58 protein-coding genes, 1 tRNA gene and 1 other RNA gene (2 of these 60 only partly in view) are annotated in these 55,938 nt (G+C 57.7%); 26 read left to right on the top strand and 34 right to left on the bottom strand.

Annotation, left to right across the window (positions count from 1 at the left end; all coding sequences use genetic code 11):
- The 4 genes in view from ACR0DS_RS02515 to ACR0DS_RS02500 are tightly spaced (at most 57 nt apart) and all read right to left on the bottom strand, a layout consistent with a single transcriptional unit that may run on beyond the window.
- A protein-coding gene (locus ACR0DS_RS02515; protein WP_209504652.1) for a TRAP transporter substrate-binding protein crosses the window boundary here: on the bottom strand, positions 1–500 show its beginning. The gene continues 538 nt to the left of window position 1, outside the view; 500 of the gene's 1,038 nt are visible here — the first part of the coding sequence; it begins with the start codon at positions 498–500; the stop codon falls past the left edge of the window.
- A gap of 57 nt (positions 501–557) precedes the next feature.
- Positions 558–1,883, bottom strand: a complete 1,326-nt coding sequence (locus tag ACR0DS_RS02510; RefSeq protein WP_267367377.1) for a TRAP transporter large permease — start codon at positions 1,881–1,883, stop codon at positions 558–560.
- The gene (locus ACR0DS_RS02505; protein WP_480482052.1) at positions 1,883–2,404 is read right to left on the bottom strand and encodes a TRAP transporter small permease subunit; all 522 of its coding nucleotides are present in this window, start codon (positions 2,402–2,404) and stop codon (positions 1,883–1,885) included. The genes ACR0DS_RS02510 and ACR0DS_RS02505 overlap by 1 nt, the downstream gene beginning before the upstream one ends.
- 16 nt (positions 2,405–2,420) lie before the next feature.
- On the bottom strand, positions 2,421–3,182 hold the full coding sequence (locus ACR0DS_RS02500; protein ID WP_480482050.1) for an N-formylglutamate amidohydrolase: 762 nt from the start codon (positions 3,180–3,182) through the stop codon (positions 2,421–2,423).
- A gap of 115 nt (positions 3,183–3,297) precedes the next feature.
- On the opposite strand from ACR0DS_RS02500, the gene ACR0DS_RS02495 reads away from it, so the two are divergent.
- From ACR0DS_RS02495 to ACR0DS_RS02475, 5 genes are all read left to right on the top strand, one after another.
- Positions 3,298–4,182 carry a MurR/RpiR family transcriptional regulator gene (locus tag ACR0DS_RS02495; protein WP_480514517.1) on the top strand — a complete coding sequence of 295 codons (885 nt, stop codon included), beginning with the start codon at positions 3,298–3,300 and terminating at the stop codon, positions 4,180–4,182.
- 103 nt (positions 4,183–4,285) lie between these two features.
- Positions 4,286–4,359 (top strand) — tRNA-Gly (locus tag ACR0DS_RS02490).
- 127 nt (positions 4,360–4,486) lie between these two features.
- Entirely contained in the window at positions 4,487–6,307 is a 1,821-nt protein-coding gene (locus tag ACR0DS_RS02485; RefSeq protein WP_480486422.1) for an ABC transporter transmembrane domain-containing protein, read from the top strand.
- 159 nt (positions 6,308–6,466) lie between these two features.
- Positions 6,467–8,356 (top strand): acyl-CoA synthetase, encoded by a 1,890-nt coding sequence (locus tag ACR0DS_RS02480; protein ID WP_480557677.1) that lies wholly within the window; start codon positions 6,467–6,469, stop codon positions 8,354–8,356.
- A 12-nt stretch (positions 8,357–8,368) separates the two neighbouring features.
- Positions 8,369–9,292, top strand: a complete 924-nt coding sequence (locus ACR0DS_RS02475) for an alpha/beta hydrolase (RefSeq protein ID WP_480545785.1) — start codon at positions 8,369–8,371, stop codon at positions 9,290–9,292.
- Between the two features lie 10 nt (positions 9,293–9,302).
- Here ACR0DS_RS02475 and ACR0DS_RS02470 read toward each other — a convergent pair whose 3' ends face one another.
- The 14 genes from ACR0DS_RS02470 to ACR0DS_RS02405 all read right to left on the bottom strand — a co-directional run bounded on the left by ACR0DS_RS02470 (position 9,303) and on the right by ACR0DS_RS02405 (position 24,267).
- Positions 9,303–10,139 (bottom strand): alkaline phosphatase family protein, encoded by an 837-nt coding sequence (locus ACR0DS_RS02470; protein ID WP_480545784.1) that lies wholly within the window; start codon positions 10,137–10,139, stop codon positions 9,303–9,305.
- 156 nt (positions 10,140–10,295) lie between these two features.
- Entirely contained in the window at positions 10,296–11,933 is a 1,638-nt protein-coding gene (locus tag ACR0DS_RS02465; protein ID WP_480486416.1) for an ABC transporter ATP-binding protein, read from the bottom strand.
- Positions 11,930–12,745: an ABC transporter permease gene (locus ACR0DS_RS02460; protein ID WP_209504928.1), complete on the bottom strand. Its 816-nt coding sequence runs from the start codon at positions 12,743–12,745 to the stop codon at positions 11,930–11,932. The genes ACR0DS_RS02465 and ACR0DS_RS02460 overlap by 4 nt, the downstream gene beginning before the upstream one ends.
- Complete coding sequence (locus ACR0DS_RS02455; protein ID WP_209504642.1) at positions 12,745–13,701, bottom strand: ABC transporter permease; 957 nt, start codon at positions 13,699–13,701, stop codon at positions 12,745–12,747. Before ACR0DS_RS02455 ends, ACR0DS_RS02460 begins: the two co-directional genes overlap by 1 nt.
- A 15-nt stretch (positions 13,702–13,716) precedes the next feature.
- Entirely contained in the window at positions 13,717–15,303 is a 1,587-nt protein-coding gene (locus ACR0DS_RS02450; RefSeq protein WP_480482037.1) for an ABC transporter substrate-binding protein, read from the bottom strand.
- 234 nt (positions 15,304–15,537) lie between these two features.
- Positions 15,538–16,641, bottom strand: coding sequence for a glycerate kinase type-2 family protein (locus ACR0DS_RS02445; RefSeq protein ID WP_480557675.1), 1,104 nt, complete (start codon positions 16,639–16,641; stop codon positions 15,538–15,540).
- Positions 16,641–17,078, bottom strand: a complete 438-nt coding sequence (dtd, locus tag ACR0DS_RS02440; RefSeq protein WP_480475727.1) for a D-aminoacyl-tRNA deacylase — start codon at positions 17,076–17,078, stop codon at positions 16,641–16,643. The genes ACR0DS_RS02445 and dtd overlap by 1 nt, the downstream gene beginning before the upstream one ends.
- A gap of 42 nt (positions 17,079–17,120) precedes the next feature.
- Positions 17,121–17,789: a nitroreductase gene (locus ACR0DS_RS02435; protein ID WP_480557673.1), complete on the bottom strand. Its 669-nt coding sequence runs from the start codon at positions 17,787–17,789 to the stop codon at positions 17,121–17,123.
- Between the two features lie 65 nt (positions 17,790–17,854).
- Complete coding sequence (locus ACR0DS_RS02430; RefSeq protein WP_480545782.1) at positions 17,855–18,958, bottom strand: TFIIB-type zinc finger domain-containing protein; 1,104 nt, start codon at positions 18,956–18,958, stop codon at positions 17,855–17,857.
- A gap of 47 nt (positions 18,959–19,005) precedes the next feature.
- Positions 19,006–20,148: an SPFH domain-containing protein gene (locus ACR0DS_RS02425; protein WP_480557671.1), complete on the bottom strand. Its 1,143-nt coding sequence runs from the start codon at positions 20,146–20,148 to the stop codon at positions 19,006–19,008.
- A gap of 22 nt (positions 20,149–20,170) precedes the next feature.
- Positions 20,171–21,091: a DUF2927 domain-containing protein gene (locus ACR0DS_RS02420; RefSeq protein ID WP_480482348.1), complete on the bottom strand. Its 921-nt coding sequence runs from the start codon at positions 21,089–21,091 to the stop codon at positions 20,171–20,173.
- 49 nt (positions 21,092–21,140) lie between these two features.
- The gene (locus ACR0DS_RS02415) at positions 21,141–22,331 is read right to left on the bottom strand and encodes a toxic anion resistance protein (protein ID WP_267365964.1); all 1,191 of its coding nucleotides are present in this window, start codon (positions 22,329–22,331) and stop codon (positions 21,141–21,143) included.
- 30 nt (positions 22,332–22,361) lie between these two features.
- On the bottom strand, positions 22,362–23,276 hold the full coding sequence (locus ACR0DS_RS02410; protein ID WP_267365963.1) for a 5-bromo-4-chloroindolyl phosphate hydrolysis family protein: 915 nt from the start codon (positions 23,274–23,276) through the stop codon (positions 22,362–22,364).
- 175 nt (positions 23,277–23,451) lie between these two features.
- A complete protein-coding gene (locus ACR0DS_RS02405; protein WP_267365962.1) occupies positions 23,452–24,267 on the bottom strand; it encodes a pseudouridine synthase in 816 nt (271 codons plus the stop codon).
- A 61-nt stretch (positions 24,268–24,328) separates the two neighbouring features.
- On the opposite strand from ACR0DS_RS02405, the gene ACR0DS_RS02400 reads away from it, so the two are divergent.
- Positions 24,329–24,787 carry a nucleoside deaminase gene (locus ACR0DS_RS02400; RefSeq protein ID WP_480482026.1) on the top strand — a complete coding sequence of 153 codons (459 nt, stop codon included), beginning with the start codon at positions 24,329–24,331 and terminating at the stop codon, positions 24,785–24,787.
- A 25-nt stretch (positions 24,788–24,812) separates the two neighbouring features.
- Here ACR0DS_RS02400 and ACR0DS_RS02395 read toward each other — a convergent pair whose 3' ends face one another.
- On the bottom strand, positions 24,813–25,784 hold the full coding sequence (locus tag ACR0DS_RS02395; RefSeq protein WP_480557669.1) for an adenylate/guanylate cyclase domain-containing protein: 972 nt from the start codon (positions 25,782–25,784) through the stop codon (positions 24,813–24,815).
- 7 nt (positions 25,785–25,791) lie between these two features.
- Positions 25,792–26,484, bottom strand: coding sequence for a metal-dependent hydrolase (locus tag ACR0DS_RS02390; RefSeq protein WP_480557667.1), 693 nt, complete (start codon positions 26,482–26,484; stop codon positions 25,792–25,794).
- A gap of 59 nt (positions 26,485–26,543) precedes the next feature.
- Here ACR0DS_RS02390 and ACR0DS_RS02385 point away from each other — a divergent pair, with 59 nt between their 5' ends.
- Positions 26,544–27,215: a ceramidase domain-containing protein gene (locus ACR0DS_RS02385; RefSeq protein WP_480557665.1), complete on the top strand. Its 672-nt coding sequence runs from the start codon at positions 26,544–26,546 to the stop codon at positions 27,213–27,215.
- 75 nt (positions 27,216–27,290) lie between these two features.
- Here the strand turns inward: ACR0DS_RS02385 and ACR0DS_RS02380 are convergent, their stop codons facing one another.
- Both ACR0DS_RS02380 and ACR0DS_RS02375 read right to left on the bottom strand, forming a co-directional pair.
- A complete protein-coding gene (locus ACR0DS_RS02380; RefSeq protein WP_480557663.1) occupies positions 27,291–27,854 on the bottom strand; it encodes a DUF4202 domain-containing protein in 564 nt (187 codons plus the stop codon).
- A 157-nt stretch (positions 27,855–28,011) separates the two neighbouring features.
- Complete coding sequence (locus ACR0DS_RS02375; protein WP_209504628.1) at positions 28,012–28,170, bottom strand: hypothetical protein; 159 nt, start codon at positions 28,168–28,170, stop codon at positions 28,012–28,014.
- Positions 28,171–28,398: 228 nt separating this feature from the next.
- On the opposite strand from ACR0DS_RS02375, the gene gatC reads away from it, so the two are divergent.
- The 5 genes from gatC (at position 28,399) to rnpB (ending at position 32,113) form a co-directional block, all read left to right on the top strand.
- Positions 28,399–28,686 (top strand): Asp-tRNA(Asn)/Glu-tRNA(Gln) amidotransferase subunit GatC, encoded by a 288-nt coding sequence (gatC, locus tag ACR0DS_RS02370; RefSeq protein WP_267365979.1) that lies wholly within the window; start codon positions 28,399–28,401, stop codon positions 28,684–28,686.
- Between the two features lie 3 nt (positions 28,687–28,689).
- On the top strand, positions 28,690–30,177 hold the full coding sequence (gene gatA, locus ACR0DS_RS02365; RefSeq protein WP_480486398.1) for an Asp-tRNA(Asn)/Glu-tRNA(Gln) amidotransferase subunit GatA: 1,488 nt from the start codon (positions 28,690–28,692) through the stop codon (positions 30,175–30,177).
- Positions 30,178–30,216: 39 nt separating this feature from the next.
- The gene (locus tag ACR0DS_RS02360) at positions 30,217–30,921 is read left to right on the top strand and encodes a hypothetical protein (protein ID WP_480486396.1); all 705 of its coding nucleotides are present in this window, start codon (positions 30,217–30,219) and stop codon (positions 30,919–30,921) included.
- On the top strand, positions 30,872–31,591 hold the full coding sequence (locus tag ACR0DS_RS02355; protein WP_480492639.1) for an N-acetylmuramoyl-L-alanine amidase: 720 nt from the start codon (positions 30,872–30,874) through the stop codon (positions 31,589–31,591). Before ACR0DS_RS02360 ends, ACR0DS_RS02355 begins: the two co-directional genes overlap by 50 nt.
- A gap of 124 nt (positions 31,592–31,715) precedes the next feature.
- An RNA gene (gene rnpB / locus ACR0DS_RS02350) (RNase P RNA component class A) lies at positions 31,716–32,113 on the top strand.
- A gap of 6 nt (positions 32,114–32,119) precedes the next feature.
- Here rnpB and ACR0DS_RS02345 read toward each other — a convergent pair.
- The 3 genes from ACR0DS_RS02345 to ACR0DS_RS02335 all read right to left on the bottom strand — a co-directional run bounded on the left by ACR0DS_RS02345 (position 32,120) and on the right by ACR0DS_RS02335 (position 34,011).
- The gene (locus ACR0DS_RS02345) at positions 32,120–32,452 is read right to left on the bottom strand and encodes a GYD domain-containing protein (RefSeq protein WP_209504623.1); all 333 of its coding nucleotides are present in this window, start codon (positions 32,450–32,452) and stop codon (positions 32,120–32,122) included.
- 66 nt (positions 32,453–32,518) lie between these two features.
- A complete protein-coding gene (locus ACR0DS_RS02340; protein WP_480557661.1) occupies positions 32,519–33,361 on the bottom strand; it encodes a DUF2182 domain-containing protein in 843 nt (280 codons plus the stop codon).
- A 14-nt stretch (positions 33,362–33,375) separates the two neighbouring features.
- Positions 33,376–34,011, bottom strand: a complete 636-nt coding sequence (locus ACR0DS_RS02335; RefSeq protein WP_480482006.1) for a DUF1326 domain-containing protein — start codon at positions 34,009–34,011, stop codon at positions 33,376–33,378.
- Between the two features lie 278 nt (positions 34,012–34,289).
- On the opposite strand from ACR0DS_RS02335, the gene ACR0DS_RS02330 reads away from it, so the two are divergent.
- From ACR0DS_RS02330 to ACR0DS_RS02320, 3 genes are all read left to right on the top strand, one after another.
- A complete protein-coding gene (locus ACR0DS_RS02330; protein WP_209504620.1) occupies positions 34,290–34,997 on the top strand; it encodes a DUF533 domain-containing protein in 708 nt (235 codons plus the stop codon).
- 127 nt (positions 34,998–35,124) lie between these two features.
- Entirely contained in the window at positions 35,125–35,292 is a 168-nt protein-coding gene (gene rpmG / locus ACR0DS_RS02325; RefSeq protein WP_037309480.1) for a 50S ribosomal protein L33, read from the top strand.
- 216 nt (positions 35,293–35,508) lie between these two features.
- Positions 35,509–36,015 (top strand): hypothetical protein, encoded by a 507-nt coding sequence (locus ACR0DS_RS02320; RefSeq protein ID WP_209504619.1) that lies wholly within the window; start codon positions 35,509–35,511, stop codon positions 36,013–36,015.
- Positions 36,016–36,199: 184 nt separating this feature from the next.
- On the opposite strand, the gene ACR0DS_RS02315 is transcribed toward ACR0DS_RS02320, so the two are convergent.
- The gene (locus ACR0DS_RS02315; protein WP_209504618.1) at positions 36,200–36,976 is read right to left on the bottom strand and encodes a Bax inhibitor-1/YccA family protein; all 777 of its coding nucleotides are present in this window, start codon (positions 36,974–36,976) and stop codon (positions 36,200–36,202) included.
- A gap of 183 nt (positions 36,977–37,159) precedes the next feature.
- Positions 37,160–37,369 carry a DUF1127 domain-containing protein gene (locus tag ACR0DS_RS02310; RefSeq protein ID WP_267367668.1) on the bottom strand — a complete coding sequence of 70 codons (210 nt, stop codon included), beginning with the start codon at positions 37,367–37,369 and terminating at the stop codon, positions 37,160–37,162.
- 127 nt (positions 37,370–37,496) lie between these two features.
- On the opposite strand from ACR0DS_RS02310, the gene ACR0DS_RS02305 reads away from it, so the two are divergent.
- Positions 37,497–38,378: a LysR family transcriptional regulator gene (locus ACR0DS_RS02305; protein WP_480516174.1), complete on the top strand. Its 882-nt coding sequence runs from the start codon at positions 37,497–37,499 to the stop codon at positions 38,376–38,378.
- A gap of 6 nt (positions 38,379–38,384) precedes the next feature.
- Here the strand turns inward: ACR0DS_RS02305 and ACR0DS_RS02300 are convergent, their stop codons facing one another.
- Complete coding sequence (locus tag ACR0DS_RS02300) at positions 38,385–39,341, bottom strand: NADPH:quinone oxidoreductase family protein (protein WP_480557659.1); 957 nt, start codon at positions 39,339–39,341, stop codon at positions 38,385–38,387.
- Between the two features lie 340 nt (positions 39,342–39,681).
- Here ACR0DS_RS02300 and ACR0DS_RS02295 point away from each other — a divergent pair, with 340 nt between their 5' ends.
- The 3 genes from ACR0DS_RS02295 (at position 39,682) to ACR0DS_RS02285 (ending at position 42,339) form a co-directional block, all read left to right on the top strand.
- Positions 39,682–40,053, top strand: a complete 372-nt coding sequence (locus ACR0DS_RS02295; protein WP_267365354.1) for a helix-turn-helix domain-containing protein — start codon at positions 39,682–39,684, stop codon at positions 40,051–40,053.
- 45 nt (positions 40,054–40,098) lie between these two features.
- Positions 40,099–40,890 carry a histidinol-phosphatase gene (hisN, locus tag ACR0DS_RS02290; RefSeq protein ID WP_480545776.1) on the top strand — a complete coding sequence of 264 codons (792 nt, stop codon included), beginning with the start codon at positions 40,099–40,101 and terminating at the stop codon, positions 40,888–40,890.
- 114 nt (positions 40,891–41,004) lie between these two features.
- The gene (locus ACR0DS_RS02285) at positions 41,005–42,339 is read left to right on the top strand and encodes an 8-oxoguanine deaminase (RefSeq protein WP_480557657.1); all 1,335 of its coding nucleotides are present in this window, start codon (positions 41,005–41,007) and stop codon (positions 42,337–42,339) included.
- On the opposite strand, the gene guaD is transcribed toward ACR0DS_RS02285, so the two are convergent.
- A complete protein-coding gene (gene guaD, locus ACR0DS_RS02280) occupies positions 42,336–43,622 on the bottom strand; it encodes a guanine deaminase (RefSeq protein WP_480557655.1) in 1,287 nt (428 codons plus the stop codon). The genes ACR0DS_RS02285 and guaD overlap by 4 nt on opposite strands.
- A 139-nt stretch (positions 43,623–43,761) precedes the next feature.
- Here guaD and mgtE point away from each other — a divergent pair, with 139 nt between their 5' ends.
- On the top strand, positions 43,762–45,156 hold the full coding sequence (gene mgtE, locus ACR0DS_RS02275; RefSeq protein ID WP_480557653.1) for a magnesium transporter: 1,395 nt from the start codon (positions 43,762–43,764) through the stop codon (positions 45,154–45,156).
- Entirely contained in the window at positions 45,153–45,710 is a 558-nt protein-coding gene (locus tag ACR0DS_RS02270; RefSeq protein ID WP_480557651.1) for a 5-formyltetrahydrofolate cyclo-ligase, read from the top strand. The genes mgtE and ACR0DS_RS02270 overlap by 4 nt, the downstream gene beginning before the upstream one ends.
- Positions 45,711–45,713: 3 nt before the next feature.
- Here ACR0DS_RS02270 and ACR0DS_RS02265 read toward each other — a convergent pair whose 3' ends face one another.
- Positions 45,714–45,923, bottom strand: coding sequence for a putative hemolysin (locus ACR0DS_RS02265; protein WP_480557649.1), 210 nt, complete (start codon positions 45,921–45,923; stop codon positions 45,714–45,716).
- 148 nt (positions 45,924–46,071) lie between these two features.
- On the opposite strand from ACR0DS_RS02265, the gene ACR0DS_RS02260 reads away from it, so the two are divergent.
- From ACR0DS_RS02260 to ACR0DS_RS02250, 3 genes are all read left to right on the top strand, one after another.
- Entirely contained in the window at positions 46,072–46,887 is an 816-nt protein-coding gene (locus tag ACR0DS_RS02260; RefSeq protein WP_209504607.1) for a TIGR00282 family metallophosphoesterase, read from the top strand.
- 87 nt (positions 46,888–46,974) lie between these two features.
- The gene (locus ACR0DS_RS02255; RefSeq protein ID WP_480557648.1) at positions 46,975–48,753 is read left to right on the top strand and encodes an SLC13 family permease; all 1,779 of its coding nucleotides are present in this window, start codon (positions 46,975–46,977) and stop codon (positions 48,751–48,753) included.
- Positions 48,754–48,849: 96 nt separating this feature from the next.
- Complete coding sequence (locus tag ACR0DS_RS02250; protein ID WP_480557646.1) at positions 48,850–49,587, top strand: YbaY family lipoprotein; 738 nt, start codon at positions 48,850–48,852, stop codon at positions 49,585–49,587.
- A 13-nt stretch (positions 49,588–49,600) separates the two neighbouring features.
- On the opposite strand, the gene ACR0DS_RS02245 is transcribed toward ACR0DS_RS02250, so the two are convergent.
- From ACR0DS_RS02245 to ACR0DS_RS02230, 4 genes are all read right to left on the bottom strand, one after another.
- Positions 49,601–51,262: an FAD-binding dehydrogenase gene (locus tag ACR0DS_RS02245; RefSeq protein WP_480557644.1), complete on the bottom strand. Its 1,662-nt coding sequence runs from the start codon at positions 51,260–51,262 to the stop codon at positions 49,601–49,603.
- Positions 51,263–51,273: 11 nt separating this feature from the next.
- Positions 51,274–51,399, bottom strand: coding sequence for a hypothetical protein (locus ACR0DS_RS02240; RefSeq protein WP_480557642.1), 126 nt, complete (start codon positions 51,397–51,399; stop codon positions 51,274–51,276).
- 67 nt (positions 51,400–51,466) lie between these two features.
- Positions 51,467–52,201, bottom strand: a complete 735-nt coding sequence (locus tag ACR0DS_RS02235) for a glutamine amidotransferase (RefSeq protein WP_480557641.1) — start codon at positions 52,199–52,201, stop codon at positions 51,467–51,469.
- A gap of 16 nt (positions 52,202–52,217) precedes the next feature.
- Positions 52,218–53,990, bottom strand: a complete 1,773-nt coding sequence (locus tag ACR0DS_RS02230) for an SLC13 family permease (RefSeq protein ID WP_480557639.1) — start codon at positions 53,988–53,990, stop codon at positions 52,218–52,220.
- Between the two features lie 110 nt (positions 53,991–54,100).
- Between ACR0DS_RS02230 and ACR0DS_RS02225 the strand changes: the two genes are divergently transcribed.
- A complete protein-coding gene (locus ACR0DS_RS02225; RefSeq protein ID WP_480481976.1) occupies positions 54,101–54,841 on the top strand; it encodes a YebC/PmpR family DNA-binding transcriptional regulator in 741 nt (246 codons plus the stop codon).
- Positions 54,842–54,986: 145 nt separating this feature from the next.
- Positions 54,987–55,938, top strand: partial view of an MFS transporter gene (locus ACR0DS_RS02220; RefSeq protein ID WP_480537391.1) — the 5' portion only. The gene runs 329 nt beyond the window's last position; only the first 952 of its 1,281 coding nucleotides appear in the window; the start codon lies at positions 54,987–54,989; the stop codon falls past the right edge of the window.

The raw sequence follows: 55,938 nt of genomic DNA, 5'->3' as shown, positions 1-55,938 counted from the left end.
TCGCCAAGGCTCTTGATTTCCTTTTTGGTGTTGAAGTTGCAGGGGTCCTGACCCGCTGCCGACAGCCACGTCACGCCAACCTTCTCATATTCCGAGCGCCAGATATCAGCCAGACCGTACTGGTTGAACAGCACCGGAACGTCCAGAATATGCTTGGTGGCGAAGGGGAAATAACCACCGAACTGACGCAGCGGAGTAGGCGAAGCCATGGAATCGTCGTCTGAATGCACACCGTCAATCGTGCCGCGTTGCAGGGCCTGGAACAGTTCACCTGTCGGAACGATCTGGTCCGCATAGAACAGTTCGATCTCAAGTTCGCCATTGGCATTGGCGTTGATGTAATCGATGGCTGGCTTGGTCACATGTTCGCCCAATGCGCCACCGGCATAGGTCTGGAACCGCCACTTGATGGCGGATTGCGCTTTGACGATCGCAGGAGAGGCCAATGTGGCGGCCCCCGCCAGACCGGCGGAACTTAGAAATCTGCGTCTTGTAGTCATTGTCTTTCTCCTCTGTTTAGTCTTGCTGAACTTCGCCCCTTGCCGGGGTCTTGTGACTTAATTTCCATAGACATAATTCGGCAGCCAAAGCGCGATTTCAGGAAAGATGATGATTATGGCCAAGGCGCAGACCATCACCAGAACAAAAGGAACGATCGAACTGTAGATATCGCGCAGCGATATTTCCGGCGGGGCCATCGCGCGCATCAGGAACAGATTATAGCCGAATGGCGGCGTCATATAAGCGATCTGCGTGGTGATCGTATAAAGCACGCCGTACCAGATAAGATCAAAGCCAAGCGCACCCACCAGCGGAACGTAAAGCGGCGCGACGATAACCAGCATGGCAGTATCGTCCAGAAACGTGCCCATCAGGATAAAGCTGAGCTGCATGAGAACCAGGATCATCCAAGGGGAAAGACCCAGTTTTTCGGTGAACAGGCTTTCGATTGCCTTGACCGCACCCAACCCGTCGAAGACAGCGCCAAAAGCCAGAGCCGCCAGAATGATCCACATGAACATACACGAGATGCCCAGGGTGTGCCGAATTGAATTCTCGAAAACCGTGCGTGTCAGCCGCCCTTTCAGAAAGGCAGCCAGCATGGCCGTAGTGGCGCCGATGGCGGAGGATTCCACCAACGAAGTCCAGCCGTTAACAAAAGGGACCATCATCACCATGAAAATGCCCAAGGGTAACAATCCGGCTTGCAACAGCAGCAGCTTTTCTCGCAACGGAATGTCGCGGTCTTCCGCGGGCAGGACCGGGCCGAGCGACGGGTTGATGCGGCAGCGGATGACAATGTAGATGATGAACATGGCCGCCATCATCAGCCCGGGTATCACTCCGGCAAGCCATAGCTGGCCAACGGGTTGCCGCGCGATCATGGCATAAAGAACCAGAACAACGGATGGTGGCACCAGAATCCCAAGGGATGATCCGGCCTGAATGACGCCGGTCACCATGCGCTTGTCATAGTTCCGGCGCAGCAGTTCCGGCAAGGCGATCGTAGCGCCGATTGCCATTCCTGCAACGGACAGCCCGTTCATTGCCGAGATCAGAACCATCAGCCCGATGGTTCCGACAGCCAGACCACCGGACAAGCCGCCCATCCAGACATGGAACATCTTGTAAAGGTCATCTGCGATCCGACTTTCGGAAAGGATGTATCCCATGAAGATGAACATGGGCAGTGTCAGCAGCGGGTACCACTTCATGACCTTGATCGCAGCGGCAAAACCCAGATCGTAGCCGCCCCGATCCCCCCATAGGAACAAGGCCGAAACCACAGCGACACAGCCGATTGCACCAAAGACGCGCTGGCCGGTCAGCATCATAAGCATCATTGATGCGAACATCAGCAAGGCAATCATCTCGTATGACATCAGATTACCTCACGCGGGATATCGTCGCCGCACAGGCGCAGAATATCTTTGAACAATTCTGATATGGCTTGCAGCAGCATCAGGAAGATACCGATAACCATGATCAGCTTGACCGGCCAAAGGTAGGGTCGCCAGATGGTCGCGCTGCGCTCACCACCATATTGGAAGGAATACATCAGGCTGTCCCACCCGCCCCACAGCAAGATGACCAGATAAACGATCAGGAATACGACTGTGAAGGCATCCGTCCAGGCCTTGCGGCGATGAGACCATTCGCCATAAAGCAGGTCCATTCGCACGTTTGACCCCATCTGGATCGAATAAGGGCCACCAAGCATGTAGTAGGCCACCATGGCGAACTGAGCCATCTCGAGCGTCCAGAGCGACGGCACGAAAAAGGTTTTCGAGACCGAAGACCAGAACAGAATACCCATCATGACGAATATGCCGTACATGACGACGCGCCCGATCCAGCGGTTCGTTCGATCAATGACCGCCACGTAGCCCCGCAAGAACTTCATCTCGATACCCCAGCTCTCATTGTTTCGCCTCTGTGTGCGAATACGCATCAATTACCGTTTGCAGGATCGGCGTCAGGATCCCGGCAATGCGGTCGACTCCCGTTGGAGTGTCGATGAGATCGTTTCGAACCTCGACCATGACATTCGGAAGCCCCCGACTGATCGCATGTTCCTGCAATGTATGCGTGACGCCATCCGTGGCAGAGTAAGGTTCGTTCAACGCGGCTTTCAGACCCGAGCCCTTGGCACAGCGCAGCATAAGTTGGGCCGCCCTGTCGTCTTCGTCATGAAGAATGCCCAGTTCGACTGATCGGGTCTTTCCATTGTAGACGGGCGTGAAGCTGTGCATCGTGACTACGACAGGCGGCCGCTCCCGTGCGTCCAGAGTAGACGACAACAGTTGTTTGAACGGCTCATAAACCTCGCGGATCCTTTGGGCACGTTGAGCGTCCGTCAGGCTTTCGTTGCCGGGGATGGAAAACACTTCGCTTACCTGCGGCATTGCATCTGCACGTTCAGGTGAGCGGTTGCAGTCGTAAACAAGTCGGCTGATGCAGGAATGAACCAGCGGCGCGTCCAAGGCCTTCGTCAGTTCGACCGAAAGCGCCAATGCGCCAATATCCCATGCTGCATGAGACAATGCTGCGTCCTCAGTCAGGCCCAATCCGTTCAATGACGCTGGGATGAATCGGCTAGCATGTTCGCATACCAAAACGCACTGCGCCCGGCCGTTGGCATTCTGCGCGCGGGCTGCTGGAGCTTCGGTTGGTAGTAGCATTGGTGTCTCGGAATCGTGGTGCATAAGAAGCATTTGTTACAGCAACCTCAGACCTGTCAAGAAAATTACTGTAGACAAAATTACAAACAATCATATCCTGTAAAAAATTTGAGAAATGAAGGTGCCGATGGCCACCGTTGCGAAACTTGTCAAACAGCGGATACAGGAAGAGCTTGACGATCTGACACGGTCAGAACGGCAGCTGGCCTCGGTACTTTTGCAGGATTATCCAATGACCGGCTTGCAATCGATCACCAAGCTGGCCGCTGCCGCGCAGGTCTCGACCCCGACGGTCATACGTATGGCACGCAAGCTGGGTTTCGACGGTTTTCCCGCCCTGCAGGACGCCCTGCGAGAAGAGGTGGCGGCACAGATCAAAAAGCCGATCTCGAAACGGGATGCCTGGGTTGTGGATGACGCGGCGGAGCATCCCACAACGCGGTTTGCGCAGGCTGTTTGGACAAATATGCGCCACACGCTGGAACGTCTGGACAAAGAGATGTTCGACACCGTTGCCCAGCTTCTGGCAAATACGGATCGCCATCTTTACGTCGTGGGCGGGCGTATCACGCGTTCAAATGCGGACTATCTGTTCAATCACATGCAGATTATTCGACCCAATGTGACGATGCTGGGCAATTCGGCAAACGTTTGGCCGCAGTACCTGCTTGATATGGATGAAACCTCGGTTCTGGTGATTTTTGATATCCGCCGATACGAGGCCTATCTCGAGAAATTGGCGCAGGTCGCATCAAGCCGCGGTGTGACGGTTATCCTGTTCACCGACCAATGGGGATCACCGATAGGCAAGACCGCCAACTACACCTTTCACGCACTGGTCGAGGCGCCATCCAGCTGGGATTCAACAATAGCGCTACAGCTGATATCGGAGACCCTGATCGCTGAAGTGCAAGAGGCACGGTGGGAAGAAAGCAAGGAACGCATCGAGGAACTTGAGCGGTTTTTCTCCTCGACGCGGATATTCCGCAGTCACGATTGAAGGCCGTACATCCACCGGGAAATATCACGGTTTTGGTCGCGCGAATTTTCACACTTCCCGCTTGACGCGCCCCGGCGCATGACTTAACCAGCGCAAACCATTTGCGGGTATAGCTTAATGGTAAAGCCCCTGCCTTCCAAGCAGGCTATGTCGGTTCGATTCCGTCTACCCGCTCCAATCCCCACTGATTTCTGCGTCAAATGGCCCTTATGGTTGGCTGTTTCTGGCAGGAATGCTTGACCGGAACGGCGGCTGGGGCCAAGAAAGCGTTCACTTTGTAGCGTTCAATACACAAGGGCCGGACATGGCAAGACAGACCGCCAATAAACCAGCACAATCAGCGGCTCCTGGCGCTAGCGAAGAGCGGGCCCGCTCAAGGAAGATCGGGGTGCTGCGGTCGCTCTGGCCTTTCATGAAACCCTACAGGCTATTGATGATCGGGGCGACACTGGCGCTGATCCTGACAGCCAGCATGACGCTGACCCTGCCATTGGCCGTGCGACGCGTTGTCGACAATTTCCGCATTCAGGACGGTGAATTGCTGGACTGGTACTTTTTGGCAGCGTTGGGCATTGCCGCTGTTCTGGCTGCGGGAACCGGTATCAGATATGCGTTGGTCACACGGTTGGGGGAACGTGTGGTTGCTGACATCCGCAAGGCTGTATTTGATCGTGTGATCGGCATGAGCCCCGAATTCTACGAACGCATCATGACCGGTGAAGTGTTGAGCAGGATCACCACCGACACGACACTCATCCAATCGGTTCTTGGCTCATCCGTTTCCATCGCGCTGCGCAATATGCTGATGTTTATCGGCGGGCTGGTTCTGATGCTGTTGACCTCGGCCAAGCTGACCGGGCTTGTCTTGCTGCTTATCCCCGTGGTGGTGGTGCCGATATTGATTCTGGGTCGGCGTTTGCGCGTTATCAGCCGTGAAAACCAGGATTGGATCGCTGCGTCATCCGGAAACGCGGGCGAGGCATTGGGGGCGGTGCAGACCGTGCAGGCCTTTACCCACGAACAGGCCAGCCGCCAGCAATTCGATGAGATGACCGAGATGTCCTACACCGTTTCGCTGCGTCGGATTCAGACGCGTGCGGTGCTGACGGTGATTGTGATATTTCTGGTATTTTCAGGCATCGTTGGCGTTCTGTGGATGGGTGCAAATGACGTACGCAACGGTGTGATGACCGAGGGCGTTCTGATTCAATTCGTGATCTACTCGATTATAATGGCGGGTTCAGTCGCGGCCTTGTCCGAGATTTGGAGCGAGCTTCAGCGCGCCGCCGGAGCCACCGAGCGACTTGTTGAGTTGCTGAATGCCGAAGATACGGTATCGGACCCGGCCAAACCCGCTCCTTTGCCAAAGGACGTCCGGGGCGAAATCCGGTTCGAAGATGTCAGTTTTCGCTATCCAGCGCGCCCCGATACAATCGCGCTGGATCACTTGTCGCTTCAGGTAAACCCGGGCGAGACCGTTGCCTTTGTCGGACCGTCAGGGGCGGGCAAGACGACGATCATTCAATTGATTCAACGGTTCTATGACCCAAATTCGGGCCGGGTGATGTTGGATGGCCATGATCTGCGGGAACTGGATCGCACAGATTTCCGAAAGTACATGTCATTGGTGCCGCAGGATCCAGTGATCTTTGCCGCCTCAGCCCGCGAAAACATTCGTTTCGGTCGTCTGGACGCAACGGATGCCGAAGTAGAAGCCGCAGCCCGTGCCGCCATCGCACATGATTTCATTGCCGTATTGCCCGATGGGTATGACAGTTTTGTCGGCGAACGCGGTGTCATGCTGTCGGGTGGGCAAAAACAGCGTATCGCAATCGCCCGCGCCATTTTACGCGACGCACCCGTGCTGCTGCTGGACGAGGCGACCTCGGCTCTTGATGCGGAGAGTGAACGTGCGGTGCAGGGCGCCGTGGATCAGATGCGTGCCGGCCGCACGACCCTGATTGTTGCGCACAGATTGGCGACCGTAAAGAAAGCCGACCGTATTGTCGTGCTAGAAGAAGGCCGTATCGTGGCGCAGGGCAGCCATGATGATCTGGTGTCCCAAGATGGGCTATATGCGCGCCTTGCACGACTGCAGTTCACAGATGGCGTTGCGGCAGAATAGGAGTGACGCGCGGGCATTTGTCAATTCGCCGTAGCGTCATTCTACATTTTACCCCCTTTGAAGGCTAAGGCCTCGCTTGCGCGAGGGTTGTTTTGCTTCCATCTTGGTTGCGAACAACAAGCTCGTGCAAAAACACGGGAGAAAAACGGGAGGAACCACATGGCCTTTGTGGGATTGGAAGACAAGACGCGCATGGAACAGGAAATGTCGTGGGAGGATCGGGATCTGCCTGTCACCTTCCATCAGCTCCTGTCGCGCACGGCGGGGAAGTTCCCAAACCACAATGCCATCAGTTTTCAGCTTTTTTCTGGCCCCAATGACAAAGCCGAAACCCTGACCTGGTCTGAACTTCTGGGCAAGGTCAATCAGGCAGCAAACCTGTTCCGCTCGCTGGGTGTCGGTGAAAAAGACGTGGTGGCCTATGTGCTGCCAAACTGTAACGAAACACTGATTACCATGATGGGCGGTGCAGTTGCGGGGATTGTGAACCCGATCAATCCGCTGCTGGAGCCCGAGCAGATTGCGGCGATCCTGCGTGAGACAGGCGCCAAAGTGGTTGTTACATTGAAGTCTTTCCCGAAAACGGATGTTGCCCAGAAGGTGGAAGAGGCGGTGCGCCACGCGCCCAAGGTCAACACAATTCTGGAAATTGACCTGAACCGGTACCTGACACCTCCCAAATCGTGGCTGGTTCCCTTCCTGCGCCCCAAGATGGGCGAAAAGGAAAAGCTGGCGCATGCGGATTACAAAAACTTCAACAAGGAACTTGCCAAGCAACCGACGACGCTGACATTCGAGGACAGCAAGGACGATCGCGTTGCTTGTTTCTTCCACACTGGTGGGACCACCGGGATGCCCAAGGTGGCGCAGCATAAATACTCGGGTCTGATCTACAACGGCTGGCTGGGCAACACGCTGTTGTTTGACGAGAATGACGTCATCATGTGCCCGCTGCCGATGTTCCACGTCTTTGCTGTGCATGTGATCGTGATGGCCGCCGTTTCGTCAGGTGCGCATGTAATTTTCCCGACACCCGCGGGTTATCGCGGTGACGGTGTGTTCGACAATTTCTGGAAGCTGATCGAGCGCTGGAAAGTGAGCTTTATCATCACTGTTCCAACCGCGATATCAGCCAAGATGCAACGCCCGGTGGACGCAGATATCTCAAGTGTGAAAACCGCCTTTTCGGGTTCAGCGCCGCTGCCGGTGGAGTTGTTCCGCCGCTTCGAAGAGGCGACGGGCGTCACCATCGTCGAAGGCTACGGCCTGACCGAGGCCACCTGTCTGGTCTCATGCAACCCCGTGGATGGCGAGAAAAAGATCGGTTCGATCGGTATTCCGTTCCCCTATACGGATGTCAAAATCCTGCTGGATGGACCGGATGGGCCGACAGAGTGCGGTACTGATCAGATTGGTGAGATCTGCATCTCGAACCCCGGTGTGTACGCAGGCAACACGTATACTGAGGCCGACAAGAACATTGGTCTTTATCACTTTGACAAATACCTGCGTACGGGCGATCTGGGGCGGTTTGACGAAGACGGCTACCTTTGGATCACCGGTCGCGCCAAGGACCTGATCATTCGCGGTGGTCACAATATCGATCCTGCTGAAATCGAAGAGGCGCTGCTGGGTCACAATGCAGTTGCCTTCGCGGGGGCGATCGGTCAGCCGGACGTGCATTCGGGCGAAGTGCCCTGTGCCTTTGTTGAATTGGTTGATGGGGCGTCGGTCACTGAAAATGAGCTGCTGGAATATTGCAAAGTTCACGTGCATGAGCGAGCCGCACAACCCAAGCATATAACCATTCTTGACGAGTTGCCGAAAACTGCGGTCGGCAAGGTGTTCAAGCCGGACCTGCGCAAACACGCCATCACCCGCATCTACAATGGTGCTCTTGACGCTGCGGGTCTTGCTGCGCGGGTTGTTCTGGTGATCGACGATAAAAAGCGTGGCCTTGTCGCGCAGCTTGACGCGAACGGATCTTCGGAAGACGATGTCGCGAAAGTCCTGGGCGCATTTACCCGGCCCTGGGAGTGGTCCAAATAAGCCGGAGGAACAATGGACTATGAACGCCTGATCGACGAAGAAACCTGGGCGTTCATACGCCGCACGGCCGAAAGCTATCCGGATGATGCGGTCGATTTGTCCATCGAGGACCAGCGTCGCGTCTATGACACGATGTGCGAGCAGTTTCGCCAACCGCGCCCTGCCGGTGTCGAAACCCAGGACCTGTACGCCGATGGCGTGCCGGTCCGCCATTATACCGCCGGACATCCGACCAGAACGGTCGTCTATTTTCATGGTGGTGGCTTTGTTGTTGGCGGGCTGGACAGCCATGATGATGTCTGTGCCGAGTTCTGTGCCCAAACGGGATACCGCGTCGTTTCAGTTGACTACAGGCTGTGCCCTGAACATGTGCATCCGGCGCAGTTCCAGGATTGCTGGACGGCTGTGAAATGGGCGGCGGCTGAGTATGGCGACCCGCTTGTTCTGGCCGGGGATAGTGCGGGAGGAAATCTGGCAGCAGCTATCGCCCACCATGCGCGCGGGCGGCTGGACAATATACTGGGGCAGGTGCTGATCTACCCCGGTTTTGGCGGAGACCAATCGCGCGGCTCATATCTTGAGCACGCCCATGCTCCTTTACTGACACTGGACGATATTAAATTCTACGAAACCGTCCGATACGCAGGTACCCCGCCTCAGGGCGATCCGACTTACGCGCCCTTACAGGACAATGATTTCTCGAAACTGCCGCCTACTGTTGTGATTACTGCTGATTGTGATCCGCTCCGTGATGACGGGAAGGACTATTGCGAGCGGATCAGCGCAGCTGGTGGTCTGGCCCATTGGATCAACGAACCTGGCCTTGTCCATGGGTACCTGCGCGCGCGAACCTCGGTAAAGCGCGCAGCAGACAGTTTCGAACGGATCTCGATCGCAATCGAAGCACTTGGGCAAGAAATCTGGCCCTACGACTGACGCCAGCCAGCTACTTCAGGAAAGGCTTAGCCTTCATCGTCTCTGCGAGGGGTGCACCCAAACGGTTCAGAATGGTCGGGGCCAATTGGATCTGGTCGATTACGGTTTCCGTGTCAGGCCCGTCGGCATCACCGAAGTAATACAGCGCGGTTTCCTGTTGCAGTGGGCTGCGCCCACCGTGGTGTCCGCGCTCGTCCTGACCGTGATCGGCGGTGACGATCACCTCATACCCTAGTTGGCGCCAGCGTGGGATGAACGGGGCCAGCATCTCGTCTGCAACAAAACAGGCATGATCCATTTCCTCGCAGTCGTGATAGAAACGGTGACCCATGCTGTCCAGTGTGCAGGTGTGCAGGATTCCATAGTCCAACCCAAAGCGCAGACACAGATTGGTCAGGGTCGCAAATAGATCGACGTCGGACGGGGTCATCTGATTGTCTTTGCCGTAACCGGTCATGCTGTGAAAGCGACCGTGATTGATGGTCTGGCTCTCTGGCTCGTCATATTCGACGTCCCGCACATAGTCGAACGGGTGACGGTTGAAGAACTGCGACCAAAAACTGTGCGTTACTGCCCCAGTCACGCCGCCGGCCTCACGTACCTGGCTAAAGATATCCTTGTGGCTCAGGCGAAAAACGTTGCCGTTTCCGGTGCAGCCGTGTTCTTGCGGGGTTACGCCCGTATGGATCGATGCATAGCAACTGGCCGAAGTTGAAGGCAGCACCGCGCGGTGCTTCCACACCCGAGCTTCGCCGCTGTCGACCCAGCCTTCGAGGTTGCCGAACAGGCGGCGGAAATTCCGGTATGGTACTCCGTCAAGGATGATCAATAGTAGTTTACGGTCCATGGTTCGGCCTTTTGATCTGAGTATTTCATGGGGACGATACGCGAGTTGAAACCACGCGCCTGTCAAATCGCGTCCCAAATAATAAATTCCCGACGTCAGCCAAGATGCAAAACGCCGGGAATCCATTTCTTCAAAGTGATGTTACAGGCGCAGAGATCAGTTCCCCGCGCTTTCCATTTTGCGATGGGCAACGACCTCTTCCAGCCAACCCAGATGCATCTCGGGCACCGAGCTCAGCAGCAGGTCTGTATAGTCGTCGAATGGCGGGCTGAGCACCTGGCTCTTTGGGCCATAGCGCGCCACGCGTCCCTGATACATCACCGCAATGCTGTCGCTGATCGCCCGAACCGTCGCCAGATCGTGGGTGATAAACAGGTAGGCCACATCCTCGATCTTCTGCAAATCCAGCAGCAGCTTGAGGATACCGTCCGCCACAAGCGGGTCGAGTGCCGATGTCACCTCGTCGCAGATGATCATCTTGGGCTTGGCCGCCAAAGACCGCGCGATACACACGCGTTGCTTCTGGCCACCGGACAACTCGGCTGGGTAACGGTCGATGAACTTCTCGCCCAACTCGATCTCGTCCAGCAACTCGACAACCCGTTTGCGTTTTTCGGCACCGCGCATGTTGAAGTAGAACTCCAGCGGGCGCCCGATGATCGTGCCGACGGTCTGGCGCGGGTTCATTGCCACGTCAGCCATCTGATAGATCATCTGCAACTCGCGCAGGTCCTCGCGGGATCGTCCGGCAAGATCAGGCGAAAGTTTGCGTCCGGCAAACGTAATCTCGCCATCGCGCGGCGGCAACAGGCCGGTGATCACCCGGGCGAGTGTCGACTTACCAGAACCGGATTCGCCCACAACTGCCAGCGTCTGCCCCGGATGAAGCTCGACATTGACGTTGTGCAGCACGTCGAAATTCAACCCCTTGTAACGTGCGGTGATACCGTCAACGCTCAACAGTGGTTCCGCTGTGGGCTGTTTTTCTTCGTGCTCGATCGAACGGACCGAGACCAGAGCTTGCGTGTACTCTTCCTGCGGGTTGTTGATGATCTGATCGGTTGACCCGTATTCAACCGTATTTCCCATCCGCAGAACCATGATTTCGTCGCTGACCTGCGCCACGACCGCAAGGTCGTGCGTGATGTAAAGAGCAGCAACACCGGTATCGCGAATGGCTTCTTTGATCGCCATCAGCACGTCGATCTGCGTGGTCACATCCAGCGCCGTGGTGGGTTCATCGAACACCACCAGATCGGGTTCAGGGCACAGCGCCAGCGCCGTCATGCATCGCTGCAACTGTCCGCCTGAAACCTGGTGCGGGTAGCGGTCACCGATATTATCCGGGTCGGGTAGACCTAGTTTGGCGAACAGTTCCCGCGCGCGGCCTTCGGCCTCTTTTCGCGAAAACTTCTTGTGCTCGACCGCAGCTTCTACAACCTGATCCATGATCTTCTTGGCCGGATTGAACGACGCGGCAGCGGATTGCGACACATACGCAACCTCACCCCCGCGCAGATTGCGGATATCGCCATGGGATGATTTCAGGATATCGCGCCCATTTACCCAAACCTCGCCGCCGGTGATTTCAACACCACCCCGGCCATAGGCCATGGAAGCGAGGCCGATGGTGGATTTCCCGGCACCGGATTCTCCGATCAGCCCCAGCACCTTGCCGCGTTCGAGGTCAAAACTGACCCCGTGCACGATTTCGATGTCATGGGGTTTCTCACCCGGTGGGTAAACGGTCGCACCGATCTTGAGGTCACGGACCTTGAGAAGGGTATCACTCATCCCCGACCTCCTTTCAGCGATGTGGTTCGGTTCAAGATCCAGTCAGCCACAAGGTTGACCGAAATCGCGAGCGTCGCGATGGCCACGGCGGGGTAGAGCGCTGCGCCAATGCCATACACGATGCCGTCCTTGTTTTCCTTCACGATGCCGCCCCAGTCGGCCAGCGGTGGCTGAACGCCCAGCCCCAGAAACGAAAGGGTCGAGATGAAGAGAACCATAAAGATGAACCGCAGCCCAAACTCGGCCACTAGCGGTGACAGGGCGTTTGGCAGGATTTCGCGGAAGATGATCCAGGCACGGCCCTCGCCGCGCAATTTGGCCGCCTCGACATAATCCATCACGTTGATGTCGACAGCAACCGACCGCGACAGGCGATACGGGCGGGTCGCGTCCAGAAGCCCCATCACCAGGATCAGGATCGGAACCGTCACCGGGACGATGGCCAGAATGACCAGCGCCAGGATCAGCGTCGGGATCGACATGACCAGATCAACTGCCCGGCTGAGCACCTGATCGGCCCAACCGCCCAGAACCGCAGCCAGCAAACCCAGCGACGTGCCGGTTACAAAGCTGAGGATCGTAGCCGCAGCAGCAATGAAGATGGTGGTGCGCCCGCCATAGATCATGCGTGTCAGTAGATCCCGACCGATATTGTCGGTGCCCAACAGGTGTTCGGCGCTTGATGGCTCCCACACATCGCCAACCACTTCGGCCATACCGTATGGTGCAATCAAAGGTGCGGCCAAGGCGACAAAGAAATAGAGACCTGTGAAAAACAGACCGATCATCGCCGAAATTGGAATATTCTTCATCATTTCGGATGCCTCAGTCTTGGGTTGGCCAGGATCGATACGATATCGGCCACCATGTTCAGCCCGATATAGACGGCGGCAAAGACCACACCACACGCCAGCACGACCGGCACGTCACGCTTGGTCACCGAGTCCACCAGGTATTGTCCCATGCCGGGATAAACGAACACCACTTCGACTACGACAACACCCACAACCAGATAGGCCAGGTTTAGCATCACCACGTTTACAATGGGTGAGATCGCGTTCGGAAAGGCATGTCGCGCAATGACCTGAAAGTTCGACAACCCCTTTAGTTCCGCCGTTTCGATATAGGCCGACTGCATCAGGTTGAGGATCGCTGCGCGGGTCATGCGCATCATCTGCGCCAGAACCACCAGTGTTAGCACGAATGCGGGCAACGCGATCGCATTGAGTTTTTGCCCAAATGACATCGAGTCATTGATCATCGCAAGCGAGGAAAACCAGCCCAGCTTTACCGAGACATAGTAGATCACCACATAACCGATCAGAAATTCGGGGATCGAAACCGTTGTCAATGTGATGGCAGAGATCAGCTTGTCTGGCCAGCGGTTGCGGTAGCGGACTGCCAGCAGGCCCAGAAAGATGGCAAGGGGAACCGAAACCACGGCCGCGGCGCATGCCAGAAACAATGTGTTGCCCAACCGTTTGCCAATGCTTTCAGCAATGTCGAGCTTGTTGGTCAGGGACTGACCCAGATCACCCTGAACGATACCGCCCAGCCATTCGAAATAGCGGGTCAGGGCAGGCCGGTTCAGGCCCATTTCTTCGCGAAGGTTTGCAAGGGCCTCTGGGGTTGCGGACTGCCCCAGGACGGCTTGCGCTGCGTCTCCGGGAAGGGCTTCGGTCAGGCCAAAAATCAGAGCCGAAGCGCCAAACAGCAATAGGAGTCCCAGCGCAAGGCGCTGGGAAACCAGTTTGATGATAGGATGCATGATCCGTGGCCCGTTTTAGACGAACCACATTTTGCGGGACATGTTGCCGTTCATCATCTCTTGGTTCGGGTCTGATTCCCAACCATCCAGCTGATTACTGACGCCTTCAACAAAGTTGTTGAACATCGGGCAAATCAAGCCGCCTTCGTCGCGGACCATACGGCCCATCTGGCTATAGATGCCTTTGCGCTTTTCTGCATCCAGTTCTGCACGCGCCGAAAACAACAGATCGTCAAAGGCCTGAACTTTGAAACGAGTGTCGTTCCAATCCGCAGTTGACAGGTAAGCGGTAGTATACATCTGGTCTTGTACAGGGCGACCACCCCAGTACGACGCACAGAAGGGCTGGACGTTCCAGACTTCGGACCAGTAGCCATCGTTGGGCTCACGTTTGATTTCCAGCGGGATACCAGCCTGAGCGGCCGTCTGCTGGAACAGAGCTGCGGCGTCGACAGCACCTGGGAAGGCACCATCTGCAACACGCAGGATAATCGGCGAGCCATCATGGCCAGACTTTTTGTAGTGCTCGGCCGCCTTTTCGACACTGAACTCGCGCTGCTCGATTGTTTCGTCAAACAGTGGGTAGGCCGCGTTGATCGGCATATCATTACCGATCGAACCGTAGCCTCGCAGAACCTTGTCTACCAGGTCAGCCCGATTGATGGCGTATTTCAGCGCGGTGCGCAGTTCATTGTTATCAAACGGTGCCGTGTCGCAATGCATGATGAAGACATAGTGACCGCGACCAGCGGTAGAATGTACGGTCAGGTTGGGTGCGCGGCCCAACAGGTCGGCAACTTTGGGTTCCACGCGGTTGACCGCGTGGACCTGTCCGGATTGCAGGGCAGCGGTACGCGCAGTTGCGTCGTTGATGACGATGACTTCGACACTGTCGAAATTGCCGTAATCGCTGTTCCAGTGGTTTTCGTTCTTTGTAAACAAGTGACGCACACCGGGTTCGTCAACTTCCAATTTGTACGGTCCAGTCCCGATACCTGCCCCCGGATTATCCATACCGCCATCAGGCTGAATGATCAGGTGGTAATCGGCCATCAGATAGGGCAGGTCGGCGTTTGGCTCGGTCAGGGTGACCTGGAAGTTGTCGCCGTCAGCTTTCATTGACTCAATGCCCTTCATGATGCCCAGGGCACCGGACTTGGAGTCTTCGTTCGAGTGGCGCTGCATGGTTTTCAGCACGTCTTCGCTGGTCATAGTCTTGCCGTTGTGGAATTCGACACCCTGACGCAGCTTGAAAGTCCAAACCTTAGCGTCGGCGCTGCCTTCAACGCTTTCCGCCAGACGCGGCTCGATCGAGCCGTCTGGTGCAACTTCAACAAGCTGGTCACCAAACTGTTTGCCGTTCTGGAAGGGAACCGAGCTTGCGTAGGTCGCTGGGTCCAGAGAGTTAGTCGATTCACCACCCTGAAGACCAAATTTCAAATCACCGCCCTTTTTCGGCCCAGCAGCCCGAGCGGCGTCCGCGAACATTGTGCTGGCCATCGCAGCCGAAACACCCAGAGCCGCGGCTTTCCCCATGAATTCGCGGCGGGTCATTTTTCCGGCTGTGACCTGACCGGCCATATGCGTGATTTGTTCGTTCATCGATTATTCTCCCTATCGAGTGGTTTTAACCCTTTTCGGGTTTTTGTTGACGCATGAGTCAACGTTGGCTTATTTCGGCGGACCGGGCAAGGGTATTTCTCCTAGATGCCGAAGGCCGAAGCGCAAGTAACCTTGTTTGGCGCGATGCCCTTTCCACAAGAATACTATGATACAATTCTGTTTCAGGCCAGTTTCCGAGCCTTTGCGGTACGGCGCGGTGCGATATGCGTCAATTCATCCACGTATTGCGACAACCAGGTCCATGACATTGGTGCCGGTTGGCCCGGTTGTCAGCAAGGCTTGGGCTTTTTCCAGAAACGATCCGCTGTCAGCATTTCGAAGGGCGGTTATCCCGCTTTCGCTCCATGTTGCGCCGGTAATGATTCCCCCTGCCGCATTGGTCGGCCCGTCTGTGCCGTCCGTTCCGCCGACAACAACTGTCAGGTTTGACTGCCCGGCAATCTCCTGCGCCAGCGCAAGTGCCAGTGCCTGGTTTCGTCCACCGCGCCCTGGGTGATCCGGCAAGACCACAGTCGGTTCCCCACCGAAGACCATCACGCCTTTTTCCATTCCGCGCAGCAGTTGGCCAAGATGTGCGGCGACCTTCAGATAGTCATCATGCAGCGCCTCTTCATTGGCCCAAACCTTTAGCCCAGCTGCTTCGGCGGCTTGCACAACCGCATTGCGGGCATGGGCGTTTGAGGCCACGATCCGAGTGGTGGCCCCAAATGTGTGGCTGGAAGGCAAAGCGCCGATACCCGATCCAATGACATTGAGGTCGTCGCCCGGTACATCCGAGATGGCCAGAACGGTCGCGCGCGCGCCCGCAAAGTGCGACAGTAACCCCCCGCCTTTGATGCGGGACAGTTTGCGCCGCTCAGCGTTCATCGCACCGATATCCATCCCCTCTGAAAGCAACTTGCGGTTCAATGCTTCGAGATCGCTCAGTGATTTTCCGGGCAAAAGGTCCTCGGCCAACGAAGACGCGCCACCCGACACCAGAAGCAGCACATGTGATCCGGGTTCCATCTGCTCCAGCGCAGCACGCAGAGCGCGCCCGCCTGCAAGGCTGCGGTTGTCCGGAACCGGGTGCGAGGCTTCGATCACCTCGACAGTGTCCGGCAAGTCACGGCCGTGATCGTCCTTGGTCACAACAAGCGTGGGAATCGTGCCGAACCGCGCCAACGCCGCCCGTGCCATGGCGGCGGCGGGCTTGCCTACGGCCAGAATACGGTCCGGTTTCGGGATGTCGTGCAGGGCGGCCTCGGTGGCGGTGTATCCGTCAACGGCCTCAACCCCGGCGCGCCAAAGTTGAACGGCTTGCTTTTCAGTATCCATCAAGTCTCCACCCAGATTGTGACCGGTCCGTCGTTGACAAGTTCAACGGCCATGTCGGCCCCGAATTGTCCAGTTTCCACCGCTACACCTTGCGCAGCAAGGTAGTTTGCGAAGGTATTATACAGATGCTCGCCAAGTTCGGGCGGTGCTGCAGTTGAAAACCCCGGCCTGTTACCGCTTGTTGTATCTGCCGCCAATGTAAACTGGCTGATCACCAAGGCTGACCCTTTTACATCCAGAAGCGAGCGGTTCATCTTGCCCGCATCGTCCTTGAAAATCCTGAGTCTGGCGGTTTTCCGGGCCAGTTTTTCAGCCTGGGCTTCATCGTCCCCCTGCATGGCGCAGACAAGAATCAAAAGCCCCGGACCGGATGCGCCAATGACATTGCCATCTACCGATACTTTGGCTTGCGAAACTCTTTGCAGCAATGCGCGCACGCGGTTCCCCCCCCTTGGCGATTATCTTGCCTGAGCGATGGTTTAGCCGCGCCAGTCGACAAAGTCACCCAGCGCGGCACGATCTGTGCGAAAGTTATTTGCGGGATGCTTTCTGTCTGAATACCCAAAGGAAATCGCGCACAGGATCAGGCGGTCTTCCGGGATCTGAAAATATCTGTGCAGGAACGGGCCATACGCAGCTAATGCGGCCTGAGGAATGGTTGCCACGCCCAACGCCTGCGCTGCCAGCGAGAAAGCCGTAACAAACCCTCCGCAATCCATTGCGCCATATGGCCCAAGTTCCGCCGGGCTTGAGACGATGGCGCAATGCGGTGCATCGAACAGAGCGAAATTGCGCATCATTTGTTGGGCCGATCCTGCCCGGTCCCCGCGTTCCACACCGACTGCTTCATAGAGCGCCCAACCGCACGCGCGGCGGCGGTCTTGATAGACGCCTGAATATGACGCGGGAAACGGAAGATCGGGGGCCGGTGCGCCTGTTTCCGCTTCGTTTTGCATCGCCGCGCGGAACCTGTCGGTCTCTGCGCCGCTTGTGATCACCAATTGCCACGGCTGCGCGTTACACCAGCTTGGGACCCGGGCCGCGCTGGCCACGATTTGTTCGATCTGCTCCTTTGGTACAGGGTCGGGCAGGAAGGCCCGGCAGGATTGGCGTTTCTCCAGAAGGTTATTCAGTTCTGCGAATGACACTAGCGCCTCGTTGTTATGTTCCGACCCTCAGGATGATCATGCCGCGCGAGATGTACAAGCAGTTGCTATTGCTGCCCGTTGGCTGCCAGATACCCGACAACCCCGGCAACAAGCAGGCCCAGAACAACGGCAATCGTGATCTTGATGGCTGACCAGGGACGTTCCCCCTGAACCCGCCCGGTTCGACCGTTCACCACAAATCGATAGGTCTGCCCGCGATATTTGTAAGCCGCCATCCAGATCGGCAGCAGAATATGTTTGAAGGTGACATCGCGCACCTCGGTGTCCACCGCGTGGATACGCTGCTTGTCACCCCCAATATCGAAGCGAACATCCCGTTCGATCACGCGCGCCATATGCGCGCGGGCCTCGGTATAGCCCTCATTTAGTTCAACTGTATATGCCTCGGCGCGAAATCCGGCGAGGTATTCTGGCTGGTAAGGTTCAAGTGCCGGCAGATCCCAAGGCTGCAACGCGTCAGTGTAAGCCTTGGGCAACGACTGCGAAGCCAGCACCAGGACATCGTCAAAAAAACGCGCAACACGACCCGATTTGGGCGACCAGCGCACCTTTGGTACTTGTTGCTGAACCCGTTTACCGTCCCGCATCACAGTGTGGGTTTCATAATAGATCACGCCGCGCTCACCACGGTAGGCGGATTTGGTGTCGGCATCAAAGGTCCAGTACGGCACATAAATGCCCTGCATCTTGCGGCCCTTGCGGGCATAGTCCTTCAGCCCGTTGGGCGCGAACCATAACCGCCCCAGCCAATCGCTCATCGCCTTATGCGCCTCGCGCTCGTCGAAAGCAAAAGGCAGAACGCCCTTCGGCTTGATATGCCGGTTCACGCCGGTGTCGGTTACCACCGGCGTGGCACAGAACGGGCATTCCGCAGCGTGCGTGTTGGGGTCGAATTCAACCTGGGCTGCGCAGTTCGGACAGGACAGAACGCGGGTCTGTTCCAGCTCGCTGTCAGGCAGACGGTCCGCAATGGCCGCGTCAAAATCCAGTTCGCGCAGGCTGGCACCTTGCCAGGGGCCCGATCCGATTGGTTCCGAATGACCACAATGATCACATGTCAGCGTACCATTGCTAGGGCTGAACCGATAATCCGCACCGCATTGCTGGCAGGGAAAGCGGTGCTCTGCAAAGTCAGGGGCGTGTGTCATACGTTACCCAATAGTGTCAGGTCAGATGGAGGAGTATCGCGTTTCGGTCAGGCCCCCGGCGGCGGTGGCGGCAGAATGGTGAACAGTTGCGCCAGTTCCTGCACGTCACCGGCCTTTTTCCAGCCGTCCTGGCCCGCGGTCCAGACATAAGTGTCGCGCGTCAGATCGCCCTCGCTGGCCATTCGGCCCATCCTGGCTTTGGAGTATGGGCCGCTGGTCTGCCCATCCACGGCGATATGCCAAACATGCTCGACCGGCGGCGGCGGGGCCGTATGAGCTGCCGGACGTGGGGCAGCGGGGGCGGGCGATCCCCACGGGCCGCTCGGCTGGCCCGCTGCCATGTTTGACATCTGCTGTGCCATCGCCATGCCCATTCCCATGCCAAGACCTGCGCCCATGCCACCGCCTTGGCTGGGGTTGCTGGCCGCAGCCGTCATTGCCTCTGCTGCGGAATACTGTGTGAATTTGCCCAGATCTCCGGCCAATCCCATCGAGGTCCGCTTGTCCAATGCGGCCTCGACCGCCGGAGGAAGCGAAATATTCTCGATGTAGAATTCCGGCATCTCCAGCCCATAGCCTTCCAACACCGGGGAAACTTCAGTCGCGATCAATTTGCCCAGATCAGCCGTGTTCGCCGCCATGTCCAATACAGGAATACCTGACCCCGAAATAACGCGGCTGAACTCCTGCACGATGATGTTGCGGACCTGAAAGCTGATCTCGCTCATGGTGAATTCGCCGTCGGTTCCGACGATTTCCACAAGGAACCTGGCCGGGTCTTTGACCCGAACGGTATAGGTACCATAGGCGCGTATGCGGGTCGGCCCGAACTCGGGGTCGCGCAGCATGATCGGGTTCTTGGTCCCCCATTTCAGGTCGTTGAACCGGGTCGTATTGACGAAGTAGATCTCGGACTTGAACGGCGACTGAAAGCCATGATCCCAGTGCTGCAACGTGGTCAGGATCGGCATGTTGTTGGTCTCTAGCATATAGAGACCTGGCGTGAACACATCCGCCAACTGCCCTTCATGCACAAATACGGCCGCCTGACCTTCGCGCACAGTCAGCTTGGCACCGTATTTGATTTCATGGCCTTCACGCTCGAACCGCCAGACCATGGTGTCGCGAGTGTCGTCAACCCAATGGATGACGTCAATGAATTCTCCGGTCAGAAAATCGAATATTCCCATTTGGGTTCTCCTGTCCTTGGTGTCAGAGCGGTTGCCCCATCATTTCCCGGGCTATGACATGCACGATGGGGCGGGCCTGATCGACTGTCACGCCGGGCTCCAGCCGCTTGTCATAAAGCATTGTCAGCAGTTTTTCGTCATGGCTCGTCAGCAGGGCAAACTCGTCATCATCATTGAAGATCGATGGGCGCGCTGCCGGGCTGTCGTTCGACAATCCCAGTCCCTGTGCGATTTCTTCGTGGATACAACTGCGACGGACCAGATCGGTCAGCTCGGCCCGGATCAACGCAACGGCGCGCACATATTTGTACGGAGACGCCGTTGTCGCCGAGGCAAAAACAAAACAATCGAAATTCGATCTCGGATTTGCGACCAGATCAAGCGAAGCCTGACTGATATTCGGGATCAGCTGTTTCAGTCGGGACACCACATAGGTGCTGTCGTCCTTGCCCGCGAAGAAGACGTGGAAGTTAGCGTTTCGGGAGACCACGGAAATCGGATGATCCGTCAGCCTCGCCAGGCGCGAGGCAAAGGATTGAACCCGTTCCGCATCTTGTTCCCGAACAGCGGGCAGCACGGAAGGCCCAAACTCGGTCTGGATGCGCACCGGCCCCGACCACCGGCTGAGTTGCCCGTCTGTCTGGCGGGAACCGATGGAAACGTTTTGGGTCGGATATTCGCTGTAGAACGCAATCGCTTCGAAATTTCGCGCCAGATCCTGGGCGTCATAAGGCGTATCGGGGCCGCCCCCGTCTGTCCGCAATAACCCCCGCACCAAAAGGTCGCGTTCGACACGCTGGTAAAACCGCGCCAGATCCTGACTTGCGGCAGATGGCGGTACATAGGCATTCGCCGCAACAGAAACAGGCGCCGGGCGCGCTTGTGGTGCAATCGAGGATGTCAGTGTTTCATCGCAATTGGCCAAAGCCAAAAACGCCGCCATCCCCAACCCCAGTTTCAGATATGTAATATCCCGCACGCCCAGTTCAGCCTCAGCCGGGGACAGCGGTTCCGGCGTTGTCGCCGGTCCCGTCTCGTCGCGCCTTGGCGGATGCCAGAGTGTCGCGCAGTTCCGCCTCCATCTTCTGCAGCTCGGCCTCGGCCGCGGCACGTTTGGCTTTTCCTTCATCCGCAATGGCCAGGCTTTCGTTGATGGTGCCGATCAGGTCTGCGTTGGCCTTTTTGACAGCTTCGATATCGAACACGCCGCGTTCCATTTCCTCGCGGATCATCTTGTTCGACTGGCGCAGATTGGCAGCATTCGAAGTCAAAAGCTCGTTGGTCAAATCGTTGGCGTCGCGCACCGCGGCAGCAGCTTCGGCGCTGCGCTGAATGGTGACGGCCTGTGCCAGTTGCGTTTCCCATAGCGGCACGGTGTTCACCAGCGTCGAGTTGATCTTTGTGACCAGCGACTTGTCGTTCTCCTGCACCAGCCGGATCGACGGAAGCGACTGCATCGTGACCTGACGGGTCAGTTTCAGATCGTGCACGCGGCGCTCCAGATCGTCACGCGCGGCGCGCATGTCACGCAGTTCCTGTGCTTTCATCACCTGTTCTTCTTCTGGCGCGGCCTGAACGGCGGCTTCCCTTTCGGGGATGTCATGGCTGTCCAACTCGGTCAGCTTTTCTTCACCCGCCGCGATATACAGCGCCAGTTCATCGTAGAAACCCAGAGTTTTCTCGTACAGCAGGTCCAGCGATTTGATGTCCTTGAGCAGTGTATGTTCATGTCCCAGAAGATCGTCAGTAATGCGGTCGATCTGCCCCTGAACTTCTTCGAACTGAGCGGTGAATTTCGCAAATGGTGCGGCTCTGCCCAGCAGCCTTTCCCACCAGCTACGCTCGCGGCGCACGTCCAGCTCACTGACCGAAAATCCGCGGATCGTGGTCACGATATTGCGCAGGCTGTCACCTGCCGGGCCAACATCCTTGTTGCGCACATCCGCAAGCATGGCCTGACTGATTTCCTGCAATTCGGCCTGAGCGGAAGACCCGAAAGCAACAATCGAATTGGTGTTGCCCATGTCGATCTCGTCCATGCGCTTGCGGATCTCGGCACTCACGGGTTCATCGGCTTCTTCAAGCGAGATGACCTCGGCCTTTGGTTCGGGCAGGGCAACTGCGGTGACTTCCTGCACCAGTGTTTCGGCCTGAGCCGCCTTGTTCTTGATCTCATCGGACATGGGGATGTTCCTCGCTCAAATAATGGCCGGTCAGTCCAACCGGACGCCTTCGCGCTGCAATCTTTCGCGCAGCACGTCGATTTCGACCGTCAGATCACTGCGGTCATCCAATAGCATTTTCCGCGTACGCGCGGCGAAATTCTGTTCCAGATCATCCAGCAAGGCGACGTAGTCTGTCATCGCCTGCGCATCACGGGTCCGGGCGTAAACATCGGCAAACTTGACCGTCGCATCACGCGCGCCCTGTAGATAAACCGTCATGTATTTTCGCGCGCCCGCCAGATCGCGGGGGTCTTCCTCGACCGTTCGAAAAAGGTCACGTGCGGTGTCCTGAAACCGTTCCAGACGGGCTTCGATCCGGCGATCACCCGCGCGTTTGATGGCGTCCGTCATCTCGGAAAGACGGTTTTCCGCATCCTCAACGACCCGGGCAACGCGATCTTGCTGAAAGGTGTCAATTCCTTCCATGCCCTTGTCCTTCATCGGGTCAAACCCGAAGGAGGCCGAATGCAGCACCGTTGCTGCCACGCCGAACAAGACGGGGGCTAGCAGGCTGACTTGCGATACCGCTTCCGCATTCAGAAACTCGGTCCGGTAGGACGCAAGAGCGGCGCCCAGACCTGTCAGAAGGCTGGCAAAGATTTTACGGGGAAACGCAGGCCGGCGGGCAGCCTTACGGGCGTTAAACGCGGCTTCGGCCCGCAGACCTTCGCGCAGCAAGAACGCAGCTGCCGTCAGCAGGCCAGCTGCGATCAGACCTATGGTCATGCCAATCGCGCCGTCGTTCAGCGACAGAAACACCAATGGGATGGCCGGTATGAACAGGACATTGGCACGCGCACCCGCAGGTTCAACCCGTGCGCCATCGAATTGCCCACGGGGCTGAAGAGTGTCGCCGGACGTATCATCCTGAGGGCTGTATTTGCCGCCAAATCGCTTTGCCATGCGTTACAAGCCCCCAAGCACGCCTGTGCACACGCCAAACAAGAGCACCAGCAATACGGCGTAGGCGAATTTTTGCACTCCGCTTCCGGACATCACGCTCCCCAATTTGCAGCAATCACAGAAAATTTAGGGGATACGCAGGCTTGGCGCTAGGGGGAAGGTTGCCGAACCTGCATCACTTGCGGGGATTCTTGCCGATGGGCGGGCGTTTTCTTTGTGGTCGCGTCGGGCGTTTGGGGGCCGCTTCGGGTTTGGCATCCGAATCCAGCCCAAGTTGATCGCGCATAACGCGGCGGCGGATTTCTTCGACTTCGCCTGGCTTCAGATTGCCCAATTGGAACGGGCCGTATGAAACCCGCAACAAACGGTTCACACTAAAACCGATATCTTCCATGGCCCGACGGATTTCTCGGTTCTTTCCTTCGCGCAGACCGATGGTCAGCCAGGCATTGGCCCCTTGCTGGCGATCCAGCGTGACGGTCATCGGCTGGAACCGCTCTCCCTCAATCACCAGACCTTTGCGCAGAGGTTCGAAATCTTCGTCTTTCGGGCGGCCGTTTACCCGCACACGGTATTTGCGCAACCAGCCGGTCGCGGGCAGTTCAAGCTTGCGCTTGATAGCACCGTCATTAGTCAGCAGCAGCAGACCTTCGGAATTCAGGTCAAGCCGGCCAACGCTCATCACCCGAGGCATGTCTTCGGGAAGCTTGTCGAAAATCGTATCGCGCCCTTTTTCGTCGCGGGTTGTCGTAACCAGCCCAGCGGGCTTGTGATACAGCCACAAGCGCGAGGGTTCCGGTTCCGAGACCGGTTTGCCGTCGACCACGATCTTGTCTTTCGCCGTCACGTTCAGGGCGGGGCTGTCGATGGTCTTGCCATTCACGGCCACGCGGCCAGCTTCGATCATGCGCTCGGCCTCGCGCCGCGACGCGACGCCAGCGCGGGCCAGGACTTTGGCGATCCGGTCGCCGGGAGGAGGGGTCTTGTTCATGTCTGGGCCATACCCTATCCCGCGCGCTTGCGAAAGGCAGGTTTCTGATGCAGTCAGGGGCATGGTATTCAAATCGCATATGGAACAGGCGCTGCGTGAGGCGCGCGCAGCAGCGGATCGCGGCGAAGTGCCCGTTGGCGCGGTCATTGTCGGGCCGGATGGCTCTGTTGTGGCGCAGGCAGGAAACCGGACGCGTGAGTTGAACGATCCTACTGCGCATGCAGAAATCTTGGCTTTGCGCGCGGCCTGTGCCTATGCCGGATCTGAAAGACTGCCCGGATTTGATATCTATGTGACACTGGAACCCTGCGCCATGTGTGCAGCGGCACTGGCGGCCGCGCGCATCCGGCGCGTTTACTATGGGGCGTCCGATCCCAAATCCGGCGGCGTGGCCCATGGCGCGCGGGTTTTTTCCCACCCGCAAGCACATCACAAGCCCGAGGTCTATGACGGCATAGCCGCCAAAGAATGTGAAAACCTGCTGCTGGATTTTTTCGCGGAAAAACGAATAGAAAAATGACCGTGATCTGACAGGACGGCCACTGTCAGTTCCAGTCCAGGCGATACACTGTCTGCTGCCCGCCGAACCCTTTCAGTGCGACCGATTTTGGCGAGCTGAACCTCAGACCGCCCTCCGGGCTGACCAGCAATCTGGTCACGTCGGTGACATGAATTTCATTCGGGCCACTTACGTCTGTCACGCGCGCGGCCTTATTGACGACGGACCCGAAGAAATCCTCATCTTTCTGTATGACGTCGCCGGTATGAATTCCAATCCGCAGACCCAGAGGTGTTTCGGAATTTGCCAATGCGTTCTTTCTTTGCAGCTCGATTGCTGCCTGAATCGCATCCTGGACCGTCGGGAAGATCGACATCGTGCCATCCCCAAGGGATTTGACCAGCCGTCCCTGATGGGTTTGGATAAGGTGTTCAGCCAGATCAAAATGGCCGGAAATAAGCTGGGCCCATTTTTTGTCACCCAAGTGCCAGGTGATATCTGACGACCCGACAATGTCAGTGAACATGACCGAAGCGGTTCCCTCGGTCTGATCCTGTGTGAACTCCTGTTTTGCGGCTTCGATCAGTGCATTCAACACCGAATGCTCGATGCCGATCTTTTCCATGTTCGAGGTCGGGTTAGACACATGCAGCTGCACCATTTTCCAGACGCCGTCTTCCAGATGCAGAACAAATGTAAAGCGGTGCCAGGCTGAATTGCCGTTCGAATGAAAGGTCAGCGTCGCTTCGCAAAATGCCCAGCCTACATCCCCACATTCAAACGCTTCCAGCGAATGTTCCTGCCAGTCATAGTCCGGGATTTCGTTGGTGTGATCGGCGAAGCCACGCCGAAACACCTGCCCGGACCATGCCTCTTCATCCGCCGAGCCCTGATACCGCAGGTGTTCCGAGGATGACAGCATATTGACCAGCGCAGCCCGATCCTTGTCATGAACGGCCTGATTCCATCGCCGTACAACTGCGATCAGTTCCGGTGAAGGGACAATGTCGCTGGTCATATCATCCCTACAGCTTTATCGCCTGCATAACTTGCGGTTCGATGACGTCTACACCCGGCAAAGCACGTGCCAGCGCCTGAGCGGATTGCTCAAGAATCGGGAAGGTCTTGTAGTGGCAGGGAATTACCGTCTTGAAGTTGAAGTATCTTTTGGCGGCGTAGGCGGCAGCTTTCATATCCATGGTGAAATGCCCGCCCGCTGACAGGATGCCGATATCGGGTTTGTAGTAATCCCCCATCCAGTCCATGTCGGCCATGATGTCGGTATCACCTGAAACATAAAGCATGCGCCCCTCGGCACTGATCATGAAGCCGACCTCGCTGCCGCCTGTGCGCAGGCCGTCCGGTGTCGAAAAGGTCGAGCTGTGAGAGGCCGGGACCATTGTTACCTTGACCCCGTTCAGGTTGACCGTGCCGCCCTTGTTGAAACCAATGGTCTCGATGCTTTCGGCTTCGGCCCAGTACCCCATCAAGTCATATTGTCCCACAACCGGAATCTTCAGGTGTTTGGCCAAAGGCAGAACGTCGACGACATGGTCAAAATGCGTATGGGTCAGAAGGATGTGGGTGGCGCCATCAACGGCGGCGTCATGCTGTTCCTCAGGCAAGACCGGGTTGCCGGTCAGCCAGGGGTCGATTAGCAGCACCTGTCCCTGGGTTTCGATACGGAAACTTCCATGGCCCAACCAGATAATGTTCATAATTATTTCCTCCCAATCATTCTGTTGGCGGCAGCCTAACATCGGATAAGTAAATTTCCATGGATTGGTTTCGTGAAATAGACGGGTACTGCGAGCGGCTGTCTCCAGCCTACTGGGCCGAGCCCGTTAACGCGGTCACAAACGCTGCTTTTCTGATTTGCGCATGGGTCATGTGGCGGCGCGTGCGCAATCAGAACATGCCGATGGCCAAGGTTTTGGTGGCGCTTCTGGCGATCATCGGGTTTGGCAGTTACCTGTTCCACACGCATGCGCAGGTATGGGCGGCTTTGGCGGATGTCGCGCCCATACTGTTGTTCATATTGGTCTATATTTTTGCGGTGAATAAAGACATCTGGAGGATGCCTTTGGGGGTGGCGTTCGGGGGAATGCTTCTTTTTCTTCCCTATGCGACGGCTGCTGTCCCACTGTTCCAACAGGTTCCGGGGCTTGGAGGGTCGGCGGTTTATGCGCCAGTCCCTTTGCTGATCCTGATCTATGCTGTTCTTTTGCGCGGCCGTGATCCGATTCTGGCCAAAGGAATGACAATCGGGGCGTTGATCCTGATCCTGTCGATAACTTTCCGTGCCCTCGATATGCGTTTCTGCGGCCAATGGCCGGTGGGGACACATTTCATGTGGCATCTCCTGAATGCCATTTTGCTGGGCTGGATGATCGAAGTGTATCGAGCGGCCCTCATCAGGGGCCGCGTCACCCAAACTCGTGGATCATGAGCATATGGCGCGGAGGCCTGTCGTTACCAACCTTAAGACTTATTATTCGGTCGATGAAACGGCGTTGGCCTTTTCTCAGTCTTGAAAGGCTGCGGCCAGATGATCCGGCAGGTCGAATTCGCTTATAACCCGTGCGCGGCCCTCGGGCGACATCTTGCGGGCAGTCTTTTCAACAATGCTCTGGATTTTCTCGGCCGAGTGTTTCGCCGCAAAGGGTTGGAAATACCATTTCAGAAACACAAAGCAGATCACATCTTCCAGCGCCTGCACCTCTGCATCGCGTTTGATGCCTTGCTTGCGCAACATGCGACCCGCGGCTTCGGCCTGCTCAGTGTCATAGCCTTCTTGGGTCATCAAACTCATCACCACGTCCGCGTGGTGTACACCTTGCGCCTTGCGCCAGGCCAGATAACCCGCCCGACCTTCCGGGAATTCATTGCGGGCAAGTTTCCACCGCTCCACATGTTGACCACGCGCCGCAATCTGCAAGGCGTCGGACGCGCCCGGAAACAGGCGGTCAAGCTCTGCGCTCATGCGCTCGCCGTAAAGCTGCGCTTCGGGGCGGCCATCATCGCGGTTGGGGTCATTTGCATTCGCCGCATCGATGGCATCCAGGACCGCTTGTTTTTGCGTGTTCATCAGCTGCTCCACTTGCTTGTCAGAACCGCAAGTGCCTTATGCAGTTCCCTTTTGGTATTTGCAGCAATGCTAACGACTCGCTTTGGGCTGTGCACCCTCGAATATGCGTTTTGGCCGGGTCGGAGAGGGGAAATCCGACCCAGCCGGAACCTGCGCATCACTTTGCAGGTTTAACCTTGTCCTGAGTGACCGGTTCCGTCACGGGCGAGGGGAAGGTCAAAGTGCGTGTCAGGTTGCTTGTGTCGATACCCAAGGCCATGGCCGGTGCGGCCAAAAAGGTGGCGGACAAGACTGCGGCAATCATCAGGGGTTTCATGTTTTTCTCCGGTTTGCGTTGTGTCGCGCAACTAGAAATGAACAGTACAGTTCAGTTTTCAAGGACAATATTGAACTAATTAGTTTACTTTTTTGCATACCACTCATTCAGTTTTGAATGGCGGGTGTCATGCGGTGGATCTCAAACTCGGGACGGCCCATGGCGCAGCGGTCTTGCGACTGCCGCAACAGACAGGTAAACGCCCCATAACGTAGATGAGGGAAGCCGATGTCGATTGACCAAAGCACCGCCGCCAAAGTGGCCAAACTGGCCCGGATCAAGGTCGAGGATGACGCGCTGCCGGCGCTGGCATCCGAGTTCAACACCATCCTCGGGTTCATCGAACAGCTGAACGAAGTGGATGTCGAAGGTGTCGAGCCGATGGTCTCGGTCACGCCGATGCGGCTGAAACGCCGTAAGGACGAGGTAACCGACGGCAACCAGCAGGGCAAGGTGCTGGCCAACGCCCCTGACGCCCGCGAAGGGTTCTTCGCAGTTCCCAAAGTGGTGGAGTAAGACATGAGCGAGCTGAACAAACTGGGTCTGGCCGAGGCGCGCGATGCGCTGCGCTCAGGTGACGTCACTTCTGTCGAGCTGACCGACGCCTGCCTGAAAGCCATTGACGAGGCAGATGCGCTGAACGCCTTTGTCCACAAGACACCCGAACTTGCAATGGAGCGCGCCAAGGCTGCGGATGAGCGGATCCAGCGTGGCGACGCACCGTCGATGTGTGGCCTGCCGATCGGCATCAAGGATCTGTTTTGCACCAAGGGTGTGCCCTCGCAGGCGGCGTCGAAAATCCTGGAAGGGTTCAAGCCGGAATACGAATCCACCGTTTCTCAGCAACTGGCCGACGCAGGCGCGGTGATGCTGGGAAAACTGAACATGGACGAATTCGCCATGGGATCGTCCAATGAAACATCGACCTATGGCAATGCGGTCAGCCCGTGGCGCCGTGGCAACGATGATGCGCAACTGACACCGGGCGGCTCGTCTGGCGGGTCTGCGTCTGCCGTGGCTGCTGATTTGTGCCTGGCTGCGACAGGTACCGACACCGGAGGCTCGATCCGCCAGCCTGCGGCCTTCGTTGGCATCACGGGCATCAAACCCACCTATGGTCGTTGCTCGCGGTGGGGTATCGTCGCCTTTGCGTCCTCGCTGGATCAGGCAGGACCAATGACCAAGAACGTGCGTGATGCAGCGATCATGCTGGAAACCATGTGCGGGCATGACCCCAAGGATTCGACCAGTGCCGAACTGGCGGTCCCAAATTTCGAGGACATGCTGACCGGTGACATCAAGGGCAAGAAGATCGGTATCCCGAAAGAGTACCGTATGGAGGGTATGCCCGCCGAGATCGAAAAACTCTGGGCCGATGGCGCAGCGATGCTGAAAGCCGCGGGGGCCGAGATTGTCGATATCTCGCTTCCGCACACCAAATACGCGCTGCCCGCCTATTACGTGATTGCCCCGGCCGAGGCATCTTCGAACCTCGCCCGCTATGACGGTGTTCGCTATGGTCGCCGTGCACAGCTCGCGCAGGGCGATGGCATCACCGAGATGTACGAAAAGACCCGCGCCGAAGGTTTTGGCCCCGAGGTGCAGCGCCGCGTGATGGTCGGCACATATGTGCTGTCCGCAGGTTTCTATGACGCCTATTACAATCGCGCGCGCCGGGTCCGGACCCTGATCAAGAAAGACTTCGAAGACGTGTTCGCCGCAGGCATCGATGCCATTCTGACACCGGCAACCCCTTCGGCGGCTTTCGGTCTGGGGGAAATGACCGAGGCGGACCCTGTTCAAATGTACTTGAACGACGTCTTTACGGTTACCGTGAACCTCGCTGGCTTGCCCGGTATCTCGGTCCCCGCAGGGCTGGATGCACAAGGTCTTCCCTTGGGGTTGCAGCTGATCGGGCGCCCGTGGGAAGAAGGTGACTTGCTCAACACCGCTTATGCGCTGGAAACCGCAGCCGGTTTTGTGGCCAAGCCCGGCAAATGGTGGTAAGCCTTCGGGCAAGTGAATTACTGAAGACGGAGCCAAACAATGCGTGTTTTGCTTTTGGTCCCGGCCCTGACACTGGCTGCGGCCTGCACCAATGTCGCGCCGTTGACCAGCACGGGTTTCAACACGCCTGAATATCAGGCGCAGCGCGAGGCTCAATTGGCGGGCCAGGGCGGGGCGGTCAATCCGCTGCTGGCTCCGGTCGATGTTTCCCAGCAACCACTGGGCACACCGGGATCATCGACCTTTGCAACAGGTGAGAATGCGGACATCGCCAACCAGACCGCCGCAGCGTTGGCCAGCACGTCCGGGCAATCCTCGGTCTCCGCGTCGCCGTCTTCCGGCTCCAACAGCAGCGCAATCTCTGACGAGCAGGACTTCGCAGCCGTGTCCGAGAGGCGCAGCATCCAATCCGATGCCGCCCGGATTGAGCAAAACCGCCAGACCTACAAAGTCGTCGCTCCAACCGCCGTGCCTGAGCGCACGGCGAGCGGCCAACCGAATATCGTACAATATGCGCTGAGCACCTCCAATCCGGTGGGCACACAACTCTACAGCCGTTCCGGTTTCAACCTGCAAGCCAAGTCACAGCGGAACTGCGCGCAATTCCCGTCACCGGATCAGGCTCAGATCGAATTCCTGTCCAACGGCGGTCCGCAACGTGACCGCAAGGGTCTGGACCCGGATGGCGACGGCTATGCCTGTGGCTGGGACCCCAGCCCGTTCCGCAGTGCCGTTAACAACTGACGCCTTAACGCCGATCTGGCATCCGTCTCCGAATTTCGGCAAGCGCCGGGGCGGGATGGTGCCATCCTTGATCGTGATCCACTATACGGCCATGGACGGTGCGCAGGCGGCTCTGGATCGCCTATGCGACCCGGCTTCCGAAGTTTCGGCTCATTACCTGATCGGGGGTGATGGCACCCTGTGGCAAATGGTGCGTGAAGAAGATCGCGCCTGGCATGCCGGCGCAGGGGAATGGGACGGCAAGGACGACATCAACTCGCGCTCGGTTGGGATTGAACTGGATAACACCGGCAAACATCCGTTCTCGCAGCCGCAAATGGCGGTGCTGGAACAGTTGTTGCCCCTGATCATGACCCGCTGGTCCATTGCGTCGTCCGGGGTCATTGGGCATTCCGATATGGCGCCCGGCCGTAAATGCGATCCTGGGCCGCGCTTCGACTGGAACAGGCTCGAAAAGCAAGCGCTGGCCAAACCGCGCGGCACAGGAGTTGATCCGATGTCACCCGATGCAGAAGCATTTCGCGCCTCTGCTCGGATGGCAGGTTTCACCGCCCCCGTGGACGATGCAAAACTGCTGGCCGCTGTCCGATTGCGATTTCGCCCCTGGGCGAAAGGTCCGCTGGACATGGCGGATATGAATGCGGTCACCCCGTCGGACACAACAACCTGATCCGCTCTTCATCTGGCCAAAAATATCCCGGGGTTGAATTGGCCGCAGGCCAAGAAGGGGCTGGCCCCTTCTCGGACCTGTCAGCTCTTGACGCCGCAGACCGCAAAGCCTACCCAGCCCAGGCGCGGAGGGCCGGATGGCCGCTGGGGCGTATGCCCGAGAGGAAAGTCCGGACTCCACAAGACAACGGTGCCGGGTAACGCCCGGGCGGGGCAACCCGACGGAAAGCGCCACAGAAATCAGACCGCCCAGGGCCTCGGCCCCGGGTAAGGGTGAAACGGTGGGGTAAGAGCCCACCGCGCCGCTGGCAACAGTGGCGGCACGGCAAGCCCCACCGGGAGCAATGCCAAATAGGGTCCCCGCGCGGGCCGGTCGGCGCAAGCCGATACCGCCGCTAAGCGCGTCTTGGCCGAGAGGGACCGGGTTGGCAGCTTGAGCCGTGCAGCAATGCACGGCCTAGAGGAATGGTCATCGAAGGGGGCAACCCCGGAACAAGATCCGGCTTACAGGCCCTCCGCGCGTATCTACTTATCCTCCGGGCGGCGTGTAGGTCCCCGCCAATCTTGCGGCTTTCTCAGTGACCGAAACGAACTCGTCCGCAGTCCAGGCTCGAACCGTTTCTATGTTCGTGACCGCACCCGATGCCGCGACCGCCATGCCGACCGCCACAGCATCTGTTCCGTCTGGCGCTTCGCTGATCACGACCACGTCATTGCTGCCGGTTGTCATGTAGAAGGACAGCAGTCGACCGCCGACTTTCTCCAGCAATGCTTTCACTGGGCCGGTTCGGTTCTCGGGCTTTTGCAACATGCCTTTGACACCAGCTTGCGAGTAAGTTGCGTAGGTAATGAAAACAGGCATTGGTACCTCCTTTTTAACGAGAAATCACAGGGCCTTTCAGTCAGCCGCCCCGGGGGCCGTCTTGCGTCAGATGCCGGAGATCAGCGGTGCCGCGATGTGCCAAAGACCTGCGCCGATAAGCGCCACACCTGACACCGGCACCAGCCACCGGGCTGTCGGCAGAAGCTTTTCCAGCGCAACATAGGCGGCAATGCCAACGATCCAGTAGAGGTTCATGATTCCACCGACGAAAAGCAGCAACATCAGAGCCCAGCAACAGCCCAGGCAATACGTGCCGTGCAGGGCTCCGGTTCTGAGTGCGCCGAAGGGTCCGGGCCGGTTGTGACCGGCCAGAAACCTTGCAGGGCTCTGGCAGTGACGAAGGCACGCATTCTTCAAACTTGAAAACTGATAGAATCCGGCAGCCAGCAGAACACATCCCGCGAAGGGGCCAGAGCGGATTGTCATCATCGGCCCGCTCGACAGCCCGATATGTTCCAACCCCCACTGCAATGCCGTTGCAGTCAGGCTGAACGCAGCCCAGGTCACCAGATAGCCCAACAGGAAACACAGGCCGAACGTTGCGGCGCGGTCTTTCTCAGGGCCCATGCGCTTTGTCGCTGCAAACAAAAGCACGGCTGGCGCGGCACTTGGGGTCATCATGGCAATCATCATGATCCACCACATCAGGAAGATGAGCAGAGTGTAACCGAGGCTCCAGGCGGTTGCGGAACCCATCTGCATGGGCTCCCCAACCGGGCCTGCCATGCGGGTCATTTCGACCGCAGACATTTTCATCCCGACGCCGGCAACTGTGTACCAGGTGGCAGCAAGAATGATCAGAAGGACGCTGCCCAACACGATTGCATTGTCCTGCCTCAACAGCCGCTCAATCGCCCCGGCAGGGGCTGTCGCACTCTGTCTGGTCATGAGAGGGTCTCCGGCTACGCGCCCAGAACACCGTGACCCGAGAGGTTCAGATGTGCGAGATGGGCGTGCGTGGCATCAAAGGTAAGGCTGATTTCGCCGCCCGTTGTTTTGGCCGACCCCGAGGCAGCCTCGGCGTGGCGGTACTCAAAGCCGTTCGGCAACTGGATCGATGCCCTGTGCGCGGCGCCCGATACGATATGTGGAATCGGGCTGACCTCGACGTCGAAGACCCCCGGAACATTGGCGTAGCCGCTACGATCATCGCGGTTCCAGTTCAATTCGATTGGGACAAAAAGCGTATCATATTTCGTCGGGGCCATCGCACTGTAAACGTACCACATGGTCGCCATTTCATCGGTGTCTTCGCCGGTCATGATGGCCTGCAATGCTGCGCGCTGTTCGGCTGTAGCACTTTCGTCAATGATCAGTTGCATCTGACCATTGCCTTCGTGGATCGGTCCCGGCCAGTGATAAACACCTGCTGCCCGCAAACCGGCCAGATCAGTATCGCCATAATGCCCGCTTTCGATGTCGAAAACGACAACAGCCTCGCAATTTCCGTGTGATGGAAGAACGCTGAATTGGCAGGGACAGCCGAAATTGCAATTACAATTGGCCAGTTCTTCGCCCTGAATAACCCATTCTGTCATGATAGCCCCCCAAGAAAAGCTGCGTAAAACAACACTGCTCCGCGCGGGCATTACCTGTTCACACTGCCTTGGTCGTCGAGCCTGAAGTTGGCCTCTTGGACGTATCAGTTGCGGCAAACCTATCACGATATCGTGATATGTACAAACTTACTCACTGTCTTTTGGTCCTCATCGGCTTGGAAATTCAGTCCGGAATCCCGTGGGGGTTGAACGTGGTATTCGCCTTTGCATTCCTTTGATAGAATTGGGGCATATTTTGAAAAACCGGGAGAATTGTCATGAGCTTTATGAAGACACTTGCGTCCGTTGCCGTTGGATTCGCGGCCGCGAAGGGGCTAGAAAAATACCAGAAAATGGGCGGAATGGCTGGCTTGCAGGACATGATGCAAGGCGCAGGTGGTGGCCTTGGTATGGAACAGCTCGGCAAGATGGCCGAACAGTTCGGCCTTCCCGGAGGTGCGACAGGCCTTCAGGACATGATGGGTAAGATGGGGTTGGGGGGCAGTTCCGCCGGTGCCGCCGGTCTTGGCGGGCTTTTGAATGCGATGCAGGGGGCGGCCAGAACGGGCAGTCAGCAGACCACCGACATGATGGAGACCGTGTTTGGCGAAACACCAGCCGGTGCCGCGATGGAAGCTCAGGCCAAGCTCATGTTGCGGGCGATGATTCAGGCGGCCAAGGCAGACGGCGAGCTGGACGAGCACGAGAAAGAAACGATCCTCGGAGAGTTGGGCGATGACATCAGTGACGAGGAACGCGCATTTGTGCAGGAACAACTGAACGCACCCGTCGATGTCATGGGCCTGGCAGCTGATTCTGGGGCGCCTCTCAGAACGCAGATTTATGCGACATCTCTGGCGGCAATACGGTTGGACAACGATCGCGAGGCCGCATATTTGCGGCAATTGTCCACTGCGCTGGGTCTTTCGGACAGTGAAAGAGACCAGATTCACAGCTATATGGGTGCACCAACGTTACCGGGTTAAATCTGTGCCCGATTCCTGGGCTGGGATCGTCCGATTGGCCTTGACATGCACAGCGTAGCGCGTAAAAGCGCACGCTCATAGGAATTCAACCGAAAGGCCCCTGCCTTTCCGGACGCAGGAGATAACCATGGCGAAGCCGACGACAATCAAGATCCGTCTGAACTCGACCGCGGGCACGGGCCACTTCTACGTGACCAAAAAGAACGCGCGCACCATGACCGAGAAAATGACCATTCGTAAATACGATCCGGTCGTTCGCAAGCATGTCGAGTACAAGGAAGGCAAGATCAAGTAATCTTTCCGTTCCATTTGGACTTTCCAAAAAGGCTCTGCTTGGCAGAGCCTTTTTTTGTGCTGAATTCCGGTGCTTGGTCGCCAATTACGTCAACATGCCCATCTGGGGCCGTTGCAGGAGCGCATCAGCCACCGATGCAATCGCATTGGCTGTGGCTTGCTTTTTGTGCCGACCTGCAAGTACGCTTGAGCAAACCGCCACAAAATGTTGACCGCCATGAAAAAAATCTTGTTATCCACAATAGCCGTTCTGACTTTGGCGGCTTGTGAAGACCCGTTCAACCGTGAAGGTGTCGGGTTTACCGGAATCGATGGCGAACCCCGCACGATTTCCGACGTTCCCGGAGCCGTCGCATTTCTGCCGCCTGAAACGAATGTCCCGGCTGAGCTGGCAGAACTTCAGACCGTTACTCTATTGGCTGATGAAGTGGACCCCTCCAAGGTGGCAGCCGTTGCTATCGATAATGGCGGGCGGACGCCGGACAATGCGGTCCAGCTACAGGGCAGCGATACGAACCTGTTCCTGAGCACCGTCAGTGTCAACGGAACCTTGTTTGGTGTCCTTCGCACGCCGACGAACAGCGTAAAGGTCGATAACTCGATCGGTGTTGGTTTTGCGCAAGAGGCCGAGCGTTTTACCGGGTGCCTGCCTGCTGGTGATGTGTTCCGCAAAGGCACGTCCGAGCGTAGTTCGGGCTTTGCGGTGCCGTTGAACTGCAGCTAAGTCTCATACCTTCTGATGTATCAAGCCCTCGCCGATCTGGTGGGGGCTTTTCTTATCTGGGTACGCGCGGACGCCGTAGCTTTGTCCGCCAGGATTCATGTACCGGGCAAGCGCGATCATCAGTTGGTTCTAAACGAAAAAAGGCCGGTCTGATGACCGGCCTTTCCCTTACGTTGGTTTGCAGTTACTCGCGGTTACCCAAGAATTGCAGCAGGAACATGAACAGGTTGATGAAGTCCAGGTACAGGTTCAACGCGCCCATGATAGCGGCCTTGCCCAGCCATTCCTGATCGCCACTATGGGCCATTTGCAGGTATGTGTTCTTGATATTTTGGGTGTCATAGGCGGTCAGGCCCGCGAAGATCAGAACACCGATGGCCGAGATTGCAAAGGCAACGGCCGAAGACGCCAGAAAGATGTTCACAACCATCGCGACGATCAGGCCGATCAGGCCCATCATCAGGAAAGTGCCCATGGCGGACAAGTCTTTCTTGGTTGTGTAACCATACAGGGACAGGCCCGCAAACGCGATTGCGGTGATCAGGAAGACCTGAATGACCGACTCACCGGTGAAAACAAGGAAGATCCAGCTGATCGAAACGCCCATCACCGCCGCAAAAACGTAGAACACCAGCTGTGCGGCAGCCGCCGACATACGGTTGATCCCGGCGCTGAAGCCGAAGACAAACAGCAGAGGTGCAAACATGATGACCCAGCGCAGGGGCGACGCGTAAATGCTATAGCCCAGCGATGTCAGATAGGTGTCGGCATTCAACTGTGCTGCTGCGGCTGACGGATCGCTTGTGGTTGCCAGGCCTGCGATGGCCCAGGCTGCTGCGAATGTGATCAGCATGCCTACGGACATAGTGCCATAGACTTTGTTCATATGGGCGCGCAGGCCCTCATCAATCTCGGCAGCGCGCGCGCCGGCCGCCGTCCGGATCGTGTCGAATTGTGCCATCAAAGGGTCTCCCTTTACATAATTATTAAGCCCCCCGGCTGTGCGGGAAGCGTTCTAGGCAAATATCGGCAACTCAGGGCTGTGTTTCAAGTATTTACCGCGGAAAACCAACTAATTTACGCAACAAAAGTGACGGTCCGCATCAGCCGACCGCCACTCATGAAGTTACTATTTGATTTTGCATCACTTCTGCCAGAATTCCGGCGCGTCCCAGACGAAACGGCTGGCTTCGGCATCAGCCTCTGATCTGGAGACTCCGATGTCCTGAAGGGCGCGGTCATCAAGCCGTGCCAGTTGGCGGCGTTGACGCTTCAGGGAAACAGCACGCCTGATGATAGTGCCGAGCGATTGCTTTTGGGGCTTGCAAGGGCGATGAATGGCAATTTGGGTCATATTTATTGTCCTTTCGTCTTTTTTCGATGGTTTTTCATGTCTTCATCAATTTCCTTGATTGATATGGGAGAGTATGACATATTTTAAAAACGAATATTTTTGATGGAACCCATAAGGAATTGTGAAGATGCGGAATCTGGACATCACAACCCTGCGTTCATTTGTTGCTGTGGCGGATCAGGGTGGGGTGACGCGCGCTGCAGGTTTCCTGCATCTGACGCAATCTGCGGTCTCGATGCAGTTGAAACGGCTGGAGGAGCTGCTTGGCCTTCAGCTGTTGGACCGCAGTGGCAGAACGATTGCCCTGACCGCGTCCGGTGAACAATTGCTGGCTTATGCGCGCCGTATGATCGCGTTGAATGATGAGGTCATCTCGAAACTGACCGATCAGGCCTTTGAAGGTGAGGTGGTATTGGGGGTTCCTCACGACATAGTTTACCCGGCCATCCCACGGGTCCTGCAACGGTTCAACGCGGATTTCCCGCGAGTCCGAGTTCAGTTGGTGTCGTCTTATTCATTGCAATTGAAAGAGATGTACAAACGCGGCGAATGTGACGTGATCCTGACCACGGAACCGTCGTCGGTGGACGGTGCGGAAACCATTGCAGAGCTGCCCTTGCGCTGGATAGGTGCGCCGGGCGGGTCGGCCTGGCGTAAGCGTCCGCTGCCTTTGGCACTTGGACGTCGCTGCTTGTTTCGACCACAGGTGATATCGGCGCTGGATGCGGCCGGTATCCCCTGGGAGCTGTCGGTGGAAACTGAAAACGACCGCACAATCGAGGCCACGGTCAGCGCTGATCTGGCAGTGTATGCGGCACTGGAAGGTACCGAAGCCGCACATCTTGAACAGATCGAAGGCGGCGGTGCGCTACCGGACCTGCCTGCGCATATGATCAACCTGTATGGTGGAGAGCCGGGTCGAGACGCGGTTGTCGAAGCGCTGGCGCAGTTAGTGCGTCAGAACTTTCGCCTGCTTGGGGGGACACAGCTGCGCGCCGTGGTGGGCTGATTGCGGTCAGGGGGTGATCACAATTTTGCCTGTCGATTTTCGCTCTTTCAGCAACCGCATGGCCTGCGCGACCTCATCAAGAGGCAAGACGTGGCTGATGTGTGGATTGATGCGGCCCTCGGTGTGCCAGCGGAAAAGGGTGTCAAAACTTTCGCGTACGGCTTCTGGCCGGAATTTCAGATACCCGCCAATGTAAAAGCCGATCACGGTCAGGTTCTTGACCAGCAGATGATTGGCGGGGATTTGCGGAACTTCCCCGCCGGCAAACCCGATGGGCAGCAGGCGGCCTTCGGGATTGGTGGCGCGGAAGGCCGCCTTGAACACATCGCCGCCGATTGCGTCATAAACGACATCCGCGCCGCCAAGCGATCTGACCCGAGCCCTTAGATCCTCTGCGGCATCAATCAGGTGATCGGCCCCTGCGGTGCGGGCAACGGCCAGCTTTTCAGGGCCGCGGGCCTGTGCGATGACGGTGGCACCCATGAGCTTGCCGATTTCAACCGCGGTCAGCCCAACACCGCCTGCTGCGCCGGTGACCAGAAGCGTTTCGCCGGGTTGCAGCCGGGCACGGTGGTCAAGGGCCATGTGACTGGTGCCATAGGCTATCTGGATCGCTGCGGCGTCTTCGAAACGGGTCGTGTCCGGCAGCGGGATCGCGCGATCGGCGTCGAAAACGCCATATTCTGCCAGACCGCCCTGACCGGAATAGACGGCGATCCGGTCGCCCGGTTTCAGGGTGGACACACCTGGACCGATGGCATCCACGACACCGGCTACTTCCATACCCAAAGTAAACGGCGCAGGCGGTGTATCCTGATACGTGCCTTTCTGCATCAGCAGATCAGCGAAATTCAACCCGCAGGCTTTGATCGCAACCCGTACCTGACCCTCACCCGGCTCGGGTTTCGGTACATCGCACAGCTGGGCAACTGCCCCGTCAGATCTAATACAATAGGCCTTCATTTGGTTCCTCACGTGCTTGGGGCATAGGCACGTGAGCTGTGCGAGATGTCAATTCCTTATGCGCGGCGTCATGAAACGCCTGAAAATCTGTCGCATGTCCAGCCGGGCCACGCGAACAGCGGGCAGGGCATTTGACGCATACAACCACAGCCCTTGTGAGGGGGGATCGACTCAACCAGCTTGAAAAAAAATTCAAAACCGGCAATATTGGCAAGCAGTGCTGGTAACGGGGGACGGCACAGTCCGGATCTGGGGGCGGTTAAGGAAGCCCCTATTGGTATTGCGATCTCGGACGTCGCACGATCCCGTACAAATGTGTGTGTAGTAGAGGAGAATACCAATGACTCATCACGTCGATGTCCATGTGGGCAAGCGCGTTCGGCATCGCCGCTGGCTGATTGGGATGACCCAGCAACAATTGGCGCAGCAAGTTGGTATCAAGTTTCAGCAAATCCAGAAATATGAGACCGGAGCCAACCGAATCAGCGCGTCCCGCCTGTGGGACATTGCCGAGGCATTGGACGTACCGGTCAGCTTCTTCTTTGAAGGTCTGGAAGAGGCCCAGAAAAGCAGCGCGGAAAAGAAATCTGTTCCAGCCGATCTGATGGGCGATAAAGAAGCCCTGGATCTAGTTCGCTCTTACTACGCAATTCCGGAAAACCAGCGCCGCCGCCTGTTTGAACTTGCACGTGTCCTCAGCGACGTCGCCTGATCAGACCGGCTTGACTTTGTCAGGTAATGCCCGCACCAGAGTGCCATGCATCCGGCGAGTTTAAGCGACATTGAAATTGCAGAAGAAATGGCCGAAGCGGCACGCGCGGCCATTCTTCCTTTTTTCCGTCAGACCAATCTGGAAACTGCGAACAAGCTGACCGAAGGGTTTGACCCCGTCACCGTAGCGGATCGGGCCGCTGAAAAAGCCATGCGAGAGGTGCTGTCCCGATTGCGCCCTGAAGATGGCGTATTGGGTGAAGAATACGGTGCGCACAAGGGCAGCAGTGGCCGAACCTGGGTTCTGGACCCCATCGACGGCACGCGCGGGTTTATCAGTGGCACACCAACCTGGGGCGTTCTGATCGCGCTCAGCACAGCAGACGGGCCGATCATGGGGGTGATTGATCAGCCCTACATTGGCGAACGCTTTGTCGGATCGACAGCTGGTGCGCAGCTTACAGGGCCACAGGGGACCAGAAAGCTGCAAACACGGGGGACGAAATCTCTGGCGCAGGCGACGCTGTTCACCACTTTTCCTGAAGTCGGCACCCCGGATGACCGGGCCGGGTTTCAGGCCGTGTCGGAGCAGGTGCAACTGACTCGATATGGAATGGACTGCTACGCTTATGCCTTGTTGGCCGCAGGGCAAGCAGATCTGGTGATCGAAGCAGGGCTGAACTCATATGACATTCAGGCCCCTATCGCGGTTATTCAGGCGGCAGGCGGAATTGTGACCGATTGGCAAGGCGGCCCGGCGCATGAGGGCGGTCGAGCATTGGCCGCAGCCAACGCAGAAATACATGCAGAGGCACTTCAGATCCTGCGTCGGTTCTGAAACCTGTTGTCGCAGATCCCGATGGCGGGTACATAATACCCGGTCGGTTCTTGAGCCCGTTTTCCGCCGACCTTCGCACTCCTTGCAAGAGACGGGCAGATGCAGGAGCGCGACATGACAGAAATCCTACTCAAAAACGCTGATCTGATCCTGACGATGGACGAGTCCCGGCAGGAACTCCCCGCGGCGGACATTCTGATCCGCGACGGCCAGATCGCGGGGATCGGGCACGGATTGCAAACACAAGGCGAGGTTCACGATGTTTCGGGCTGTCTGGTGACACCCGGGTTAGTGAACACCCATCACCATCTTTACCAAACGTTGACCCGCGCGGTGCCGGGCGGGCAGGATGCATTGCTGTTCGGGTGGCTTCAGACACTCTATCCGATTTGGGCGAAGTTCGGACCAGACGAGATGTTCACCTCGGCCCAGATCGGTTTGGCAGAGCTGGCGCTGTCAGGCTGTACGCTCAGTTCTGATCACCTGTACCTCTATCCCAATGGTTCGCGGCTGGAGGACACGATTGCTGCCGCATCCGAGTTGGGGATGCGATTTCACCCGACACGTGGCGCGATGAGCATTGGTGAAAGCGATGGCGGCCTGCCTCCGGACAGTCTGGTGGAAGAAGAAACTGCCATTCTGGACGACATGATCCGCGTCGTGGATGCATTTCACGATCCGTCAGAAGGGTCGATGTGCCGCGTAGGTCTTTCCCCGTGTTCACCGTTTTCCGTCAGCCGGGACCTGATGCGAGATGCAGCCCTTCTGGCACGGGACAAAGGTGTGATGTTGCATACGCATCTGGCTGAAAACGATGAAGATATCGCCTATTCACAGGCTCAGTTCGGTTGTCGGCCCGGTCAATACGCCGAAGATCTGGGTTGGACTGGCCCGGATGTGTGGCACGCCCATTGTGTCAAGTTGGACGGGGCCGAGATTGATCTGTTTTCACGTACGAAAACTGGTGTCGCTCATTGCCCATGTTCGAACTGCCGTCTGGGATCAGGCATCGCGCCGGTGCGGGCGATGCGCGATGCGGGGGTAAAGGTGGGTCTCGGCGCTGATGGTTCGGCAAGTAATGACAACGGCAATCTGATGCTTGAGGCTAGGCAGGCGCTGCTGTTGCAGCGGGTGGTCAATGGGGCAGATGCGATGTCGGCCCGTGAAGCGTTGGAGATTGCGACACGTGGCGGGGCCGATGTGCTGGGGCGTCCCGATTGCGGGCGGCTTATGCCGGGAAAACGTGCGGATGTCGCTGTTTGGGATATGCGCTGTATCGAAAGCGCAGGCAGTTGGGACCCGGCAGCTCTGCTTCTTGCAGGTCCGATGCAGGTAAAGCACCTGTTTGTCGAAGGCCGCCAGATCGTGCGGGACGGGCATATCACGACGATTGACCTGCCCCGCGTGATTGAGCGTCAAAACAGTCTTGCCAAGGAGTTGCAGGCCTAAGCGGCCTGCCGCCCACCGATCCAGACCTCGGCCACAGCCCGATCATCACCCATCATGATGGTCGGGAAGATGGCCTCCCAAACATCGTTTGCGCGAGCTTCGCGCTGGGCGATGGCCGGGGTCGAGGCGAGATCAATCACGACCAGATCCGCCTCCATTCCCGGAGCAATGTTGCCGATGCAATCATCCATCCGTAGGCTGCGCGCCGACCCGACTGTACCCAGCCACAGCAATTGCGCCGGATGCAGGGGGCGCCCACGCAACTGACCGATTTCATATGCGGCAGCCATGGTGCGAAGCATTGAAAAACTTGATCCGCCACCGGTATCCGTTGCCAAACCGATCCGGTGGCCATCGTGGGTCAAGCCGTTCATGTCGAACAGACCCGACCCGATGAAGGTGTTCGAGGTGGGGCAGTGGATCAGCGACGCATCAACCTCGCGCAGACGATCGCGTTCCCGGTCTTCCAGATGGATGACATGCCCATAAAGTCCGTTCTGTCCCAGCAGCCCGAACTTTTCGTAAGTGTCCAGATAGTCCCGCGCATCGGGGAACAGGGAGCGAACCCACTCGATTTCGTCTGTCTGCTCGCTCAGGTGTGTTTGCATCAGGCAATGGGGATGTTCCGCCCAAAGCGCGCCCATGGCCTCAAGCTGTTCAGGGGTGGACGTAGGTGAAAACCGGGGCGTGATGGCATAGGACAGGCGGTCGACACGGTGCCATTTCTCAAGCAGCGCGGCAGATTGGTCATAGGCGGTCTGGGCCGTGTCACGCAGACCTTCAGGCGCATTGCGATCCATGCAGGTCTTGCCCGCGACCACGCGCTGTCCCCGTTGCTGCGCGGCAGTGAAAAAGGCATCCACGCTTTCGGGGTGGATGGTGCAAAAACTGCACATCGTCGTGGTGCCATGGGCGGCAGTCAGATCCAGATAACGGTTGGCGATTTCAGAGGCGTATTCAGGATCACCAAACTTCATCTCTTCGGGGAAGGTGTAGGTGTTCAGCCAGTCGATCAACCGCTTACCCCAACTGGCAATCATGGCCGTCTGTGGATAGTGCACATGCGGGTCAACGAAACCCGCAATGATCAGGTGATTGCCATGGTCCTTGATGACGGCATCAGGGTGACGCCGCATCAGCGCATCGGACGCGCCGACATCGGCAACGCGTCCTTTGTCAATCACGACCGCTTCGTCCAGCCGGGTCGCTTCGGTTGGCTCTCCGTCAAAGGGTGAGCCTGTGAAACTCAGAACGCGCCCTTTCAAAAGCGTCTTTTGCGCCATTTGCCCTGTTCTCCACCTGTTTGGGACCGCGCTGTAGCATAGGCAGACGAAAGAAGTGGGTAAATCGGCGCATTGTCATTGTTTTCTGGTAGCTGCTTCTTCTATTTAGGGGCCAATCGCCGAAAGAAGGGGGCAGCGCATGACGACAGGCAATAACCAAGCCGAACACGATCTGCCCCAGGACGAAGACGCGTATGCGCTGGATCGCCGGACCGTGGCGGCGATCCTTTATGCGGTTGATGTGGATGATCGCGACAAGCTGATTGAGCTGATGGAGCCGCTGCACGCGGCCGATATCGCTGACCTTTTGGAGCAGATCAATCCTTATGACCGGGCCCGGCTGATCCGGCTTTATGATAAGGAATTTGACGGCGACATCCTGTCTGAACTGGACGAAGCGGTCCGCGAGGAAATCATCGCCGTCCTGACCCCCGAGGTTCTGGCGGAAGCCGTGCGCGAGATGGAAAGCGACGACGTCGTTGACCTTCTGGAAGATCTTGAGGAACCGCAGCAGGAAGCCATTCTGGACGCGCTCGAAGATTCCGAGCGGCTAGCGGCGCAACAGGCGCTGGCTTACCCCGAGAGTTCGGCTGGTCGTTTGATGCAGCGCGAGGTCGTCATGGCACCCGAGCATTGGACCGTCGGTCAGGCCATCGACTTCATGCGTGCCAATGACGATCTGCCCGAGCAGTTCTATCATGTTGTTCTGGTCGATCCGCGCCTGAAACCAACAGCGCAGGTGACATTGGGCAAGCTGATGGCGTCCCGTCGTGAGGTGCCGTTGCGCGATCTGGCGGAAGAGGAGTTTCACATCATCCCCGTTGATCAGGACGAGGAGGACGTGGCTTACGCCTTCAACCAGTATCACCTGATCTCGGCCCCCGTGGTGGATGCCGATGGGCGCCTGGTTGGTGTGATCACCATCGATGACGCGATGGTCGTTCTGGATGAAGAGCACGAAGAAGACATCCTGCGCCTTGCCGGTGTGAGCGACGAAAGCTCTCTGTCCGACAGTGTCGCGGCGACCAGTCGGCGACGGTTGCCCTGGCTGGCGGTAAACCTGTGCACGGCAATCTGTGCTTCGTTGGTAATCTCACAATTTGCGGCGGCTATTGACCAGCTTGTCGCGCTGGCCATCCTGATGCCGATTGTTGCATCCATGGGGGGCAATGCGGGTACTCAGTCGCTAACCGTTGCAGTGCGCGCACTGGCGACGCGCGACCTGACCAATTCAAACGTGATGCGCGTAATCAGGCGGGAACTGCTGGTGGGCATGTTGAACGGGCTCTGTTTTGCCATTGTACTGGGGACCGTGGGGATGCTGTGGTTCGGTTCACCTTGGCTGGGTGTCGTGATTGGGTCAGCCTTGGTCGTGAACATGATCATCGCGGGCTTTGCAGGTACGGTAGTACCGGTAGTGCTGGATCGTCTGGGAATTGACCCGGCTCTGGCGTCAGGAACCTTTGTGACAACCACAACCGATGTCATGGGGTTCTTCATCTTTCTTGGGCTAGCCAGTGTGGTGCTATTGTGACCGATCTGACTGAAATCAAAGCAGCTGCACGCAAAGCGGCGTTTGCGCGCCGCAAGGTCGCGTTCGACACGCGTGTTCCCGGTGCAGCCGGACGTTTGTCCGAGGTTCTGGCGGGTTATCGCGGTGTGCCCTTGTCAGGCTACATGCCGATCCGGACCGAGATCGACCCGGTATCCGCCATGGCTGAAGCTTCGGCTTATGGGCCTGTTGGTGTTCCAGTGATCCAAGCCGCTGGAAAACCGCTGAAATTTTCGCGCTGGACGCCGGAAGGACCGCTGAAAGACGGCCCATTCGGTGCCAGAGTGCCCGAGGTCGATGACTATTTCGACCCCGAGATCCTGATCGTGCCGCTAGTGGCTTTTGATGCCAACGGCGGGCGTCTGGGATATGGCGGTGGATTTTATGACCGCACGCTGGAAGGATTGCGAGGCAAGCGCGCGACACTGGCAATCGGTTTCGCTTTTGACGCGCAAGAGGCGCAGGATCTGCCGCTGGAGCCGACCGATCAGCCGCTGGACATGGTTGTCACGGAAAGCCGGGTGCTGACGTTCTAAGCCTCATTGCTGAAAGTGGCTGCGTAAATAGTCCCAGGCATCCACTTCCGTGCCGTCCTTCAGGATGCAGACACCAAAGACGCTTCCGTCTTCGTTCTTCCGAAGTTGGTAAACTCCATCATTCTCGACGCAAAAGGTTGCCGCGGGATTGGGCATGGATGTCTTTGTGCCTTGCGCCATAACGCCCGAAGCGACCACAAGGCCGACTGTCAATATTGCCAATAACTTCACAACATATCCTTTTGATATAAGCGCATGGCTAAGACTTTGCCACGCCTGCAAGCAATTTCAAGTTCGGGCTCAACTTAAATTTCACGGTTCCGCCTTGTTATTGCCCAGCACAGCCCCTACGACCCGGATCATGAGGATTTTGTTTCTTGGTGATGTCATGGGGCGCGCGGGGCGCGCGGCCGTTCAGCAACATTTGCCGCGCCTGCGCGACGAATGGCGGCTGGATTTCGTTGTGGTCAATGGCGAAAACGCGTCGAACGGCATGGGGTTGAGCGGCGATCACGCCAAGCTGCTGCTGGATGCCGGTGCAGATTGCCTGACATTGGGCGACCATGCGTTCGACCAGAAAGACATGCTGCAATATATCGAGAAAGAACAGCGCATCGTGCGCCCGGTGAACTATGCCAAGGGCGCGCCGGGGCGGGGGCACCGGCTGTTCAACGCACCCGGAGGGCGCAAGGTTCTGGTGGTGCAGGTGTTGGGGCAGGTCTTTATGAAACGGCCATTCGACGACCCGTTCTCGGCCATAGAGCCCATCCTGAAATCGCACCCCAGGGGCGGGCAGGCACAAGCCATCATTGTCGATATGCATTGTGAGGCGACGTCCGAGAAGATGGCCATGGGTCACTATTGCGACAAGCGCGCCAGCCTTGTGGTGGGCACACATACCCATGTACCGACAGCGGATTCGCAGATTCTGCCGGGCGGCACAGGCTATCTGACGGATGCGGGCATGTGCGGCGACTATGACTCGGTCATTGGTATGGACAAGCAGGAACCGATGCGCCGGTTCATAACCGGGATGCCCAAGACCCGGTTTACCCCTGCCAATGGCGAGGCCACGCTGAGCGGAGTGTTCGTCGAAACGGATGATCGCGACGGTCAGGCCAAATCTGTTCGCATGGTGCGCGTTGGTGGGCGTTTGGAACAAGCCGGGCCTGATTAACGAACGTCGGGCTTGCCCTGCCACGCGCAATGCGTGAAACTGCATGTCATCAGGCGCTTGGGCCAGGGTTCGGACAGAATACCACGAATGAATTTCCTTTCACTGACAGAGACGGGCAGCGCAATTCTGGCGCTGCTGATTGTTGCGAGCATGTTCGTCATGTTCCTGCGCGAGGTTTATCCGACCGAGGTCGTGGCCATCGGCGGTGTCTCACTGATGCTGGTCACAGGGATATTGCCCTATCAAAGCGCGCTGGCGGTCTTGTCCAATCCCGCGCCCTGGACGATTGGGGCGATGTTCATCATCATGGGGGCCTTGGTGCGGACCGGGGCCTTGGACGCCTTCACGTCGACCGCGCAAAGGCAGGCGCAGGTCAACCCGCGCATTGCCATCGGATTGCTGATGGGGTTTGTCGTTCTGGCCTCGGCTTTTGTGTCTAACACGCCCGTTGTTGTGGTCATGATCCCGGTCTTTGTTCAGATCGCCCGCACCCTGAACGTTCCCGCGTCAAAGCTGCTAATTCCGCTCAGCTATGCCGCCATTCTTGGCGGGACACTGACATTGATCGGAACGTCCACCAACCTGCTGGTGGATGGTGTGGCCCGCGCGCAGGGGATGAAAGCATTCACGATATTCGAGGTCACGCCGCTGGGGATTGCACTGGTGATCTACGGCATGGTCTATCTGCGCTTCATCGCCCCCAGATTACTGCCCGAGCGGGACAGCATGGCCTCGCTGCTCAGCGACCGGTCCAGAATGAAGTTTTTCACCGAAGCGGTCATTCCGCCCGACAGCAACCTGATCGGGCGTGAAGTGACCGGCGTTCAGTTGTTCAAACGTCCCGGCGTGCGTCTGATCGATGTGGTCCGGGGCGATGAATCGCTGCGGCGCAATCTGAAGGGCGTTGAATTGCAGGTCGGTGACCGCGTGGTTCTGCGCACCGAGATGACCGAACTTCTGAGCCTACAGAGCAACAAAGAGCTGAAGCGTGTGGATCAGGTTTCTGCTGTCGAGACCAAGACGGTCGAGGTGCTGATCACACCCGGATGCCGTTTGGTGGGTCGGACCCTTGGAATGATGCGACTTCGGCGTCGGTATGGTGTCTATGTGCTGGCCGTTCACCGTCGCAATCAGAATATCGGTCGCCAGTTGGATGATCTGGTGGTTCGGGTAGGGGATACATTACTGCTGGAGGGCGCCCCGGCAGATATCCAGCGCCTTGCCGCGGACATGGACATGGTGGATGTCAGCCAGCCCTCTGCACGCGCCTTCCGTCGCAGTCATGCACCGATTGCAATTGGCGCGCTGGTCGGGATCGTCGTCTTGGCGGCATTGGGTGTCGCGCCGATCCTGCTGTTGTCGATTGTGGCCGTAGCCGTGGTTCTTCTGACCCGTTGCATCGATGCGGACGAGGCGTTTTCGTTTGTCGAAGGTCGCCTGTTGGCGCTGATCTTTGCGATGCTCGCCATCGGTGCGTCACTGGACAGCTCTGGCGCGGTTTCACTGATTGTCGAGGCCGTGGCGCCGGGACTAAGCGCTTTGCCGCCGTTCCTGATCATCTGGGCGATCTATCTGCTGACTTCGGTGCTGACCGAACTGGTTTCCAACAATGCGGTCGCAGTTGTGGTCACGCCTATAGCCATCGGGCTGGCCCAGGCCGTCGGAATGGACCCGCGCCCGTTGGTGGTTGCGGTTATGGTCGCGGCTTCGGCGTCCTTTGCAACACCGATCGGGTACCAGACCAACATGATGGTCTACGGCCCTGGCGGCTACAGGTTCACCGATTTCATGAAGGTGGGTGTTCCGCTTAACCTGACGGTCGGATTGTTGGCATCCCTTCTTATTCCATTGATCTGGCCTTTGTGATTTCGGCGCAGAATCGCCACTTTGGCGAAGCACATCTTGCAAAGACCCAAGGGCACACGATCTTTTGCGAAGAGGGTTTGCAAAAGGATTTGACCGATGCAGCATTTGGGTCGCGCAATATGGGCGGGTGCAGCAACTTGGGCAGCTTTAAGCAGTGTCGCTATTGCCGGTATTGTTGAAGGGACCGCAACGTACCGAGAGCGCATTGCACTGCCACCGGACGCAACCCTTTATGTTGAGCTTCAGGATATCTCGCTGGCCGATGCCCCCGCTGTCACTCTTGCCGCGCAACGGTATGCGCTGAGCGGGGTGCCCGCGCAGTTCAAATTGACCTATGACGACGCGCTGATCATGGATGCTCATCGCTATGGCGTGCGGGCTTCAGTGATGCAGGGGCAAAACTTGCTGTTCACCACAGATACTGTGTACCCGGTTCTGACGAATGGGGCAGAAAATGCCGCTGATCTTCTGTTGGTTCAGGTCCAGGGGCAGGGGGCGGCAACGCTGGACAACACCCAATGGGCCGCCTCGGGCCTGAATGGTGCGCCTGTCGAATCCGAGAAACGCCCCGAGCTTGTATTTGGTCAGGATGGGGTTTTTTCAGGAAGCAGCGGCTGCAACCGGTTCAGCGGTCAGGCCGAGATTTCCGGTAATCGCATTGCGTTTCCAGACAACATGGCTGCAACACTCATGGCGTGCCCGCCCCCGCTGGACGCGGTTGAGCGGCAATTCCTGCAAGCCTTGCAGAACGTCACGACATTCGCGATGCAGGGCAACGCTCTGGCTCTGCTAGATGCGCAGGGCCAACCGGTGATCAAACTGGTGCGCAAGTAACAGGGAAAGTGCGTCAGGCGACGGCCCTTGAACGCCCGGCATTGCGACCGGAAAAGATGCAGCCGCCCAGGAATGTGCCCTCCAGCGCGTTGTAGCCGTGATAGCCGCCACCGCCGAATCCGGCGACTTCACCAGCAGCGAACAGGCCCGGCACGACATTGCCATCTGATCCAATCATCTGACTGTCCAGATTGGTCTGCAACCCACCCAGAGATTTGCGTGTCAGGATATGCAGCTTGACGGCAATAAGCGGGCCGTTGGCCGGATCCAGAAACTTATGCGGTTTGGCTGTGCGGATCAGTTTATCTCCGCGATAATTGCGCGCGGCAAGGATCGCCATCATCTGCGCGTCTTTCGAAAAGGGGTTGTCGACCTGCAAATCCCGGGCTTCGATCTGGGCACGCAGATGAGCCTCGTCTATCGGAGTGTCGCCCAGATGGTTCATGCCGTTGACCAGTTCAGTCAGCGTGTTGGCAACAACAAAATCCTCACCCTTTTCCTTGAACGCCTCGACCGGGGCGGTTGCGCTGGAACCTGACAGAATGCGTTGGCGGATTACCTCTTTCCAGCTGCCCGAAGTGAAGTCGGGGTTTTGTTCCGACCCAGACAGCGCAAATTCCTTTTTGATCACCTTCTGGGTCAGAACGAACCAGCTGTATTCATACCCGGTTTTCAGGATCTCACGCAGTGTCCCCAATGTGTCGAACCCCGGCAGGCACGGCGGAGCAAGGCGGTTACCTCTGGCGTCAAACCACATTGAACTTGGGCCGGGCAGGATACGAATGCCGTGGGCGGGCCAGATCGGGTCCCAGTTGCGCACGCCTTCGGTGTAGTGCCACATCCGATCACCGTTGATGACATGGCCGCCCGCTTTTTCGCTGATTGCGATCATGCGGCCATCGACGTGAAAGGGCACCCCTGCAACCATATCTTTTGGTGGCTCACCCAAACGGTCCCGGGGCCAATTTTGACGCACCATATCAAAATTGCCACCAATACCGCCGGACGTGACGATGATCGACGGGGCATAAACTTCGAACTCGCCAACCTCATCACGGTTGGTTTTGCCGCCGCGCCGGGAGGTGTCATCGGCCAGAATTTCTCCGGAAACGCCTTTGGCGGTTCCGTTCTGCATGATGATATGGCTGACCTGGTGGCGGAACTTCATCTGGATCAATCCGGCGCTGACATGGTCGCGGACACGTCGGATGAAGTGTTCAAGAACGCCGGGGCCGGTGCCCCATGTGATGTGAAAGCGCGGGACCGAGTTGCCGTGCCCCGTCGCATAAGACCCGCCACGTTCGGCCCAGCCAACGACCGGAAACCAGCGCAGGCCCATTTCGTGCAGCCATGGACGCATCTCGCCAGCCGCAAACTCGATATAGGCTTCGGCCCATTTGCGGGGCCATGCGTCTTCGTCACGGTCAAACTGTGCGCTGCCCATCCAGTCGCGCAACGCCAGATCGTGGCTGTCGCGTATACCCATGCGGCGCTGTTCGGGGGTGTCGACCATGAACAGTCCGCCAAGGCTCCAGAACGCCTGACCACCCAGAAAGCTTTCGGGTTCCTGATCGACAATGATCACCTTCTTGCCCCGGTCGCCCAGTTCCGCCGCAGCGGCCAGCCCGGCCAACCCGGAACCGACGATAATCGCATCTGCAGTATTGTTTGTCATGAACACTCCTTTCAGCGGCGGCGGAACAATGCGGTGAACGGCAGATCCACGGCAGGCAATATGATGCCAAAGATGGCCGAAAGCAGTGCCAGCAAAACAAGGCGGCCGGCAATGGCAACCTGATGATCCGCAATCATCCCCTCGCAAAGTTGAGTCAGATCAGCCTAAGCGAGGCGGAATGGCGCAGGCAACCGCGCCGTTGGGTCACTCGTATCGCTGGACGAAACGGCGCAGGATTTCGCCGGGCTGCGTAACCTCTGCCGAATGGCAGTGGTCGATCAGTTTCTGCGCGTCTTCGGGCGGGAAGTAACCGTGGTTCCTGTAGATGTTGATGCGCTGTTCAAAGTCTTTGGCATCGGCTTCCGGATGGAACTGAGTGGCATAGACGTTCCGGCCCCAGCGGATCATCTGAAACGGGCAGGGGTCGGACGCAACAAGGTGAACGCAGCCCTCGGGCAGGGTTTGAACCGCTTCTTTGTGGCCAACAAACGCATCAAAGGTGGCGTCCAATTCTGCGGTCAATGGGTCTTGTTGTCCTTCGGGGGTCAGGCGGCACCTGGACGGTCCCACAGGCTCGCCATACCGGGCTTTGCTGACGTTGCCATCCAAATGTACCGCCAGAATACCAAGGCCATAGCAGCACCCCATGAAGGGATGATCCTGCGCGGTAATCTGCGGCATCAAACCCAGGATTGCGGCTTCGATCCGCGCATCCGTCGCGGATTTGGTTGCGGGGTCATCACTGACGCATCCCGGCCCACCGCCTACAATTACCCCCGCATAGTCCGCGACTTTCAGCCCTTCTGGCAGGTCTTCGCGATCCAGACGGATGCGATGCGTGCGTTCGGGCGACAACCCGCTGCGGTTCAGGATCGAAGCAAATTCTGCGTCGGAGGCATCCGTTTCCGGGCGCAGTTGCAGGATCAAAAAGCGTTTCATGATCAGCCTTTACCCGTCACAGCGGCCAAAAGACAAGGATGGCGGGGACGGAAACCGCGATGATCAGAGCCTCCAGCGGCAGGCCCATGCGCCAGTAGTCGCCAAAATGATAGCCGCCGGGGCCCAGAACCAGCGTGTTGTTCTTGTGACCGATAGGCGTCAGGAACGCAGCCGAGGCCGCAACGGCCACGGTCATCAGGAACGGGTCGGGCGACACCCCGAGCGTTTGGGCCATCTGGATGCCCACCGGGGCCGCGACGATGGCGGTGGCGGTGTTGTTCAGGACATCCGACAAGGTCATCGTCACAACCATCAGTACGGTCAGGATCGCCCATGCAGGCAGGCCGTTGGTCAGCTGGATCAGCGCATTGGCAATCAGCTCGGTGCCGCCGGATGTTTCCAAAGCGCTGCCCAGAGGGATCATCGAACCCAGCAGTACAACAACGGGCCATTCGATATGGTTATAGATCTCCGTGATTGGCATGACCTTGGTCAGCACATAGGCAATGACGACAAGACCCAATGCGACTGGAAGGTAAATCAATCCGACACTGGCCGCGAAAACGGCAGCGGCAAACAGACCGATGGCCAACCAGGCCTTGTCGTTTGCCGTCACGTTCAAACCGCGCTCGGCCAGAGGCAGACAACCCAGCCATTCTGTCACGTCGGCGCTGCGATCACGGGGGCAAAGCAGCAGCAGGATGTCTCCCGGTTGAACCTCGGTCTTGCGAACCTGTTCGGTGATCTGACGACCCTGACGCGAGATGCCCATCAGGACGGTACTTTGGCGCCAGGCCAGTCCAATACCCTGCGCAGTACGGCCGGTTATGCGCGCGCTTTCGGGAACGACCACTTCGATTACTTCCAGACCTTCGCCCTCGGCAGTCAGCAGCTCTTGCCGTCGTGTGTCCGAGAAATCCAGTTTCAGCGCTGAACGGAACTCGTCCAGCGCCTCCGGGCGCGCTTCCAGTACCAGCGCGTCGCCATCGTTCAGTGTGGCATCGGTTGACCGGCCATATCGCCGTTTCCCATCCCGGATCAGGCCGATGATAGCCACGTCGGATTTTTCGGCCGTTTCATAAAGTTCGCTGACCCGTTTACCGATATGTGCAGAGCCCGGCGGGATCGTCAGTTCGGCAATGTATTCGGCCAGCACCTCGGATGTTTCTTGTTGTACGCCGCGATTGGGGATCAATCGCCATCCGATCAGCGCGACAAATGCCAGACCGGCAATCGCTGCAATTCCACCAACAGGGGCGAAATCGAACATGTGAAACGGCTCACCCAGTGTTTCCTGCCGGATCGAGGCGATGATGATATTCGGCGGGGTGCCGATCAGGGTGACCATGCCCCCCAGAATGGTGGCAAAGCTCAGGGGCATCAGGGACAGACCCGGGGGCCGACCCGCTTTGCGCGCGGTCTGAATATCCACGGGCATCAGCAGGGCAAGCGCCGCGACATTGTTCATGAAGGCCGACAGAATCGCACTGATCCCGCCCATCAGGGCGATATGCGCGCCCAGCCCCCGTGACGCATCAACCAGAGTGCGGGTGATCAGAAAGACCGCTCCCGACCTGACCAAACCGGCAGAGACCACAAGCACCAGCGCGACGATAATGGTCGCCGGGTGGCCAAAGCCCGCAAAGGCGCCACCCACCGGCACAACACCCAGAACGACGCCGATCATAAGCGCGGCAAAAGCCACAAGATCGTATCGAAACCGACCCCAAAGCAGCATTCCGAAGACAGTGATGAAAAGGGCAAAAAGTATGATCTGATCTGTCGTCATGCCGTCACCATACAAGGCGGTGAGGTCGTCGCAAGCCGCTCTCTTGATCCTGCCCCCCGCAAACGTCTATATGAGCGCCGAACACGCAAACATGATGACGAGGACGCACTATGGCAGGCCACTCCAAATGGGCCAACATCCAGCACCGCAAGGGGCGTCAGGACGCCGCGCGGTCCAAACTGTTTTCCAAACTGTCGAAAGAGATCACCGTGGCCGCCAAGATGGGCGACCCCGATCCCGACAAGAACCCGCGCCTGCGTCTGGCGGTGAAAGAAGCCAAGTCGAACTCGGTCCCCAAGGACGTGATCGACCGCGCGATCAAGAAATCCCAAGCGGGTGAAGGCGACGATTACGAAGAAATCCGCTATGAGGGCTATGGGCCCAATGGTGTTGCGGTAATTGTCGAAACCATGACCGACAACCGCAACCGGACCGCATCGACCGTTCGTTCCACGTTCTCGAAGAACGGTGGCAATCTGGGCGAGACCGGCTCGGTTGGGTTCATGTTTGACCGCAAGGGTGAGGTCATTTACCCGGCAGATGCTGGTGATGCCGACACGATTTTTGAGGCCGCCATCGAGGCCGGAGCCGAAGACGTCGAAAGCTCGGAAGACGGTCACATCATCTGGTGCGCGGATACTGATCTGAACGATGTCTCCTCTGCATTGGAAACCGCGCTTGGAGAATCGGAATCCACCAAGTTGGTCTGGAAACCGACCACAACGACGGAACTGGGCCTTGAGGACATGCAAAAGTTGATGAAGCTGGTCGATGCGCTGGAAGACGATGACGATGTGCAGCGTGTCACGACCAACTTCGAAGCCACCGATGAGGTCATGGCGCAGCTTTAAGCTGACCCATACCAGCTCATTGAAACCCGGTCGCAACGGCCGGGTTTTTTGGTTTTTGATGGTTTTATTGAATTATTGGCTGAAACAGTCGATGCGCTTAGGCTGAAAGTGCGGGAAATACAGAAAACACGAAGACACAGTACGAATGACATCCGAAACTTCCGATCAGACCAAGCGCAACGTGCCCGTCCTGGCCGGGCAAAGTATCCTGTCTCAGGTCGCGTGGACGCTCGGCAGCCCGTCGGTTGTTTTGCCGTTTTTAGCCGTTTCCTTCGAGTTGCCGATGTTTGTGGCGGGGGCGCTGGTGTCGGTGCGGATGGTCGGTTGTTTAATTGCGGACTTCTTTTTAGCGCAACCCGTTGCGGCAAGAAGCAAGAAGAAACGTGCAATTGCGCTGACCGAAGCGGTCATTGGCGCCTGTCTGGTTCTGGCAATCGCTGCGGCCGCAACCGGGGCTGTCCCATTGATCGCGGCGGTTTTCCTGTCTGTATTTCTGGTGATCGGGCTTGTCAGCGAAGTGCAGACCCTGATGCTTACGGATCTGCTCGGGGACCACGTTCAGGCGCGTTCGCGCATGGTCATGCAATACCTGCAACTTGGTGCCGGGGGGCTATGTGCCATTGGCCTTGCGTTGCTGGTGCATCAGTTCACCAAGGATAATCCACCCTTTTCGCGCCATTCAGTCATGATTGGCGTTTCGGTTTTATTCTTCCTGCTGTCGGGTCTGTTCATGCTGGCGATGACGGAAACCGTGCGTGAGGGTGCACCGACGACGCCGCAGAAGTCCGAAAGGGGCATTTCGATTAAGGCGAATATCAAGGGTATTCTGGACATGTTCGAATACCAATGGTTCCGGCGGTATATGATCATGCGTCTGCCCTTGGTTGCTGTGTCGCTGTCTGTTCCGTTCTTCGCTCTCATCGCAGCCGAAGCGCATCACAGCTCGACACAGGGATTGACCGCGATGATCGTTTCTTCCGCTTCGGGATATCTTGTATCGGGTCCTCTGTGGCAAACCATCAACATGAAATCCCATCGTGCGGTCATGGTGGTCGGGACATTGATGGTCGCCGCAACAGGCAGTGTCCTTTTGGTGT

Source organism: Ruegeria sp. AF5 (genome assembly GCF_056541905.1).
Note: the sequence above shows the minus strand (reverse complement) of the source record. Positions and strands in the feature narration are given on the sequence as shown.

Bases quoted from the DNA above. Each gene is read 5' to 3' on its own strand.
- ACR0DS_RS02380 (WP_480557663.1), bottom strand. From the start codon at position 27,854: ATGAACACGCAAAAACAAGCGGTCCTGGATGCCATCGATGCGGCGAAT.
- ACR0DS_RS02385 (WP_480557665.1), top strand. From the start codon at position 26,544: ATGGATTGGTTTCGTGAAATAGACGGGTACTGCGAGCGGCTGTCTCCA.
- ACR0DS_RS02460 (WP_209504928.1), bottom strand. From the start codon at position 12,745: ATGAAGAATATTCCAATTTCGGCGATGATCGGTCTGTTTTTCACAGGT.
- mgtE (WP_480557653.1), top strand. From the start codon at position 43,762: ATGACGACAGGCAATAACCAAGCCGAACACGATCTGCCCCAGGACGAA.
- ACR0DS_RS02285 (WP_480557657.1), top strand. From the start codon at position 41,005: ATGACAGAAATCCTACTCAAAAACGCTGATCTGATCCTGACGATGGAC.
- gatA (WP_480486398.1), top strand. From the start codon at position 28,690: ATGAGCGAGCTGAACAAACTGGGTCTGGCCGAGGCGCGCGATGCGCTG.
- ACR0DS_RS02295 (WP_267365354.1), top strand. From the start codon at position 39,682: ATGACTCATCACGTCGATGTCCATGTGGGCAAGCGCGTTCGGCATCGC.
- ACR0DS_RS02415 (WP_267365964.1), bottom strand. From the start codon at position 22,331: ATGTCCGATGAGATCAAGAACAAGGCGGCTCAGGCCGAAACACTGGTG.
- ACR0DS_RS02450 (WP_480482037.1), bottom strand. From the start codon at position 15,303: ATGAACGAACAAATCACGCATATGGCCGGTCAGGTCACAGCCGGAAAA.
- ACR0DS_RS02465 (WP_480486416.1), bottom strand. From the start codon at position 11,933: ATGAGTGATACCCTTCTCAAGGTCCGTGACCTCAAGATCGGTGCGACC.
- ACR0DS_RS02505 (WP_480482052.1), bottom strand. From the start codon at position 2,404: ATGAAGTTCTTGCGGGGCTACGTGGCGGTCATTGATCGAACGAACCGC.
- ACR0DS_RS02400 (WP_480482026.1), top strand. From the start codon at position 24,329: ATGGTATTCAAATCGCATATGGAACAGGCGCTGCGTGAGGCGCGCGCA.
- ACR0DS_RS02330 (WP_209504620.1), top strand. From the start codon at position 34,290: ATGAGCTTTATGAAGACACTTGCGTCCGTTGCCGTTGGATTCGCGGCC.
- ACR0DS_RS02340 (WP_480557661.1), bottom strand. From the start codon at position 33,361: ATGACCAGACAGAGTGCGACAGCCCCTGCCGGGGCGATTGAGCGGCTG.
- ACR0DS_RS02480 (WP_480557677.1), top strand. From the start codon at position 6,467: ATGGCCTTTGTGGGATTGGAAGACAAGACGCGCATGGAACAGGAAATG.
- hisN (WP_480545776.1), top strand. From the start codon at position 40,099: ATGCATCCGGCGAGTTTAAGCGACATTGAAATTGCAGAAGAAATGGCC.
- ACR0DS_RS02425 (WP_480557671.1), bottom strand. From the start codon at position 20,148: ATGGGAATATTCGATTTTCTGACCGGAGAATTCATTGACGTCATCCAT.
- ACR0DS_RS02225 (WP_480481976.1), top strand. From the start codon at position 54,101: ATGGCAGGCCACTCCAAATGGGCCAACATCCAGCACCGCAAGGGGCGT.
- ACR0DS_RS02475 (WP_480545785.1), top strand. From the start codon at position 8,369: ATGGACTATGAACGCCTGATCGACGAAGAAACCTGGGCGTTCATACGC.
- ACR0DS_RS02310 (WP_267367668.1), bottom strand. From the start codon at position 37,369: ATGACCCAAATTGCCATTCATCGCCCTTGCAAGCCCCAAAAGCAATCG.
- ACR0DS_RS02260 (WP_209504607.1), top strand. From the start codon at position 46,072: ATGAGGATTTTGTTTCTTGGTGATGTCATGGGGCGCGCGGGGCGCGCG.
- ACR0DS_RS02230 (WP_480557639.1), bottom strand. From the start codon at position 53,990: ATGACGACAGATCAGATCATACTTTTTGCCCTTTTCATCACTGTCTTC.
- ACR0DS_RS02510 (WP_267367377.1), bottom strand. From the start codon at position 1,883: ATGTCATACGAGATGATTGCCTTGCTGATGTTCGCATCAATGATGCTT.
- ACR0DS_RS02250 (WP_480557646.1), top strand. From the start codon at position 48,850: ATGCAGCATTTGGGTCGCGCAATATGGGCGGGTGCAGCAACTTGGGCA.
- ACR0DS_RS02355 (WP_480492639.1), top strand. From the start codon at position 30,872: ATGCCTGTGGCTGGGACCCCAGCCCGTTCCGCAGTGCCGTTAACAACT.
- ACR0DS_RS02410 (WP_267365963.1), bottom strand. From the start codon at position 23,276: ATGGCAAAGCGATTTGGCGGCAAATACAGCCCTCAGGATGATACGTCC.
- ACR0DS_RS02300 (WP_480557659.1), bottom strand. From the start codon at position 39,341: ATGAAGGCCTATTGTATTAGATCTGACGGGGCAGTTGCCCAGCTGTGC.
- gatC (WP_267365979.1), top strand. From the start codon at position 28,399: ATGTCGATTGACCAAAGCACCGCCGCCAAAGTGGCCAAACTGGCCCGG.
- ACR0DS_RS02430 (WP_480545782.1), bottom strand. From the start codon at position 18,958: ATGACACACGCCCCTGACTTTGCAGAGCACCGCTTTCCCTGCCAGCAA.
- ACR0DS_RS02240 (WP_480557642.1), bottom strand. From the start codon at position 51,399: ATGATTGCGGATCATCAGGTTGCCATTGCCGGCCGCCTTGTTTTGCTG.
- ACR0DS_RS02255 (WP_480557648.1), top strand. From the start codon at position 46,975: ATGAATTTCCTTTCACTGACAGAGACGGGCAGCGCAATTCTGGCGCTG.
- ACR0DS_RS02420 (WP_480482348.1), bottom strand. From the start codon at position 21,091: ATGGCGGCGTTTTTGGCTTTGGCCAATTGCGATGAAACACTGACATCC.
- ACR0DS_RS02470 (WP_480545784.1), bottom strand. From the start codon at position 10,139: ATGGACCGTAAACTACTATTGATCATCCTTGACGGAGTACCATACCGG.
- guaD (WP_480557655.1), bottom strand. From the start codon at position 43,622: ATGGCGCAAAAGACGCTTTTGAAAGGGCGCGTTCTGAGTTTCACAGGC.
- ACR0DS_RS02445 (WP_480557675.1), bottom strand. From the start codon at position 16,641: ATGGATACTGAAAAGCAAGCCGTTCAACTTTGGCGCGCCGGGGTTGAG.
- ACR0DS_RS02390 (WP_480557667.1), bottom strand. From the start codon at position 26,484: ATGAACATTATCTGGTTGGGCCATGGAAGTTTCCGTATCGAAACCCAG.
- ACR0DS_RS02500 (WP_480482050.1), bottom strand. From the start codon at position 3,182: ATGCTACTACCAACCGAAGCTCCAGCAGCCCGCGCGCAGAATGCCAAC.
- ACR0DS_RS02305 (WP_480516174.1), top strand. From the start codon at position 37,497: ATGCGGAATCTGGACATCACAACCCTGCGTTCATTTGTTGCTGTGGCG.
- ACR0DS_RS02455 (WP_209504642.1), bottom strand. From the start codon at position 13,701: ATGCATCCTATCATCAAACTGGTTTCCCAGCGCCTTGCGCTGGGACTC.
- ACR0DS_RS02495 (WP_480514517.1), top strand. From the start codon at position 3,298: ATGAAGGTGCCGATGGCCACCGTTGCGAAACTTGTCAAACAGCGGATA.
- ACR0DS_RS02395 (WP_480557669.1), bottom strand. From the start codon at position 25,784: ATGACCAGCGACATTGTCCCTTCACCGGAACTGATCGCAGTTGTACGG.
- ACR0DS_RS02360 (WP_480486396.1), top strand. From the start codon at position 30,217: ATGCGTGTTTTGCTTTTGGTCCCGGCCCTGACACTGGCTGCGGCCTGC.
- ACR0DS_RS02485 (WP_480486422.1), top strand. From the start codon at position 4,487: ATGGCAAGACAGACCGCCAATAAACCAGCACAATCAGCGGCTCCTGGC.
- rpmG (WP_037309480.1), top strand. From the start codon at position 35,125: ATGGCGAAGCCGACGACAATCAAGATCCGTCTGAACTCGACCGCGGGC.
- ACR0DS_RS02315 (WP_209504618.1), bottom strand. From the start codon at position 36,976: ATGGCACAATTCGACACGATCCGGACGGCGGCCGGCGCGCGCGCTGCC.
- ACR0DS_RS02375 (WP_209504628.1), bottom strand. From the start codon at position 28,170: ATGAAACCCCTGATGATTGCCGCAGTCTTGTCCGCCACCTTTTTGGCC.
- ACR0DS_RS02335 (WP_480482006.1), bottom strand. From the start codon at position 34,011: ATGACAGAATGGGTTATTCAGGGCGAAGAACTGGCCAATTGTAATTGC.
- ACR0DS_RS02405 (WP_267365962.1), bottom strand. From the start codon at position 24,267: ATGAACAAGACCCCTCCTCCCGGCGACCGGATCGCCAAAGTCCTGGCC.
- ACR0DS_RS02345 (WP_209504623.1), bottom strand. From the start codon at position 32,452: ATGCCTGTTTTCATTACCTACGCAACTTACTCGCAAGCTGGTGTCAAA.
- ACR0DS_RS02320 (WP_209504619.1), top strand. From the start codon at position 35,509: ATGAAAAAAATCTTGTTATCCACAATAGCCGTTCTGACTTTGGCGGCT.
- ACR0DS_RS02235 (WP_480557641.1), bottom strand. From the start codon at position 52,201: ATGAAACGCTTTTTGATCCTGCAACTGCGCCCGGAAACGGATGCCTCC.
- ACR0DS_RS02245 (WP_480557644.1), bottom strand. From the start codon at position 51,262: ATGACAAACAATACTGCAGATGCGATTATCGTCGGTTCCGGGTTGGCC.